Below are 57,671 nucleotides of genomic sequence, written 5' to 3' on the forward strand. Positions count from 1 at the left end.
CCAGCCCGATGCCTTCGGCCCAGTCGCGGCGCGCTCATCCGCCGGTGCCCGCTGCACTGCCGCACACCGGCGGCTGCCCCACCGGGCTGGCGGAGGCCGGGGGGCCGCTGTCGCCGCACACCGGCGCCCGGCCCCGTCGTGCTCTGCGCACGGCGCGCCTCCATCCGGCACGGTGACCTCGGCCCAGCCCGATGCCTTCGGCCCAGTCGCGGCGCGCTCATCCGCCGGTGCCCGCTGCACTGCCGCACACCGGCGGCTGCCCGACCCGGCTGGGCGGAGGCGGGGCGCTGTCGCCGCACGCCGATGCCCGGGCCCGTCAGCGGTCGCCGTCGCCCCGGGGATGACCCGTCAACGGTCGCCCCAGGGGTCCTCGGCGTCGCGCGGCGAGAGACCGCCGTCGATGTCGCCGCGTGGCCCGACGCGGTGGCAGGCGTCGGCCAGAGCACGTCACCTGCACCAATGGCGATATGCCGCGCGGCCTCACACGTCCGCGTACTTCGTCTCCGCTGCCGGGTCCAAAGCCAGGCGGTAGCCCCGCTTGACCACCGTCTGGATCAGTTTCGGGGCGCCGAGGGCCGTGCGGAGGCGGGCCATGGCCGTCTCGACGGCGTGTTCGTCACGGCCGGCTCCGGGCAGGGCACGCAGCAGGTCGGCGCGGGCGACGACCCAGCCGGGGCGGCGGGAGAGGGCGCGCAGGAGGGCCATACCGGCGGGCGGTACGGGCTTGAGGTCGTCGTCGACCAGGACGGCATGGCCGCGGATCTCCACCCGGTGCCCGGCGATCGGCAGCGAGCGCGCCCGCGCGGGCAGCTCCTGGCAGAGGAGCTGGACGAGCGGGCCGAGCCGGAAGCGTTCGGGCTGGACCGTGTCGATGCCGTGGCCCTGCAGCGGCAGCGCGGTGACCGGGCCGACACAGGCCGGCAGGACGTCGTGGCCGAGTGCTGCCAGCACCTCGGGGAGCAGTCCGCGTTTCTCCGCCCGGGAGAGGAGGGAGGCCGCGGCAGGAGCACTGGTGAAGGTCAGCGCGTCGACGCCACGGGACACGACCGCGTCCAGGAGACGGTCGACCGGCCCGATGTCCTCCGGCGGCATCCACCGGTAGACGGGCACCCCGACGACCTCGGCACCACCCGCCCGCAGCGATTCCACGAACCCGGGCAGCGGCTCCCCGTGCAGCTGGATCGCGATCCGCAGACCGTCGACGCCCTCCTCCAGCAGCCGGTCGAGCACCTCGGCCATGGACTCCGAAGACGGCGACCATTCCTCCGTCAGCCCGGCGGCCCGGACCGCGCCCTTGACCTTGGGCCCGCGCGCCATGATCCGTACGCCGCCCAGCCGCGCCAGCAGATCCTCGCCCAGACCCCAGCCGTCCGCGGCCTCGACCCAGCCCCGGAAACCGATCGCGGTCGTCGCCACGACGATGTCCGGCACCTGGTGGATGATCTCCTTCGTCGCGGCCAGCAGCTCGCTGTCGTCGGCGAGCGGCACGATCCGCAGGGCGGGGGCATGCAGGACGGTGGCACCGCGCCGCTGGAGCAGCGCGCCCAGCTCCTCGGCCCGGCGCGCGGCCGTGACGCCCACGGTGAATCCCGCCAGTGGGCCGTGTTCCGGTCGCTGTTGTTCCTCGTGCATGCTCTCGTCCCGCATTCGAGTCGTCGTACTCCATGGGTTCGGCGTACGTGTATGCCGAACGAGCCTGTCAACGGCTCGTGACAGGCTCGGTTCGGCATGATGTCGGCGGTGTTACGTCACACCTTGGCGTAGCTGAGCTGCGGCTTCGCCTCCGAGGTCGCCGTGGTGACGGGTACCCGCGGAGCCGTACGTCGAAGGTATACGGCCCAGGTGATGCCGAAGCAGACCACGTAGAAGGCGAGGAAGGCGACGAACGCGCCGGTGCCGGAGCCGTAGGAGAGGAAGGACTGGCGGAAGGCGAGGTTGATGCCGACACCGCCGAGCGCGCCCACCGCGCCGATGAGTCCCATGGAGGCGCCGGAGAGCCTGCGCCCGTAGGCCGCGGCCTCCTCGCCCTGCAGTCCCTTGGCCAGGGCCTTGTTCTGGAAGATGCCCGGGATCATCTTGAACGTCGAGCCGTTGCCGAGCCCGCTGAGCACGAACAGCACCACGAACGCCGTCGTGAACAGCGCCAGCGACTTCTCCATCGAGGCACCGATCAGGATCGCCGTCGCGACACCCATGGCCACGTAGTTCCACAGGCTGATCTTCGCGCCGCCGTACTTGTCGGCCAGCCAGCCGCCCAGGGGCCGGATCAGCGAGCCGAGGAGCGGGCCGATGAAGGTGACGTACGCCGCCTCCAGCGGGGTGCGTCCGAACTGGTTCTGCAGGACCTGGCCGAAGGCGAAGCTGTAGCCGATGAACGAGCCGAAGGTGCCGATGTAGAGGAAGGACATGATCCAGGTGTGGACGTCCTTCGCGGCGCTCTTGGCGGCACCGGTGTCGTTCTTGACGTTCTCGATGTTGTCCATGAAGAGCGCGGCCATGACGGCGGCGACGACGATGAGCGGGATGTAGATCCCCAGCAGCACGCGCGGCCCGCCGCCGGCGCCGATGATCGCGAGCGCGGCCAGCTGGATCACCGGGACGCCGATGTTGCCGCCGCCCGCGTTCAGGCCGAGGGCCCAGCCCTTCTTCCGCAGCGGGAAGAAGGCGTTGATGTTGGTCATGGAGGAGGCGAAGTTGCCGCCGCCCACGCCGGCGAGGAGGCCGACGAGCAGGAAGGTGGAGAAGCTGGTGCCCGGCTCCATCACGGTGAACGCGGCGACAGTCGGGATCAGCAGCATCGCGGCCGAGACGATCGTCCAGTTCCGGCCGCCGAAGATCGCGACGGCGAAGGTGTAGGGGACGCGGACGACCGCGCCGACCAGCGTGACCATCGAGGTCAGCATGAACTTGTCGGCGGGGGTCAGGCCGTACTCCGGGCCCATGAAGAGCACCATCACGGACCACAGGGTCCAGATCGAGAAGCCGATGTGCTCGGACAGCACGGAGAAGAAGAGGTTGCGGCGGGCGACCTTTTCCCCGGTTTCCTTCCAGAAGGTCTCGTTTTCCGGATCCCAGTGCCGGATCCAGCGTCCGCCCCTGCTCGGGGGTGCGGGTGCCGTGCCAGGGCCTGTCATGACGCCTCCACTTGCTCCGGGACTCGGTCTTACTACGAGTGGCTGATCCGAAGGTAGGGAGGGCGCGTTTCGTGACTGTGCCGTCGAGTGACCTCGAGGGAACTTTGCTCTCACCCCGGGCCCGGGCGGGATGAGAGGTTCGGTGGCTTTGTGTCAGCCCTGCGGGTGCTGCCAGTGGGGATTCTGCCCGGGGTGGGGCGGCTGCTGCGGGGCGTAGGGGCCGGGCTGCTGCTGCGGCGGATACGGCGTGGCAGGGGGCTGCGCCCCGTACGGACCGGGCGCGGGCTGAGGCGGGTAGGGGCCCGGAGCGGGCTGCGCGTACGGGCCCGGGGCGGGCTGTGCATACGGGCCCGGGGCGGGCTGTGCATACGGGCCCGGGGCCGGCGCCGGTGCCTGCCCAGGCTGCTGATGTCCGTAACCCGCGGGCGCCCCGACGGCCGGACCGGGCATCCCGGGCGCCTGGCCCGGCGCACCGCCGTACGGCCCCCCGCCGAAGGGGTTGCCGTGCCCGGGCAGCTGGGCCCCGGGCGGGAGGTAGCGCGTGCGGCCGTTCTCGTCCGTCACCGGCATGAAGCCGGCCGCCTGCAACCGGGCGGCGAACTTCGCGTTGCGCTTGCGGGTGACCAGGAGCCCGATGCCGAAGATCACCATGAAGAGCAGCCAGACCACGCCCGCCGCGACGAAGTCGAAGGCCTCCCCGCCCAGGCGTACGCCGAGGATCACGCAGCCGACGGTGAGGCCGAGGGCCGCGTAGCCCATGCGCTTCTCGGCGCTCTTGCCGGTGAGGTCGAAGTTGATACGGGCCTTGAGGAGCTCGAAGGCGTCAGGCACGAGCGGCGGGAGGGAGACACCGTCGGCGGCGTTCGGATACTGCGCCCAGTTCTGCGCGGCCCGGCCCCGGGCGTGCGGGCTGGGGTCGGGCAGGATCAGCATCGTGAGCGCGCCGTTGCGGCCGCTGCTCTGCCGCACGTCCGCGTACTCGTAGCCGAACTGCTGGGCGACGAAGGCCAGCCGGGCCAGTTTCTTCACGGACGCCATCGGGCTGGTGAGCTCGACCGGCTCTCCGCTCGCCATCAGCCGCAGCATCTTCTGTGTCTGCCGCTTGCTCATCCCACCGCTCCCCCGGCCCGTCACTGATCCCAGTCGTTCACATGCGCAACCCGGGCAGTTTTCCACACCGGGGGAACGCCGGGGGAACGGGGATCAGCCGCCGTGTACCGCTCGCCTCCTGCTCCCCCGAACCCTCACCCGGGGCTCACTCGTGGGCCACAACCGGGGCCGCTGCTTCGCCGCCAGGTCCTCCACCCAGCCGAACGCCAGGACGCACCCGCCGATCAGCACCCAGACCAGGACCAGCACCGGCCAGACGCTCTCCAGCAGCCCGGGGATGTTCTGCTCCAGCACGGTGACGCCCCACAGCCGGTCCCACAGGGTCGCGGCGATCAGGATGCAGATGTTGTGCCACAGATAGATCGTCACGGCACGGGAGTTGAGCAGGGTGATCGCCCCGGCCCAGCGGCGCAGCCTGGGCGGCCACTCGGACCAGGACGGGCTGATGTGCAGCAGCAGGAACACCGTGCCGAAGGACCACAGGGCCTGGGCCAGGGGCATGCTGTCCAGGTCGTTGCCGGTGCCGAAATCGTGGTGCAGGGCGTACCAGAGGCCGGCCAGGGCGATGACGGGTGCCACCGACGGGACGATGTAGCGCGGCAGCCGCTTGAGGATGCCCTCCTGGTGGGCCATGCCGAGGATCCAGCAGGCGCCGAAGGTGGAGAAGTCGGTGAGCGCCGAGGGGAACCGCTCGCCGGGCAGCGTGAGGTAGCTGTGCTCCAGGGCGACCGCCAGGGCGATCGGCGCCAGGAGCGTGACCACCGGCAGGGCGCGCAGGGCCTTCAGGAGCAGCGGGGAGAGCAGGACAAACCAGAGGTAGGCGCGGATGTACCAGAGCGGGCCGGCGAGTTCGGCGGCCCAGTCCTCGCCGATGAAGCCGTGGATGCCGGGCAGTCCCTCGGCGTACGGCGGGTCGCTGAGCGGGACGATCCAGAAGGTGAGGTGGAGCCACCACCAGCCCGGATGGCCGTCGTCGCCCGGCCCCCAGCCCTGGAGGACCATGCCGCTGACGCCGACGACGCCCAGCAGCCACAGCGGCGGCAGCAGCCGTCGCAGCCGGCCGCGGATCACCTGGACGGGCGGGCGCTTGAGCGAGCGGGCCATGAGGTTGCCGGCGAGGGCGAACATCACGCCCATCGACGGGAACACCAGCGGCAGCCAGGCCCAGCCCGTCAGGTGGTACAGCACGACACGGAACAGGGCGAGGGCGCGCAGCAGGTCGAAGTACCGGTCGCGGACGGGGCCGGTGCGGGTGGTCCGCTCCTTCTCAGGGGCATCGGCCACGACTTCGGGGTGCGTGGTCATCAGGCCTGCCTCCCGCCCACCGGCTGCTGGGGCGCGCCGCTGCCCGGCCCGGGCAGGCCGACCGCGCCCGTGCGCCGCAGCTTCTGCCAGCGCAGCCGGCCGCCGGTGAGGGCGGTGATCCAGGACTGGAGCAGCACGACGTACATGAGCTGGCGATAGAGGAGCTGCTGGAGCGGGAGGGAGATCAGATGGGTCATGCGTTCCTTGTCGAGGTGGAACGCGTAGGCCGCGCACACGCCCTGTACCGCGAGGACGCCCAGCCAGGCGCCGATGGTCTTCTCCGTCGGGCCGAACACCAGGCCGTACAGCAGGAACACGTCGATGAGCGGCGCCAGCAGCGGCGCCACGACCATGAACATCGACACCAGCGGCATGCCCACCCGGCCGAAGCGGCCCGAGGGCCCCCGTTCGAAGACGGACCGGCGGTGCTTCCAGATCGCCTGCATCGTGCCGTACGACCAGCGGTAGCGCTGGGACCACAGCTGCTGGACGGACTCCGGGGCCTCGGTCCAGGCCACGGCCTTCTCGGCGTACACCACGTGCCAGCCGTCCCGGTGCATGGCCATGGTGATGTCGGTGTCCTCGGCGAGCGTGTCGTCGCTCATGCCGCCGACGCGTTCCAGCGCGCTGCGCCGGAAGGCCCCCACCGCGCCGGGGATGGTCGGCATGCAGCGCAGCACGTCGTACATGCGCCGGTCGAGGTTGAAGCCCATCACGTACTCGATGTGCTGCCACGCGCCGATCAGCGAGTCCCGGTTGCCGACCTTGGCGTTGCCCGCGACGGCGCCGACACGCGGGTCGCCGAAGGGCTGCACCAGTTCACGGACGGTGGTCGGTTCGAAGACCGTGTCGCCGTCCATCATCACGATGAGGTCGTACTTGGCGTTGGCGATGCCCCGGTTGAGCGCGGCGGGCTTGCCCGCGTTGAGCTGGCGCACGACGCGTACGCCGGGCAGGCCGAGGTTCTCGACGATGCGCGCGGTGCCGTCGCTGGAGCCGTCGTCGATGACCAGCACCTCGATGGGATGGTCGCTGGCGACCAGGGAACGGACCGTCTGCTCGATGCACTTGGCCTCGTTGTAGGCGGGCACCAGGACGGACACCGGTTCCGTGACGGTCTCGCCCCAGCGGAAGCCGCGGCGGCGGACACGGCGGGCGTGCGCGACGGAGAGGATCAGCATCAGCCCGAGGCGGGCGAAGACCAGCACGCCGACGACTGCGAGCCCGGCGACGAGAACGCCGGTCGTCTTCTCGGAGGCCTGGACGAGGAAGACCCACGCGTTGCCCTTCAGCGCGTCGAGCCCGGCGACCGGAGTGTGCGCGCTGGGGGCGTCGAGGGCGGCGGTCAGGGTGTCGAAGCGGTAGCCCTCGCCCTTGAGCCCGGAGATGAACCGGTCGAGCGCGGCCACGGTCTGGGAACGGTCGCCGCCGGAGTCGTGCATCAGCACGATGGCGCCCTCGCCGTTCTTCGGTGTGGCGTTGCGGATGATCTGGTCGACACCGGGCCTGCGCCAGTCCTGGCTGTCGGTGTCGTTGACGATGGTGATGTAGCCCTTGCTGCCGATGTACTCGGTCACCGGCCAGGACTTGTTGTCCATGAGATGGGAGTACGACGAGTAGGGCGGGCGGAAGAGCGAGGTGCGGATGCCCGCCGCACCGGCCAGCGCGAGCTGGCTCTGCGACAGCTCCCAGTCGACCCGGCTCTTGCTCTGCAGCGCGAGGTCCGGGTGGTTGAAGGTGTGCAGCCCGATCTCGTGGCCCTCGTCGACCATGCGCTGGACGAGGTCCGGGTAGCGGGAGGCCATGGTGCCGGTGATGAAGAAGACGGCGTGGGCGTCGTGCTTCTTGAGCATGTCGAGGACCTTGGGCGTCCACACGGGGTCCGGCCCGTCGTCGAACGTCAGCACCAGCTCACGGTCCGGGAGGTCCAGAGCGGTCGCCTTCTCCTCCCGGGTGTCTATGACGGGCCCGCCCTCGAGGATCTCCTTCGGGACCTGGTCGCTCGACGTGGGCGGCCCGACGCGGTGGTCGGCGAGGATCTCGCTGTGCACGTAGCCGCGCAGCATGAGCATCGCCATCAGGGCGACGAGGAGAAGCAGGGGCAGCAGCAGGCGCATGGGCAGGCGGCGGCGCCTGGAGCCGCCACGGGCTCGGGACGCGCGCCCGGAACGGCGGGTACGGGATGCCATGGGTGGTGGTACTCCGGGTGGTGCGGGGAGTGGGTGGTACGGCAGCGCCCTGAGGGGGCGCGGGGAACTGCGCGACCGGCCACGACGGTGCCGCAGATGAACGGCGGCCCGTCGCGGCACCTTCAGCGGAGCGCCTAGGCGGCAGGCTGGTCGGTGGCGGGCGGCTCGGCCGCGGGCTGGTCTGCGACGGGTGACTGTGCGACCGGCTGGGTCGGAGCCGGGCCGTCGGCGACCGTGCCGGTGCCGGTCGTCTCGGTCGGCAGGGGCGTGGGTTCGCCGGGCGGCGACGGCTCGGACACCGGCGTGCTCGGCGGGTCCGCCGGCTTGCTCGGGGTGGGGTCGGTGACGCCGGTGCCCGGGGCCGGTGCGGTCCGGGACGCGGTCGGCGAGGGCTCGGCGGTCGTACCGGAGCGGCCGGGGGCCGCGGGAGCCACGGGTGCTGCGGGGTCGCCGGCGCTCGCGCCGGGCGAGGGCACCGTGTCTTCTTCGGTCGCCGGCGTACCGCCCGGGGCGGTGGCTCCGGTGCCGTCGGTCGGCGCCGATTGCTCGGGCAGCGGCGGGGTATCGACCTGCCCGGCCGGCGGGGCGTCCTTCTGGCCCGGTACGGGCAGCCAGGGCGCCTGGGAGTTGCCCGACATCAGCGTGGCGACGATGACGACGGCGTAGGCCCCGCAGGCCAGTGCGATCGCCATGCCGATCCGGCGGTAACGGCGGCTGCGGCGGCCGGACTCGTCGACGAAAACGGGAGAGTCGGCGGCGGCCGCGGAGCCCGCTCCGGGGACTTCCTTGACCTGCCGGAGGACCCCGTCGCCGAGCTGGACGGCGTCGAGCTGGACGGTGACCTCGTGCGGGTCGTGGCTGTGCCCGGCCGGGTCCTCGGTGTCCCCTGCGGAGTCGTGGCCGTGGCCGGACGGGACGGCTTCCCCGGTCTCTTCCCAGGGGTCGCGGACGGCGGGCCGGGACCCGGGGTCCGGGACGAACGAGTCGGTCTCGCCCTCGCTCTGCCGGGGGATGCCGCGCAGTATCTCCGTCCCGGCGGGCAGCCGGTGGCCGGTGCCCTGGAGGTCGCTTCCCGCGAAGAGCTGAGTGGCTCTGCGGTCCCGGACTCTGCCGTCTGCGGGGAGTTCACCGGTCACCGCCGCGGCCTCGGGCCACTCGGGTTGGGCGTCTTCTCGCCACTTTTTCACGCGCGCACTTCCCCCCACGGGATGGTTCAGGTGCGCTGACGACCTGAGCACCCGTCGTCGGACCGGGCCCCCTCGCCCGTCCGAGCGCCCCCCATTACCACACCGTGCTCAGGCGTTGAATGTAGCGCACGCGGAGGTCCTGTGTGGACGGCGTACCGAATCGTGTCAGCCGCGAGACGCCATGCGGACATCGTCCCCGGCCGGAACCCAGGACCCGGCGGGCCTGTTCAGCCACCCCTCCTCGGCCGCGAGCCGGGCAGCGGCCCGTCGCAGCGCTTCGAACGCGGGGTGGGTCAGGCCCCTGCGCCACACCAGCGACACGGGAGACAACGGGACGGGATCGACCAAGGGCCGCGACACCATCGACGGCAGGGCGGGAAACCCCACAACGGCCAGGACCGGGTTGCGCGTTCTGGCCATGATCCGCTGGAACTCCTCCTCGCCCACGGCCAGCGGCGCGGGTGGCGCGATTTCGATGCCCCGCCCCTCGAACAGCTGCCGCGCGAGGCCGGTCCACTCCGGCGTGCGCGGGTTGCCGGCCCCCGCGTAGACGGTCTCACCGGCCAGCTCGGCGAGCGGCACCGCCGCCAGTGCGGCCAGCCGGTGGTCCTCGGGCAGCACGACCGCCATCGGCTCGTACCGCACGGGCTGGTGGTCGAGCCCGGCCCGCAGCGCCGGGTCCAGCCCGCCGAACCGTCCGAACGACGCGTCCAGCCGCCCGGCGAGCAGCTCCCCGGCGGCTCCGGTCAGGCCGCTCTCGTAGCGGGCCATCAGCTCTTGCCCGGGGGCGAGTTCGCGCGCCCGGTGCAGTACGCGGCGCGGTGTGACCAGGCCCGGGGAGTTGAGGTCCACCAGCAGGGGCCGGGCCTGGTCGAAGGCGGCGAGCAGCTCCTCCTGCGCCCGCAGCACGCGCCGGGCGTACGGCAGCAGCCGTTCTCCCTCGGGCGTGAGCGTCACCTGGCGGGTGGTGCGCACGAACAGCTCGACGCCCAGCTCCCGCTCCAGCCGCCGCACATCCCGGCTGAGCGCCTGCTGCGCCACGTGCAGCCGCACCGCGGCACGGGTGAAGTGCAGTTCCTCGGCGACGGTGACGAAGGCACGCAGCAGCCGGGGGTCGAGGTGGGCGGGCATGCGGGTGAACCTACAACGGGGAGCGACGCGATGACGCCGCTCCCCGACCTCCCAGGAACTTCAGGAACCGGTGCCCCGCCCGGGTGGCTCGCCCTGCCCCGTGCCCTCGCCGGGGTCGGTGCCTGGTGCGTCGCGCGGGCCGGTCTGGCCCAGGCGGTGCCGGGGCACCGAGCGCAGGGGCGGGCGGGTCAGGGTGATCTGGCGGACGACCTGCTGGAAGCAGGCCAGGGCCGCCACACCCGGCAGGGCGGCCGCCGCGGTGCCGAGCACGGTCTTCGGCGCCTGGGCGACACAGAGCAGTACGGCGACGCAGGAGAAGACCAGGACCACGCACCAGGAGTGCACGGCCCGGCGCTGGTGGAGCGCGGCCCGCAGTACGGACAGGGAGGCCACCAGCCAGGGCCCGTACACCAGCAGGGGCCACCAGCTGCCGAAACTCTTCCCCTCGGGGGACACGCCGACCAGGCGCAGGGGGTCGTAGGCGACCATGCCGCCCAGGAGGCTCACCGCGGAGGCGATGACGGCCGCCAGGGCGGCGACGAAGAGGCTGGTGGTGCGGAGCAGGCCGAGCTTCTTGCGGGTGCGGACCTTGCGGTGGCGCCGGTGGAAGTCCCGCACGGGCGGCAGTTCCTCGGTGATGTCCTGGAGCCGCCTCATGTGGACGCCCGGCGCCGGAGCGGGTGCCGGCTCCGGGTCCATCGGGTCCGGGTCCGCCTCCGCCACCTCGTCACGGGGAGGGGGAACCCTCGCCGCCTGCTGCCCCAGGGCCTCCTCGAGGATGAACGCCAGTTCCTCGGCCGGATCCCAGGTCGGGTCCGGTGGTGTCAGGGGGGTGAAGAATTCCCGGGCCGGAGCCCGGTGCCGGCCACTGCCTTCGATTTTATTGTCATACATGGCGTGACCCGACTATTCCGCAAGCGCGAATGCGGGCCATTCCGTCGCACTGATCCACCGTCGCGCAAGATCCTTTTCCAGCACGCTCATGGTGTCGATGAAATCGCGCAGAACCGGCTCGGTCACCTGCAGCGTGACCGGGCAACCGCCGTTGGTGAGCGTGCCGTTGACGGTGGCCGACGAGTGCGCCGGAGCGGGAATGTAGGTGTACGGGCCGAGCGTTACCGCCCAACCATTTTTCCTGGTCGCCTCGGTCATGTACCGACTAACCGTCGGCCCTCTGCGGCGGATGCGCGGCAAACGAGTGAAGGATTTCCCGGTTGAACATCTTTTCCATCCGCCAATAGAAGCATCAGTACTCTCCATATCTCTGTATGAAGAAACACCGGGCGGTCCTACAACCCAGGTGTGTGAGTCCGTGCGGAACAGGTGTTGGACCGCTTGATCACCGCCGGGCGACGGTGGGGGCATGCCGCACCTCACCCCGTACCGCCGCCTCTTCCGTCTGCCGGGCGCCCGCGCGTTCACCGCCGGGAACCTGATCGCCCGGCTGCCGATGGGCATGTTCAGCGTCAGCGCGGTCATCATGATCGCCGGGACGCGGGGCTCGTACGCCCTGGCCGGCGCGGTCACGGCGACGGGGCTCGCGGCGACCGCGGTGGTCGCGCCGTGGACCGCGCGGCTCGTCGACCGGCACGGGCAGGCCCGGGTGGCCCTGCCCGCGACGGTGATCGCCGTCCTCGGCTCCCTCGGGCTGCTGCTGTGCGTGCGCCACGACGCCCCCAACTGGACCCTGTTCGCCTCCTACGCGGCCACCGCCACGACCCCCAACACCGGCGGCATGGCACGGGCCCGCTGGGCGCATCTGCTGGCCGGCGACCCGAAGGGCCTGCACACCGCCCACTCCTTCGAGCAGGCCGCGGACGAACTGTGCTTCATGCTGGGCCCGGTGCTCGCCGCCTTCCTGTGCGGGGCGTTCTTCCCGGAGGCGGGCACGCTCATCGGCGCGGTGCTGCTGCTGACGGGCATGCTCGTGTTCACGACCCGGCGCGCCACGGAGCCGCCGGTCCGCGAACACATACCCGCGAAGGCGCCACTGCGCGCCCCCGGCATGCCCCCGCTGCTCGCGGTCTGTCTGGCGATGGGCGGGATCTTCGGCTCGACGGAGGTCGTCACGCTCGCGTTCGCGGACAGCCGGGGGCAGCAGTCGGCGGCCGGTGCCGTACTCGCGCTCCAGGCGGCCGGTTCCTGCGCGGCGGGCCTGCTGTACGGCGCCGCGAAGCCCACCGGGCCTGCCGGGGCGCGGCTGCCGTGGTGCGTGGCCGCCATGGCCGCGCTGCTGACCCTGCCGCTGCTCGCGGCCGTCCTCACCGGCTCCCTCCTGGTCCTCGCGGGCGCGCTGCTGGTCGCCGGGATGGCGACGGCCCCGACGATGGTCACCACCATGACGCTGGTCCAGCAGCGCACCCCCGAGGGCCGGTTGAACGAGGGCATGACCCTCGCGGTGACCGGCCTGCTGGGCGGCATCGCCGCCGGCGGCGCCCTCGGCGGCTGGACGGTGGAGCATGTGTCGGCCACGGCCGGATACGGCATTCCGGTGACGGCGGCAGCCCTCGCCCTGGCGTTGTCCTCGATCGCGGCGTCGAATCGCTTCACCAATTGTCTCACTGCCCATTGACGCCCTCGCGCACCCCGCATACGTTCAACTGTCGAAGCGCTTCGACACCATGCGCCGGGAAGTTAGGGACCCCCACATGAAGTTCACCGACGGCTACTGGCTGCTGCGCGAGGGCGTCACCGCGGCCCATCCCGCCGAGGTCCTCGACGTCACCGAGTCGGACGACGCACTGGAGTTCCACGCGCCGACCCGGCCCATCCGCTCCCGCGGCGACCTGATGACGGGCCCCGTCCTGACGCTGCGCGCCCACACCCCCATGCCCGACGTCATCGGCCTCACGCTGACGCACTTCACGGGCGGACAGCCCCGCGGCCCGGAGTTCGAGCTCACCGGCTCCCGGCCGGGCGCGCGGATCTCGCACGACGACGAGCACACGACCCTGACCTCGGGCGAGCTGTCGGTGCGGGTGGCCCGCGGCGGCCCCTGGCACGTCGAGTTCGCCGCCCGCGGCCGCACGCTCACCGGCAGCGGCCACAAGAGCATGGGCATCATGCGGGACGCGACCGGCGCCCACCATCTGCGCGAACAGCTGGTGCTCCAGGTGGGCACCGCCGTCTACGGCCTCGGTGAGCGCTTCGGCCCGCTGGTGAAGAACGGGCAGGTCGTCGACATCTGGCAGGCCGACGGCGGCACATGCAGCGAACAGGCCTACAAGAACGTGCCCTTCTACCTCACGGACGCGGGCTACGGCGTCTTCGTCGACCACCCGGGCCAGGTGTCCTTCGAGGTCGCCTCGGAAGTCGTGTCCCGGGTGCAGTTCAGCGCGGAGACACAGGAGCTGACGTACTACGTCATCTACGGCCCGACCCCGAAGGACATCCTGCGCAAGTACACGGCCCTGACCGGCCGCCCGGCCCTGCCGCCCGCCTGGTCGTTCGGTCTGTGGCTTTCGACGTCCTTCACCACCTCGTACGACGAGGAGACGGTGACGTCCTTCATCGAGGGCATGCGGGAGCGCGAGCTGCCCCTCTCCGTCTTCCACTTCGACTGCTTCTGGATGCGCGAGTTCCACTGGTGCGACTTCCAGTGGGATCCGCGGGTCTTCCCGGACCCGGAGGGCATGCTGGCCCGGCTCAAGAGCCGGGACCTGCGTGTCAGTGTCTGGATCAACCCGTACATCGCCCAGCGCTCCCCGCTGTTCGCCGAGGGCAGGGAACTCGGGCATCTGCTGAGGCGCCCGGACGGCAGCGTCTGGCAGTGGGACATGTGGCAGCCCGGCATGGCCCTGGTCGACTTCACCAGCGCGGCCGCCCGCGACTGGTACGCCGCCAAGCTGGAGGCGCTGCTCGCGCAGGGCGTCGACTGCTTCAAGACCGACTTCGGCGAACGCGTGCCGCTCGATGTGACCTGGTCCGACGGCTCCGACCCGGAGCGCATGCACAACTACTACACGTACCTGTACAACCGCACGGTCTTCGAGGTGCTGCGCAAGCACCGAGGCGAGGACGAGGCCGTCCTCTTCGCCCGCTCGGCGACCACGGGCAGCCAGCAGTTCCCGGTGCACTGGGGCGGCGACTGCGAGGCGACATACGAGTCGATGGCCGAGTCCCTGCGCGGCGGCCTGTCCCTCGGCCTGTCGGGCTTCGGCTTCTGGAGCCATGACATCGGCGGCTTCGAGGGCACGCCGTCACCGGCCCTGTTCAAGCGGTGGCTGGCCTTCGGCCTGCTCTCCTCGCACAGCCGGCTGCACGGCAGCTCGTCGTACCGCGTGCCCTGGCTGTTCGACGAGGAGTCGGTGGACGTCGCGCGCCACTTCACCCGGCTGAAGCTGCGGCTCATGCCCTATCTGTACGAGGCGGCCAGGACCGCCCACACCGAGGGCGTGCCGGTGATGCGGGCGATGGTGCTGGAGTTCCCGGACGACCCGGGGTGCGCGCACCTGGAACGGCAGTACATGCTCGGCCCGGACCTGCTGGTCGCGCCGGTGTTCAGCGACGAGGGGGATGTCACCTACTACGTCCCCGAGGGCACCTGGACCCACTTCCTGAGCGGGGAGACGGTGACCGGCCCGCGCTGGGTGCGCGAACGCCACGGGTTTCTGAGCGTGCCGCTGCTGGTCCGGCCCGGGGCCGTGATCCCGGTGGGCGCGGTGGACGACCGCCCGGACTACGACCATGCCGCCGGTGTGACCCTGCGGGCGTACGGCCTCCGGGACGGCGACCGGGTGACGGTGCCGGTCGGGGAGGTGACCTTCACGGTCGTACGCGAAGGGGACGCCCTGCGGGCGTCGTGCAGCGACCCGGCGACGGCATGGACTCTCGCGGACGCCGGCGGCCACGACGTCCGGCCATGACACAGGCCCCGCCGCTCGAAAGCGGCGGGGCCTGTGCCCACATGGGATGAGTGGAGATGGCGGGAATCGAACCCGCGTCCAACGGTGCGGAAGGAGGGCTTCTCCGTGTGCAGTCGGCTGTGCTTTTCTCGGCCCCGGAGATCACGCCGACAAGTCTCCGACGGGCCCAGTCACTGTTTGGTTTCCCTCTTCACCCCGTGACCGGGATCAAGGTTTAGTCCCCTAGATGATGCCAGGATCCGGGTCGGGAACACCCCCGGGCTGACACTCCCTTAAGTAGGGGAGCCGCTGCTCGCTACCTGAAAATCAGGCAGCGAGGGCGAGCTCGCCCTGGGAGACAGATCGCTTGGAATTGGCGATTATTTTTTTCGGCCTGTGGTTTACGAGATCATGGCCGCTTCCTCGACACGCTTCCCCTGCTTCGACAGCCGCTGTCGAAACCGATCATCCCCATGTTGATTTTTCAAACCGTGCGCCCTGCGTGGGGTGCAGGTGCCATCGTACGTGACCAACGCGGGTCGGTGCCAGCGTATTCCCCCACCCGCCGGAGACCCCCGGTGACGTGCGGGGACCTACGCCCCCTGCCTCCGGCGCACCGCGGAGACCGCCCGCTCCGTCTCGCGCCGGTCCTGCTTCTCGCGGAGGGTCTGGCGCTTGTCGTACTCCTTCTTGCCCTTCGCCAGCGCGATCTCGACCTTGGCGCGGCCGTCCTTGAAGTACAGGGCGAGGGGCACGATGGTGTGCCCCGTCTCCTGGGACTTGGACTCCAGCTTGTCGATCTCGAGGCGGTGCAGCAGCAGCTTCCGCTTGCGCCGGGCGCTGTGGTTGGTCCAGGTGCCCTGGCTGTACTCCGGCACATGCACGTTGTGCAGCCACGCCTCGTGCCCGTCGATCTGCACGAAGCCGTCGGCCAGCGACGCTCGTCCCTGGCGCAGCGACTTCACCTCGGTACCGGAGAGGACCAGACCGGCCTCGTAGGTGTCGATGATGAGGTAGTCGTGCCGCGCCTTCTTGTTCTGCGCGATCATCTTGCGCCCTTTTTCCTTAGCCATAGTGCCGTCCATTTTCGCACTACGGAGGGGGCCGCGGGAAAGTCGATTACGACGGGCCGGCGAGGCCGCGCAGCAGAGTCTCGGCCCGCTGGAGGGCCCCGTCGTCGGTTTCCAGGTCGGGCGTGATGCCCCGGCCGTCGACTCCCCGGCCCGAGGGGGTGCGGTAGTGCCCGACGGTCAGCTCCGCCACGGAGCCGTCGGGCAGCCTGCTCGGCATCTGGACCGAGCCCTTGCCGAAGGTGCGGGAGCCCACGACGAGGGCCCGTCCGCGGTCCTGAACAGCACCGGTGAGAAGCTCGGCCGCGCTCATCGTCCCGCCGTCGACGAGCGCGACCAGGGGTCTCGTCGTGTCGCCGCCGGGCTCGGCGTGCAGGGCGCGCTGCTCGCCGTCGACGTCGTACGTGGCGACCAGGCCGCCGTCGAGGAAGGCGGAGGCGGCGGTGACGGCCTCGGTGACCAGGCCGCCGGAGTTGGCGCGCAGGTCGAGGACGATGCCGGCGCCGCGCGGGGCCTGCCGGACGGCCTCGCGGATCTGTTCGCCGGAGCCCTTGGTGAAGGTGTCGACCCGAATGACGGTGACCGAACCGGCGACCTCCCGGACGCTGACCGAGTCCGTGGACAGCCGGGCCCGGCGCAGGGTCTCGCTCCACGCGCGCGTGCCGCGCTCCAGGCCGAGCCGGACGGTGGTGCCGGCGGTGGCTTCGGTGGCGTCCCCGCGCAGTAAGGAGACGACCTCGGTGACGGGCCGCCCGTCGGTCCGCTCGCCGTCGACGCTGCGCAGCACGTCCCCGGGGCGGATCCCGGAGGCGGCCGCGGGCGAGCCGGAGCGCACCTTCGTCACCTCGATACGGCCGTCCCGTTCGCTGCGGGCCCACAGGCCGACGCCGGTGTACTGGCCGTCGAGGGACTCCTCGAACTCCTCGTACTCGCCCTGGGAGTAGACGGCGCCCCAGCGGTCCCCGCTGCGGCTGACCGCGCGCTTCGCGGCCTCCATCGGGGACTTTCCGTCGGCCATGGCCTCCTCGGCGGCCCTGGCGACATCGGCGTGGTGCCCGGCCGGGGTGGCCGAACGGGCCTCGTCGGGAGCGGACTTGCGGTCGGCCTGCGGGAGGGACCCGGTGGCCGCTCCGGCGACGAGCACGCTCGTGAAGAGCAAGGTCAGGGCGGCCCCGCGGCGGATGCGGCGGGGCTGACAGAACGGGTCACGACCTGACATGCCGGTGAGTCTAGGACAAGGGGAAGGGCCGTACGGCGGGTTGACCGCACGGCCCCTCTTGGCATGTGTCACACCTTCAAGTACTTGCGCAGCGCGAAGAACGCGGCCAACGCCGGCATCAGGAGGCTCGTGGCGAGGATGAGCGGCAACTTGGTCAGGACCGCGTCCCAGCCGATGAAGTTGATCAGATTCAGCTTCTCGGACAGCGCCAGACCGTGGTCGATGATGAAGTATCTGGCGACCACCAGGAAGCCGCAGGCGACCGTGCCGCCGATGAGTCCGGCGACCGCGGCCTCCATGATGAACGGCGCCTGGATGTAGAAGCCCGAGGCGCCGACCAGGCGCATGATGCCGGTCTCGCGCCGCCGGCTGAACGCCGAGACGCGCACGGTGTTGACGATCAGCATCAGCGCGACGACGAGCATCAGCGCCATCACCGCCCGCGCCGCCCAGTTCATGCCGTTGAGCAGTCCGAACAGATTGTCCAGAATGCCCTTTTGGTCCTGAACGGACTGCACGCCGTCCCGCCCGTCGAAGGCGGTCGCGATGACCTGGTACTTCTGCGGGTCCTTCAGCTTGATGCGGTACGACTCCTGCATCTGGTCAGGCGTGAGGGAGCTGGCCAGCGGGGAGTCGCCGAACTGCTCCTTGTAGTGCTTGTACGCCTGGTCCTGGGACTCGTACGTGACCTTCTCGACCACACCTATCTTGCCGAGGTCGGTCTGGATCTGCTTCTTCTGGTCGTCGGTCACCGCGCCCTTGGCGCAGTTGGGGTCGGACTCGGCGTCGCTCTTGTTGCAGAGGAAGACCGAGACGTTGACCTTGTCGTACCAGTAGCCCTTCATGGTGTTGACCTGGTCGCTCATCAGGAGCGACCCGCCGAACAGGGCGAGCGACAGGGCGACGGAGACGATGACGGCGAAGGTCATCGTCAGGTTGCGGCGGAGACCGACGCCGATCTCCGACAGGACGAACTGGGCGCGCATGGCGACTGGTTATGCCTTTCCGTGATCTCGGGTGCGGTCTCAGTGCTGGTAGCCGTAGACACCGCGGGCCTGGTCGCGGACGAGGCGGCCCTTCTCCAGTTCGATGACGCGCTTGCGCATCTGGTCGACGATGTTCTGGTCGTGCGTGGCCATCACCACGGTCGTGCCCGTCCGGTTGATGCGGTCGAGCAGCTTCATGATGCCGACGGAGGTCTGCGGGTCGAGGTTGCCGGTGGGCTCGTCGGCGATGAGCAGCTTGGGCCGGTTGACGAAGGCCCGCGCGATGGCGACGCGCTGCTGCTCACCACCGGACAGCTCGCCGGGCATCCGGTCGTCCTTGCCGCCGAGGCCGACGAGGTCGAGCACCTGCGGGACGGACTTGCGGATCTCGCCGCGCGACTTGCCGATGACCTCCTGCGCGAAGGCGACGTTCTCGCCGACCGTCTTGTTCGGCAGCAGGCGGAAGTCCTGGAAGACCGTCCCCAGCTGGCGCCGCATCTGCGGCACCTTCCAGTTGGAGAGGCGTGCGAGGTCCTTGCCCAGGACGTGCACCTGCCCGTGACTGCACCGCTCCTCGCGGAGGATCAGCCGCAGGAAGGTGGACTTTCCGGAGCCGGAGGACCCCACGAGGAAGACGAACTCGCCCTTCTCGACCTCCAGGGAGACATCCCTGAGGGCGGGGCGGGTCTGCTTGGGGTAGACCTTGGAGACGTTGTCGAATCGGATCACGGATGCACCACGGGTCGCCGGGGGTAGATGAGCGTGACCATACGCGAACCGGGGAGCCGACCGCAGTCACCGACAGTGGTTGCGCAAGGGATGTGCCGTTTTGTACGTCCCTGTGAGAGCGAGCCGCGCGCCCCCCGGAGGAACCTGGCACAGTGGAGAGGGAACGTTCGCACCCGCACGAGCGTTACAGACAAGGAACCGGCGCAAGGAGGGCGAGCGCATGACGTACGACCGGTTGGTGTGCGCGAACTGCGCGGCCCCAGTGAGCGAGGGCAGGTGCCCCGTGTGCCGCGCGAACCGCGAGCGGCTGCAGCAGGAGAACTTCCTCGCGAATCTGAACCCGATGACGCTGATCGCACTGCTGACGGTGCTGATCGCCGCGGTGGCGCTGCTGGCGCACCAGACCGCGTAGCACCCGCGGACCACGGACACCCCACAGACACGGCCGAGGGCCCGGAGCGTTTCGCTCCGGGCCCTTGGCTTCGCGCTGTGCCTACGGTCCGTACGGACGTGGCTACCGTCAGGCGGCAGCCCCGCCGCGGCCGCCCACGAGGCGCGGCAGGAGGCGGAAGCCGACACCGCCGGCGATCATCGTGGCGGCGCCGATCACCAGGAAGGTGGTCTGCGCGGCACCCGTCTCGGCGAGCTCCGCGCCGTTGCCCTGGGCCTGGGCCTGGCCCTGCGGGGCCGCCGGGGTGGAGTCCGAGCCGGTGTCCGTGATGGAGGAGGAGCCCTCCTCCTGCGGGGAGGTGCCGCCGTCGGGGTCGGTGTTGTTGCCGCCGCCGTTGTTGCCACCGTTGCCGTTGCCGCCACCGTTGCCGTTCCCGTTGCCCGGGTCGGTCGGCGCGTCGGTCGGGTCCTCGGTCGGCTCGGTGGGCTCGTCCGTGGGCTCCGTCGGCTCGTCCGTGGGCTCCTCGGTCGACGGCGGGTCGGTCGGGAGGTCCGTGGGCGGGTCGGTGGGGAGCTCGGTCGGCGGGTCGGTCGGCGTCGGGGACGGCGACTCGTCGGCGCACAGGATGCCGAGCAGGCAGTCCTCGGTCTCCGCGGCGGATGCGGCACCGGCGGCGGTCAGCGAGGCACCGGCCGCGATCACGGCGCCGGCCGCTATCCGTGCGACACGGATCCGCGTCTTCTTCGTCATGTGGTTGCTACCCCCAGTAGCTCGTCAGTGAGGCAGGGCTCGGGGCTGCGATCGACAGGGCGGCTGCGGTGAAGAAGCCCCCCGGTTCACATGCGCCCCAGAGACACGCATGCCGCGCTTTACCCTTCCCATTTTTCAAGAACACGTCAAGGGCGTTTGCGGGCGCCATGTCCAACTCTGGGAGCTATGCGGAGAGTCGAACTCTGTGAGTGTGATGTAAAACCCAGACATCCGGGCACAGAAAAGGCAACCGCCGCGCTCAGGGCGGCAGTTGCCTTGTCGACAAACTTACTTCTCCTGCTGCTTGCGCCAGCGAATTCCGGCCTCGAGGAATCCGTCGACCTCACCGTTGAAAACGGCCTCGGGGTTACCGACCTCGAACTCGGTGCGCAGGTCCTTGACCATCTGGTACGGGTGCAGCACGTACGAACGCATCTGGTTGCCCCAGGAGTTGCCACCGTCGCCCTTGAGGGCGTCCATCTTGGCCTGTTCCTCCTGGCGGCGCCGCTCCAGCAGCTTGGCCTGGAGCACGTTCATGGCCGTCGCCTTGTTCTGGATCTGCGACCGCTCGTTCTGGCAGGAGACGACGATGCCGGTGGGGATGTGGGTGAGGCGCACCGCGGAGTCGGTGGTGTTGACGCCCTGGCCGCCGGGGCCGGACGAGCGGTACACGTCGACCCGCAGTTCGGACTCGTCGATCTCGATGTGGTCGGTCTGTTCGACCACGGGCAGGACCTCGACGCCCGCGAAGGAGGTCTGGCGGCGCCCCTGGTTGTCGAAGGGCGAGATGCGCACGAGCCGGTGCGTGCCCTGCTCGACGGAGAGCGTGCCGTACGCGTAGGGCGCCTGGACGGCGAAGGTGGTCGACTTGATGCCGGCCTCCTCCGCGTACGACGTCTCGTAGATCTCGGTCTTGTAGCCGCGCTGCTCGGCCCAGCGCAGGTACATGCGCTGGAGCTTCTCGGCGAAGTCGGCGGCGTCGACGCCGCCGGCCTCGGCGCGGATGTTCACCAGGGCCTCACGGGAGTCGTACTCGCCGGAGAGGAGGGTGCGGACCTCCATCTCGTCCAGCGCCTTCTTCACCGAGGCGAGCTCGGACTCGGCCTCGGCGCGGGTGTCCGGGTCGTCCTCCTCCTCGGCCATCTCGAAGAGAACGCCCAGGTCGTCGAGGCGACCGCGCAGGGCCTCGGCCTTGCGCACCTCGGCCTGGAGGTGGGACAGCTTACTGGTGATCTTCTGCGCCTCATCGGGGTTGTCCCACAGGGACGGCGCGGCCGCCTGCTCCTCGAGCACGGCGATGTCTGCCCTCATCTTGTCGAGGTCCAGAACGGCCTCGATCGACTCCATGGTCGAGGAGAGGGACTTGAGCTCTTCGGATACATCGACGACTGCCACGCCTCCAGCGTAACGGCTCCGCCCGGCGGCCATCGCCGGGCGGGCGGAGACGACGTCCGAAGGGGGCCGGGCCCTCCGGCGCCGCCGGAGGTCAAGAGGGAAGGCGCATGCCGAGTGCCCGGTGTACGGCGGCACGGCGTCATCGGCCACCCGGCATCGGCGGCCAGGGCCGGACGCGACCGCCGATGCCATCGGCTCGCGCTGTTCCCCGGGCACGGTCCGGGAGCGGCGGAGCCGAGCCCGGTGTCCGGAGGTGCCGGGACATCGGTGACCCGGACGCGACCACCGCCATCGGCCCGTGCCGTTGCCCGGACCGGGTCAGGGCGACTGCGGGGCCGAGTTCCTCGTGTCCTGGGGAGGGGTGCTCGCGTCGTCGTCCGACGTGGACAGCCACACGCCGACGCCGATCGCGGCCACGAGGGCGACCGCGCCCGCTCCGAGCGCCAGACGGCGGCGCCGGGCGGCGGCGCGGTTGCGGGCCGAGCCGGGCCGCGGTGTGCCCGTCGTGCGCGGGGCGCGGGCGGTGCCGTGGGCGCCGCCGGCCAGTTCGTCGGGGGCGGGGACGCGCATCGAGGTGTGGGTGTCCCGGTTGGAGTCGGCCGGCTTCGCGCCCGGCACCAAGGGGACGGCGCCGCGTCTGCGGATCCGCTCCGCGGCCGGCGCCGGTCCGGCCGGCTGCTCCTCCCGGTCGGCCTCCTCGGACTCCGTGTCCGGCTCGTCCACCTCCAGCGGCGGCATGCCCGCCAGCATCGGCAGCAGCTCCCGCAGCCGCGCCCCGAGCTCCGAGGCCCGCAGCCGCGAGGCCGGCGCCTTGGCCAGGCACTGCACGAGCAGTTGCCACAGCTCGTCGGGGATGCCGGGCAGCGGGACGACCGTCTCCGTGACGTGCCGGCGCAGCACCGCGCCCGGATGGCCGCCGCCGAACGGGGTGAACCCCGCGAGCAGCTCGTACAGCACCGTGGCGAGCGCGTAGATGTCGACGGACGCGCGCGGGGGCAGGCCCTCGACGATCTCGGGGGCGAGGTAGTCCGGCGTGCCGATGATCTTCGTGGCCTTGGTCCGGCGCGGGGTGTCGATGAGCTTGGCCACGCCGAAGTCGGTGAGCAGCGCGCGGTGGGAGCCGCCGGGGCCGAGCGGGCCCTGCATGTCCAGGAGCACGTTCTCCGGCTTCACGTCCCGGTGCACGACGCCCGCGGCGTGCGCGGCCGCCAGGCCGTCGGCGATGTCGGCCGCGATCGCCACGGCCGCCTCGGGCGGCAGCCGGCGTTCCCGCTCCAGCCGGGTCCTGAGGTCCGTACCGCGGACGAGGTCCATGACCAGCGCCAGGTCGTTGCCGTCCACCACCAGGTCGCGCACGGACACGACGTGCGGGTGCTCCAGGCCGAGCAGCGCCGTCCGCTCCTGCACGAAGCGTCCGACGAGTTCCTGGTCGGACGCGAGGTCCTCGCGCAGCAGCTTGATGGCGACCGGGCCCTCGGGGCCCTCGCCCAGCCACACCGTGCCGGCGCTGCCCCGCCCCAGGATCTGGTGGGCGGTGTACCGGCTGCCGATCTTCCGTGCCAAGGCTGCTCCTACCGACGCGTGTTGTCGCTAAAACTACGCGCAGGAGGAGCCAACCTTCACCGCCCGGGCGGAAATCACCCGCCAGGTGTCGACAAATCACCAACCCCGCATGGCGGTTCGGGTCAGTTCGTGCCCGAAGAGCCGCCGAGCTTCTCGATCCAGCCGGTCACCGTGCTGAACCAGTCGGTGAGCTGGTCCCAGTAGCCCTTGCCGGTGCCGATCCACTCCTGGAGCGGGCTCAGTTCCCAGATCAGCCAGCCGGCGACGAACAGGATGACGATCGTGAAGAGGCAGCCCTTCAGACAGCCGAGCCCGGGGATCCGCATCGGGTTGGCGCTGCGCTGCCGCGGCTGCCGGGGCTCGCGCTGCGGCTGCTGGGGCTGCTGCGGCTGAGGAGGCGGCGGGGGCGGGGCGTAGCGCTGCGGCTGCTGGGGCTGATGCTGCGGGGCGTACTGCTGGGGCTGCTGCTGCGGATGGCCGTAGCCGGGTCCGGGCTGGGGCTGCCTGCCTCGCTGCGGGGGCTGCTGCGGCCGGGCGACCTGGCGCTGGGGGCGGCGGCGCAGTGGGTCCTGGCCCGGGTCGAGGTAGTTCTGGACCTGCGTCTGCTCGTTGCGGTCGCGGGCGGCCCGCAGCTGGTTCTGCCAGGGGTGCGGGTCCTCGGGCCCGCCGCCCTGGCCCTGCTGGCCGGGGTGGCCGGGCGCTCCCGGCGGGACCGGCGGCATGACGGCGGTCGGGTCGGCCGCGCCCCGGTGGGGCAGGACCGAGGTGGGGTCGGAGGCGCCGGCCGGGCCGCCGGTGTGCGGCATGACGCTGGTCGCCGCGTTCGGGTCGTACGAACCCGCGCCCTGCGGGAGGACCTGGGTGGGGTCGGCCCCGCCGGACATGTCCGGGACGGGCGCGGGCGCCGGGTCGGGCGCCAGGAGCATGCCGACGCCCTCGGCGGCGGCGATCTGCGCGGAGTTCGCGTGCACGCCGATGCCCTCGGCGACGACGCGCAGGCCGCGGGCGAGGTTCTCGGCGCTGGGCCGCTCGTCCGGGTTCTTGCGCAGACAGCGCTCGATGACCGTCCACAGCGGGTCCGGGACGGTGGAGGGACGGCGCGGCTCGGCGCTCAGGTGCTGGTGCAGCACCTCGAGGGCGGAGCCGCCGGCGAACGGCGGACGGCCGGTGACCAGCTCGTACAGCAGGATGCCGGCGCCGTAGATGTCGACGGCGGAGGTCTGCGGACGGCCCTCGGCTCCCTCGGGCGCGACATACGCCGGGGTGCCGACGAACTCCTGGGTGCGGGTCAGCCCCGGGGAGTCGGCGAGGCGGGCGATGCCGAAGTCGGTCAGCAGCGGGTGCATCCGGCCGTCGTACTGCTGGAGCAGGACGTTCGCCGGCTTGAGGTCGCGGTGGACGACGCCGTCGGCGTGGCTGGCGGCGAGCGCGTCGGCAATCTGGGCGGTGAGCAGGGCCGCGGCGACGGGGCTGAAGGGGCCGTTGTCGCGCAGGTAGTGGTGCAGGTCGGGGCCCTCGACGAGGTCCATGACCAGGGCCAGCAGATCACCCTCGACCACCAGGTCACGGACCCGGACGATGTTCGGGTGGGTCAGCCGGAGCAGGACGGAGCGCTCCCGGAGGAACCGCATCACGACGTCCGCGTCGTTGGCCAGCTCCTCCTTGAGGACCTTGATGGCGACGGTCTCGCCGGGCTGCCCCGGCACGGCCGCCTCGGCGCCCGCGGTCTCGCGCTGGCGGGCTCGCCAGACGGTGCCCGTGGCGCCGCGTCCGAGCGGCTCCTCGAGCAGGTACTTGCTGCCTACCGGCCGCACGTCATGCGCTCCCTGCTGCTTGCCTTGCCTGCTGGCCTGTGTCCGACCCACTGTAGTGCCGCGATGCCGGGGACCGGCGTGTCGGCTTTCTGTGGGTCTTACGTAGCCGTTCTCACATCCGTTCGAAGCAAAGACGCTCACCTCGGTCTTGTGGTTGCCGGGAATGAACGTGACCGATCTCAAGACGTCGCCTGTGGGTCATCTCTCAGGCACTTTTGCGGGCAGAGCCGACCAATCAAGATCACCTTTTCCCGAGCGAGGGGCGCGGTGTCAGTGGCAGGTGCGAGGATGCCTGCAGGTATTGGCCGACGTGCTGGGGCGGGGTGGGGGACTCCGCGCCCGGGCAGAAGGGACCGCTGACGGCGATGCAGATCCGGCTGACCGTCGTAGATCCGCTGGGCCCGTCGGCGCCGGCGCAGGGCCGCGCCCCACGCAGCGACGTGCTGGTCACGGCGCCCGCCGGTACGGCGCTCGCGGCGGTGTCCTCGGCGCTCGCCCAGGTGGTCTCCGGCGGGGACGGCTCGGGCACGGTGGTGCTGTACGCCGGGGAGCAGCGGCTCGACGCCCAGCGCTGCACGCTCGGCGAGCCCCCGCTGACCGACGGCGCGGTGCTGTCCGTGGGCGCACCGGGCGAGCCGGAGCCGCACCCCGAGCTGGACGACGCCCCGGCCCAGCTCCAGGTCGTCGCCGGCCCCGACGCCGGCGGCGTCCATCTGCTGCACGGCGGCGAGATCCGCATCGGCCGCTCCGCCGACGCCGACGTGCCCCTGGACGACCCGGACGTCTCCCGGCTGCACTGCGCGGTGACCGTGGGCGCCGACGGCCGTGTCGCGGTCGCCGACCTGGACTCCACGAACGGCACGTCGCTGGACGGCAGGCCGGTGGGCGGCCGAGCCGTCCGGTTCGCGCCCGGGGCGCTGCTGCGGATCGGCGAGTCGGCGCTGCGTCTTGCTCCCGCCGGAGGACCGGGCGCCCGGGTCGGCACGACGCCGGACGGGGAGGGCCACGTGCGCGTGCCGGGCCCCGCCGGAGACGGCCCGACGACCCACCCGCGCGCGGCGCACCCCACCCCGGCCGGCCCTTCCGGCCCCACGCGGCACGCCTACGGCTCGGCGGCCTGGGGCACGCCGGCCACCGCCGGGCAGGGCTCCGCCGACTCGGCCATGGTGCCGGGGCAGGGCGGGGCACCCCGGGTCGAGAGCAGAGGTGCGGCGGCGGCCGAGCGTGGAGCGCACTCGGGGCCCGGACAGGGCAGGTCCGGTCCCGTGCCGGGTGCGCGGGGGCTGCGGGTCTCGGGGGCCCGGGGAGACGCTGCCGGTGTCTCTACTGAGGACTCCACGCGTGCTGCGTCCGGGGAAGAGACGCGAGCGGCCTCACCGGACGGGGTGGTTCGTGCCCCCCGGCAGCGCGGTGCCGGTGAGGGCTCGTCGCCCATGGCCGCCCCGGACGGCCCGGCCCGGACGTCCCGGCCGCGCGATGCCTCGCAGGCGGGGCCCGGCTTCGGGGACACCCATGCGGGTCGCTTTGGCGCGGGGGCGTTGGGCGGGGCGTTCGGCGGTGGCGGGGGTGACGGCATCGGTGGGGCGCATGGCACTGGTGGGGCCCACGGCGCTGGTGGGGCGCATGGCACCGGTGGGGCTTACGGCACCGGTAGGGCTGACGGCATCGGTGGGACCTACGGCGCCGCTGAGGCCCACAGCGCCGGTGGGGCCCACAGCGCCGGTGAGTCATACGGCACCGGTGGGTCTTACGGCCCCGGCGGGGCCCACGGCGCCGGTTCTCGGGCCGGAGCCGTCGGCGGGCCCGCTGCCGCCGATGCCGGGCCCGCTTCAGCTGCCGCCGGGCCGGGACAGGACGCTCATTCCGGTGGCGGCCAGGGGCAGGGCACCCCGGCCGGCTCCCCGGACGAGCCCTCCGGGCGCGGCCGCAAGGGCACTCCCCTCCGGGGTACCGACATACCGCAAGGGACCCGCAGGCGTGGCGGGCTCGGGGCGTGGGCCCGGCGGCTGGCCGGTGGGCGCGGCGAGCAGGGGCCGGACCCGCGCGAGACGTACGGGGACGAGCCTGCCGGCGGGACGGCGGAGCGGGCGGCCGTCGTGTCGGCGGTGCCGGAGACCTGGCCGGATCCGGCCACCCTGCTGCTGACGGCACTGGGTCCGGGGCCCCGGCTCTGGGAGCGCGGTCCGGGCCACCCGGAGGCGCTCGCGGTGCGCCTCGGCACGGCCGACCGTGCGGTGCCGGACGGCTCGGGCCTGCTGCCCGCGGTGCCGGTGACCGCCGGGCTGCGCGAGGTCGGCGCCCTGGGGCTCGCCGGGCCTCGGGCGCGGCTCGGCGGACTGGCCCGGGCCCTGCTGGCCCAGCTCACCGCGTTGCACTCCCCCGACATGCTGGAGATCGTCCTGATCGCCGCGGACCGCTCCCGCCCGTTGGAGGAGCGCACCGCCGAGTGGTCCTGGCTGGGCTGGCTGCCACATGTCCGTCCCGGGCACGGCCAGGACTGCCGGCTGCTCCTCGCCCACGACCGGGAACAGGCGGCGGCCCGCACCGACGAGCTCCTCCGCCGTCTGGAGGACCAGCTGGCGGAGGCGGGAGCCGGGAGCGCCGAGCCCCTCACCGGCCACCCGGCCCCGGACGACGCCCCCGGTACCGACGCTGCCGCCCCCTTCCCCGGCCCGTTCACCGTGCTCGTCGTGGACGGCGACCCCGGCGGGGCCGATCTGCGCGAGGCCGTGGCGCGGCTGGCGGCGGAGGGCCCGCGGGCCGGAATACACGTGGTATGTCTGGCCGAGACGGCCGCCGCCTCCCCGGCCTCGCCGGTGACGGAGACATACGAGGCGGCCTGCGCGGTGTCTCCGACGTTCCGGCAGTGCGGCGCGGTCGCGCTGCTCAGCGGGGATGTGGCGACGGCGCTGCGGCTGATGCGCGTGGCCAGGGCCGGGGCGGGCTCCGCGCCGGCCGGTCACGGCACCGTCGCCACCGTCGACGCGGTCTCTCCCGCCTGGGCGGAGCGGTTCGCGCGGGCGCTGGCGCCCCTGCGGACGGACGCCGCGACGAGCGAGCGGCAGCCGCGGGTCTCCGCTCCGCTGCCCCAGGCGGCCCGGCTGCTGGACGAGCTGGGCCTGGCCCGGGCCACCCCGGCGTCGCTGATGGCGCGCTGGGCGGACGCGGCCGACGACGCGGACGCGCTGGGCGGCCGGGTGCGCGCGGTGCTGGGCGCCGGGCCGCGCGGCCCGGTCGGCGTGGATCTCGCGGCCCAGGGACCGCATCTGCTGATCGAGGGCCCGCCGGGCAGTGGCCGCACCGAGCTGCTGCGGGCGATCGTCGCGTCCCTGGCCGCCGCCGAGCGGCCGGACCGGCTGGGCATCGTGCTGGTCGACGGCCGGGGCGGCTCCGGCACGGGCGCCGGGCACGGGGAGGGGCTGCGGGTGTGTACGGACGTACCGCATGTGACCACGCATCTCTCGGCCCACGACCCGGTCCGGATGCGGGAATTCGCGCAGTCCCTGAGCGCCGAGCTGAAGCGGCGCGCCGAGCTGCTGGGCCGGTCCGATTTCGCCGAGTGGCACAGCGGCCGTGAGCTGTCGGGCCGTATGGTCGCCCAGCGCACGGCCACGGCCCGCGGCGGAGTCCCGGGCGAGCCGGCCGCCGGGGCCGGTGCCGGGGATCTCGACTCCCCGTCCAGTTCGACCATGCGGCTGCGGCCCGGAGCGGCCCGGCGGCGGACGGAGGCGGCGCCGCCGCTGCCCCGGCTCGTCGTGGTCGTCGACGATCTGGACGCCCTGGTCTCCCCGTCGCTCGGCTCGACCGGGCGGCCCGCCGCCGGCTCGGTGATGCGCGCGCTGGAGGCCGTGGCCCGGGAGGGCGAGCGACTGGGCGTCCACCTGGTGACGGCCTCCGGCCCGTGCCCCCGTACGGCGGAGACGGAGCCGGCCCGCCGGGCCACCCTGCGCGTCGCGCTCGACGCCCCGGCCCCCGGCCCGGACGAGCCCGCGCCCGGCCGGGGCAGCCTGACGTGCTCCGACGGGCGGGTCACACCGCTCCAGGGCGGGCGGGTCACCGGCCGGATCCCCCGGACGGCGACCCTGCGCCCCACGGTCGTACCGCTGGAATGGCACCGCATGGGTGACCCTCCGGCCCGGCGTCCGGTGCGGGAACTCGGAAACGGCCCGACCGACCTGGCACTGTTGGCCAGCGCGCTGGAAAGGGCGGCGAGGGAGGTCTCGGCGGCAGAGGTGCCGTCACTTCTGTAGCACTCGCCAGCACGCGTGCGTGGTGCTGGCCGGATGCCGACCCCATCCGATGATCAGAGGTTCAGCCGCTGGTCACGAGGGGGTCACGATCCCCCGCTTGACAGCCGACGCCATCTTGCCGCCCCGCACACCCGGGCGTAGACCAGATCGCACGGGAGCGCGCTCGACGTTCGACGAGGAACGAAGAACGGGGCAGTCATGCGCATGACGAGCAGCACCATCCGGACACGCTGGTCGCCCGAGAAGGCGACCCCTCAGAGCCGCAGAGCCACCAGGGCAGCGGCCGCCGTCGCCGCGGGAGCGCTCGCGCTCTCGCTCACCGCCTGCGGAAGCAGCGACAACGACAGCGGTGGAAGCACGGGCGACATCCAGCAGACCGCCGACAACGTCACCCTTCCGAAGCTGGACGGGACGAGCCTCGAGGTCGCCGCCGTGTGGAGCGGCACCGAACAGGCCAACTTCAAGAAGGTCCTGGAGGAATTCGAGAAGCGCACGGGCGCCACGGTCACGTTCGTGCCCGCGCAGGACCCGATCATCAACTTCATCGGCTCGAAGGTGGCCGGCGGGCAGCCGCCGGACATCGCGATGCTGCCGCAGCCGGGCGCCATCAAACAGGCCGTCGACAAGGGCTGGGCCAAGCCTCTCGGCTCCGAAGCCCTCAAGGAGCTCGGCGAGAACTACTCGCAGGGCTGGCAGGACATCGGCAAGGTAGGAGGCAAGGAGTACGGCGTCTACTACAAGGCCGCCAACAAGTCCCTGATCTGGTACAACAACCAGGTCTTCGAGAACGCGGGGGCCAGTGAGCCCGAGACCTGGCCGGATCTGCTCAACACCGCGCAGACGGTCTTCGACTCCGGCGTCACCCCGTTCTCCATCGGCGCCGCCGAGGGCTGGACGCTGACCGACTGGTTCGAGAACGTCTACCTCTCCCAGGCGGGCCCGGAGAAGTACGACCAGCTGGCCAAGCACGAGATCAAGTGGACGGACCCGTCCGTGAAGGACGCGCTGACCACCCTCGCGCAGGTCTGGGGCAAGCCCGACTGGATCGCTGGCGGGGCGAACGGGGCGTTGCAGACCGACTTCCCGGCCTCCGTCAACCAGGTCTTCACCGGCGGGGACCAGCCCAAGGCGGCCATGGTCTCCGCGGGTGACTTCGCGCAGGTCAACATCCCGTCGAGCATGAAGATCGGGACGGACGCGAAGGTGTTCCCGTTCCCCGCGGTAGGTGACAACGGCCCGGTGGTCTCGGGCGGTGACGCGGCCGTGATCCTGGAGGACTCGAAGGGCTCCCAGGCCCTGGCCACCTGGCTCGCCTCCCCCGACGCGGCGGAGATCCAGGCCAAGCTGGGCGGCTACCTCTCGCCGAACAAGAACGTGCCGAACTCCGCGTATCCGAACGCGGTGCAGCAGAAGATCGCCAAGGCGCTCATCGACGCCGGTGACGACTTCCGCTTCGACATGTCCGACCAGGCCCCACAGGCCTTCGGCGGCACGCCCGGCAAGGGTGAGTGGAAGATCCTCCAGGACTTCCTGAAGAACCCGAAGGACATCGCGGGTACGCAGGCGAAGCTGGAGGCCGAAGCGGCCGCGGCCTACGGGAACTGATGCCATGACGTCTGCCACGGCGGCAGGGGGCAGCGGGCCCCCTGCCGCCCCCAAGACGCGCAAGAGTGTGACCGGCACCCGCAGGACCGTCGCGGCGCTGTTCCTGCTGCCCGCGCTCGTCCTGCTCGGCGCGCTCGTGGTGTACCCGATCGGGTACTCGGTCGTACGCAGCTTCTACGACCAGTCCGGTGAAGGCTTCGCCGGAATAGACAACTACAAGTCCCTCTTCACCGACGAGGGCATCCGCACCGCGCTGAAGAACAACATCATCTGGGTGGTGTTCGCGCCGACGGTCGCGACGGCGCTCGGCCTGATCTTCGCGGTGCTGACCGAACGGGTGCGTTGGGGTACGGCGTTCAAGCTGGTCGTCTTCATGCCGATGGCGATCTCGATGCTGGCGGCGGGCATCATCTTCCGCCTGGTGTACGACCAGGATCCGGACAAGGGCGTGGCGAACGCGGTGTGGGTGGGCGTGCACGACACGTTCGCCCCGTCGTCGGCGTTCCCGAAGGCCCATCCGGGCCGGGAATCGCCGCTGGAACCGGCCGGCGGCGGCGCGTTCATCACCAAGTCGCCCGTGCGCGCGGGCGAGACCGTCTCGCTGCCCCTGGTGGGTGTGGCGCCCGATCTGATGCCGGACGACGCGAAGACCGCGGTGGCGCCGAAGCCCGAGCCGGACAAGGTCACCGGTACGACCTGGCAGGACTTCACGCGCGGCAAGGGCGTCGGCAAGCTCAACGGGATCGACCCGGCCGAACTGGGCTACGCCGGCATGAAGGTCGAGGCGGTGAAGGACGGCAGGGTGGTGGCGTCGGCGACGGCGGCCGACGACGGCACCTTCACCCTGCCCGCCTCGGCCGACGGGGCCCAAATCCGGCTCCCCGCAAGCAACTTCGCGGAGCCCTACAACGGTTTGGACTGGCTCGGCCCGTCCCTGGTCACCCCGTCCATCATCGGCTCGTACATCTGGATGTGGGCGGGATTCGCGATGGTGCTGATCGCGGCCGGGCTGGCGAGCGTGCCCCGGGAGTTGCTGGAGGCCGCCCGGGTCGACGGCGCGTCCGAGTGGCAGGTGTTCAGACGGGTCACGGTGCCGCTGCTGGCGCCGGTCCTCGCGGTCGTCATGGTCACCCTGATGATCAACGTGCTGAAGGTCTTCGACCTGGTCTTCATCATCGCCCCCGGCTCCTCCCAGGACGACGCGAACGTCCTGGCCCTGGAGCTGTACCGCAAGGGCTTCTCCGAGGACCAGCCGGGCATCGCCAGCGCCATCTCGGTGTTCCTGCTGCTGCTGGTGATCCCGGTGATGTGGTTCAACGTACGCAGGCTCAGGCGGGAGGTGCGGCGATGAAGGCGAAACAGTCGCTGGGGTCCCGGCTCGCCGAGGGCGTCAGCGGTGGGCTGCTGCGGGTGTTCCTCATCGTGGTCGGCCTGTTCTGGCTGGTGCCGACGATCGGTCTGCTGCTGTCCAGCCTCCGCTCGCCGGAGAACATCGCGGCGAGCGGCTGGTGGAAGGTGTTCACGGAGCCGTCGCAGATCACCTTCGACAGCTACGCGAAGTTGCTGGAGAACGACGACATCACCAGTTCCCTGCTGAACACGGTGTGGATCACCGTCCCGGCGACCCTGCTGGTCGTGATCATCGGCTCGCTGGCGGGCTACGCCTTCGCCTGGATGGAGTTCCCGGGCCGGGACTGGTGGTTCCTCGGGGTGGTCGGCCTGTTGGTCGTACCGGTGCAGGTCGCGCTGATCCCGATCGCCGAACTCTTCGGCAACATCGGCATCTTCGGCACGGTGCTCGGCGTGGTGCTCTTCCACGTCGGCTTCGGCCTGCCGTTCGCGGTGTTCCTGCTGCGGAACTTCTTCGCCGAGATCCCGAGAGAACTGCTGGAGGCCGCGCGCCTGGACGGAGCGGGTGAACTGCGCCTGTTCTTCCGTGTCGTGATGCCGCTGGGCGGCCCGGCGATCGCCGCCCTCGGCATCTTCCAGTTCCTCTGGGTGTGGAACGACCTGCTGGTCGCGCTGATCTTCTCGGACTCCGGGAGCCAGCCGATCACGGTCGCGCTCCAGACCCAGGTACGGCAGTTCGGCAACAACATCGACGTGCTGGCACCCGGCGCGTTCATCTCGATGGTGATCCCGCTGGCCGTCTTCTTCGCGTTCCAGCGGCAGTTCGTGTCCGGCGTGATGGCCGGAGCGGTCAAGTAGCCGTAACAATAAGGGAGTTGAGGGGGCGGGCCGGTGGCGGGCCGCCCCTTCGGCATTCCCCCGGATGACGTAGCCGCCGTAACCAAGTGGCCCTCCCGGCCGTTCCCGGGCCGAACGCCCGCGCCGACCGATGGATGGCCTCTTGCCCAGGTTCAGTGTCATTGTCCCCGCGTACCAGGTTCAGGCGTACCTGCACGAATGTCTGGAGTCGGTGCTCTCCCAGTCCTGTCCCGATCTGGAACTGATCGTCGTCGACGACTGCTCGCCGGACGCGTGCGGCGCGATCATCGACGAGTTCGCCGCCCGCGACGCGCGTGTGCTGCCCGTCCATCTGCCCGAGAACGTCGGCCTGGGTCCCGCCCGCAACGCCGGCGTGGCCCACGCGAGCGGCGACTATCTGCTGTTCCTCGACAGCGACGACACCCTCACGCCCCACGCGCTGCGCTCCATCGCCGACCGGCTGAAGGAGACCGGCGAGCCGGACGTCCTGGTCTTCGACTACGCGCGCACCTACTGGACGGGCGAGGCGGTCCGCAACCAGGCGGCCCTGCAGCTCTCCGAGGCGGGCCCGGCCCCGTTCCGCCTGGAGGACCGGCCGGGCCTGCTGAAGCTGCTGATGGTCGCCTGGAACAAGGCCTACCGGCGGGAGTTCGTCGAGGAGAAGGGGTTCGCCTTCCCGCCCGGCTACTACGAGGACACGCCGTGGACGTACCCGGTGCTGATGACGGCCGAGTCGATCGCGACCCTCGACCGCGTCTGTGTGCACTACCGGCAGCGGCGGCTGGGCAGCATCCTGCGCACCACCAGCGAGCGTCACTTCGACGTCTTCGACCAGTACGACCGGATGTTCGCGTACCTCGATGAGCGCCCGGAGCTGGACCGGTGGCGGCCGGCGCTGTTCCGCCGCATGGTCCACCACCTGGCGATCGTGTACTCCCGGCGGGACCGGCTGCCGCGCGGCTCGCGGGCGGACTTCCTGCGCCGGGCCCGCGCCCACTACCGCCGCTATCGCGTCCCGGGCCCGCCCGTCCCGCTGCGCGCCCGGGTGCACCACACCCTGATCCGCTTCGGCCTGCACCGCACCTACCGCACGCTCCAGCTGACGGCGGCCCTGCACCGCGCCACCGCCCGGACCACCACAAAGCTGCTGCACGGCCTGCGGACCGCCGTACTCAAGGTCCACTACGGCGTCCAGCGCTGCCTCCCCGTGCGCTCCGACCGTGCCGTCTTCGCCGCCTACGACGGCCGCGGCCACGGCTGCAACCCGGGCGCGCTGGAGTCCGCGGTCCGCGACCTCGCGCCGCATGTGCGCACGGCCTGGATCGCCCGTCCCGAGCACCACCACGCGAGCCCGCCGGGCCCGCGCTGCCTCGTCCCCGGCTCCGCCGCCTACTGGACGGCGCTCGCCCGCTCCCGGTACCTGGTCAGCAACACGGACTTCGACCACCGCCTGGTGAAGCGCCGGGGCCAGGTCCTGATCCAGACCGGGCAGGGCACCCCGCTGGGGCACATCGGCCTGGACCTCCAGGAACGCCCGGCGGCGGCGCGCGGCAGGGACTTCGCCCGGCTGCTCAAGGGCGTCGACCAGTGGGACTACGTGCTGTCCGCCAACCGCCACACCACCCTGACCCAGGAGCGCGTCCACCCCGGCCGCTACACCACGCTGGAGTACGGCTACCCGCGCAACGACGTGTTCCGGACGGCGACCACGGCGGACGTGGCCCGGCTGCGCGCCTCGCTGGGCATCCCGGAGGGCACGGTGGCGATCCTGTACGCGCCGACCCACCGCGACTACCGCCGCTCCCAGCACCGCACCCTCGACCTCCAGCGGATCGTGCGCCGCCTCGGCCCGCGCTTCATCGTCCTGGCCCGCGCCCACCACGCCTACGGCGCCCCGCTGGCCACCACCCGCGGCCGGGTCGTCGACGTCAGCGACCACCCGAGCGTGGAGTCGCTCTGCCTGGCCTCGGACGCCCTGGTCACGGACTACTCGTCGCTGATGTTCGACTACGCCAACCTGGACCGGCCGATCGTGATCCACGCCGACGACTGGGAGGCGTACGAGGCGGCGCGCGGCACCTACTTCGATCTGCGGGCCTCCCCGCCGGGCGCCCTCGCGCGGGGCGAGGACGAGCTGATCGACATCTTCGCCACCGGCCACTGGCGGGGCTCCCGCTCGACCCAGCTGCGCGCGGCGTTCCGCGAGCGGTTCTGCGCCTATGACGACGGACGGGCCGCCGAGCGGGTCGTCCGCCGTGTCGTTCTCGGGGAGTCGGAGCTGCCGCCGGTCGTCCCGCTCGGCGAGCGCCGCCCGGCGCCGTCGGCGGCGGCCTCGCTGGCGCGTGAGCCGCTCGCCACGGTGCCGCGCCCGGCCGGTCCCTTGTCCTGAGAAGCCTCCAAGCCCTCGACAGAAAGACAGAAAGAGCAGAATGCCCCGCTTCAGCATCGTCGTCCCGTCCCATGGGGTCGCCGGCCGGCTGTCACTGGCGCTGGACTCGATCCTCGCCCAGTCGTTCGGCGACTTCGAGCTGATCCCGGTGTGCGACGCACCCGACGCACCGGCGGCCGACGTCGTCGCCGGGTACGCCGAGCGGGACTCCCGGGTGACGCCGGTGCACTCCCCGCCCTCGGCCGGTCTGGCCGGGGCGCGCAACACCGGGCTGCGGGCGGCCGTCGGCGGCCATGTGCTGTTCCTCGACGGCGACGACGTCCTGGTCCCAGAGGCACTGGCGGCACTGGACGCCCGGCTGAGCGCGGTGGGCGACGTCGACGCGCTGTACTTCGAGCACGAGCGCACCCCCTGGTGGGAGGGCGAGCCGGCCAACCCGGCAGCGCCCCTGCTGGCCAGGACCCCGGACGGGCCCTTCTCCCCCGACCGGGCCCCCGAGCTGACGGGCGTGACACTCCCGGCGTGGAGCGCGGTCTACCGCCGGGCCTTCCTCACCGAGCGGGACATCGCCTTCCCCGGGGACCACTTCACCGACGTCGGGTTCGGCGCCCTGGTCGCCCTGCGGGCGGAGCGGATGGCGGCCCTGCGCACGGTCGTCGTCCGGCATCTGCTGCGCCGGCAGGGCAACCGGCTGAACCTTCCGGGCGGGCACCACACCGAACTGCTCGACCAGACCGAGCTGGTGCTGACGCGGGCGGCGGAGCAGGGGCTGTCGGCGGACCGGCTGAAGCCGCTGTTCACCCAGCTCTTCGCCGCCGTACTGAAGACGGCCGCCCACCCCCGGCGGCTGCCGGCCGGGCGGCGCGCCTTCTTCCGCCGGGCGTGCGCCCTCTACCGACGGCACCGCCCCGCCGGTTACCGGGCGCCCGGCGGCAGCCTCGGTGTCCAGCACCGGCTGCTGGCGGCCGGTTCGTACCCGGCGTTCCGCACCCTGCGCGCCGCCAACCAGGGGGCGCTGCGGGCCGCCGCGCTGCTCCCGCGCCCCCGAGGGCTGCGCACCCGGCTGCGCTACGCGGTGAGCCTGCGCCTCCCCCTCGACAAGAACCTCGCCGTGTACTGCGCGTACTGGGGCCGGGGCTACGTCTGCAACCCGGCCGCGATCCACGCCAAGGCCCGCGAACTCGCCCCGCACCTGCGCTCGGTGTTCCTGGTGGAGCCCGATGCGGTGGACACAGTGCCGAAGGACGTGGAGTACGCGGTCATCGGCAGCCGGAAGTACTGGGAGGCGCTGGCCCGCGCCCGGTACCTGGTCAACAACGCCAACTTCGCGGACGCCGTGGTCAAGCGCCCCGGCAGCACGCACCTCCAGACCCAGCACGGGACCCCGCTGAAGACGATGGGCGCCGACCAGGCGACGTATCCCGTGGTGGCCGCGGCGACGGGGAGCTTCGCCAGACTGCTGGCCCGGGTGGACCGCTGGGACTACAACCTCACCTCCAACCGCCACTCCACCGAGATGTGGGAGAAGGCGTTCCCCGGGGCGCACGAGACCCTCGAGTACGGCTATCCGCGCAACGACGTCTACTGCACGGCGTCCGCCGAGGACGTCGCCCGCGTCCGCAAGGAACTCGGCGTCCCCGAGGGCAAGAAGGCGATCCTCTACGCCCCCACGCACCGCGACTACGCCACCGGCTTCGCGTCCGGCCTGGACCTGGCCGAGTTCTGCGAGGCGATCGGCGACGAGTACGTGGTGCTGCTGCGCGCCCACTACTTCTACGACCAGGGGCCCGGCCGGGGCGGCGGCCGGATCATCGACGTCACGGGGCACCGCTCGTCCGAGGACGTGTGCCTGGCCGCCGACGCGCTGGTCACCGACTACTCGTCGATCATGTTCGACTACGCCAACCTGGACCGGCCGATCGTCGTGTACGCCGACGACTGGGACGTCTACCGGGAGACCCGGGGCGTCTACTTCGACCTGATGGAGCTCCCGCCCGGCCGGGTCACCCGTACGCCCGAGGAGCTGGCGGCGGCCTTCACCGACGGCGGCTACGCGGACGAGTCCGCGACGGCCCTGCGCGCCGCGTTCCGGGAGCGCTTCTGCCAGTTCGACGACGGGCGGGCCGCCGAGCGCGTCGTACGCCGGGTGCTGCTGGGGGAGCCGCCCGAGGCGATCCCGCCCGTGATCCCGCTCGCGGAGCGCGTCCCGGCCCCCGCCGCCACCCTCGTAAGGAGCTGACCGAAGAAGTGCCCCGCTTCAGCATCATCGTCCCCGTCTACAAGGTGCAGGGCTTCCTGCGCGAGTGTCTCGACTCGGTGCTCTCCCAGTCCTACGGCGACTTCGAGGTGATCGCCGTGGACGACCGCTCCCCCGACGGCAGCGGCGCGATCCTCGACGAGTACGCCGCGCGCGACGCCCGGGTGCGGGTGCTGCACCTGTCCCAGAACGTCGGCCTGGGCCGGGCCCGCAACGCCGGACGGGAGCAGGCGGCCGGCGACTACGTCCTGTTCCTCGACAGCGACGACCGCTACACGCCGGGTCTGCTGGCCGCCGTGGCGGCGCGTCTGGAGGCGACCGGCGACCCGGACATCCTGGTCTTCGACCATGTGCGCACCCACTGGTGGGGCCGGGGCGGGCGCAGCGAGGCGGCGGACCTGCTGGCCGAGGCGGGCACGGAGACGTTCGGCATCCGGGAGAACCCGCGGTACCTGAACCTGTTCCTCGTCGCCTGGAACAAGGCGTACCGGCGCGCCTTCCTCAAGGAGCACGGCCTGGAGTACGCGCCGGGGCTGTACGAGGACGCGCCGGTCACCTACCGGGCGATGGTGCTGGCGGACCGCATCGCCTGTCTGGGCCGGATCGGGGTGGAGTACCGGCAGCGCAGACAGGGCGCGATCACCAGGACGCCGGGGCGGCGGCACTTCGAGATCTTCCCGCAGTACGAAGGCCTGTTCGCGTTCCTGGAGCGGCGCCCCGACCTCGACTGGGCACGGCCGCCGCTGCTGGAGCGGGCGCTGGACCACATGCTGTTCGTGCTGGCCCGCGAGGACCGGGTGCGGCCCGCGGACCGGGGCGACTTCTACCGCGAGATCCGCTCCTTCCACCGCCGTCACCTCCCCGAGGGCGGCTTCCCCCAGCCGGACGGCTGGCGCGGGGTCGAGATGCGGCTGCTGGCCTCGGCGCCCTACGCGTCGTACGCGGCGGTGCGCGGTCTGCGGGACCTGCGCGCGAGTGCCCTGGGCAGAAAGCGGCGGGTGGCGCGGAAGGCATCGGGGACGCTTCTGCGCACCTGGTACGCGGCCCAGTCGAAGCGCCCGCTCGATCCGCACCTCGCCGTCTACTCGGCGACCCACCACCGGGGCGTGTCCGGCGACCCGGCCGCGATCCACGCCAAGGCGCGCGAGATCGCCCCGCACATCCGGGGCGTGTGGGTGGTCCGGGAGGACGCGGTGGAGGCGCTGCCGCCCGGCATCGACCATGTGACACCGGGCTCGCGGCGCTACCACGAGGTCATGGCGCGGGCCACGTACTGGGTGAACAACGTCAACTGGCCCGGCACCCTCGCCAAGCGGCCCGGCAGCGTCCACATCCACACCCACCAGGGCACCCCGCTCAAGTACATGGGCGCCGACCTGCTGACCAAGCCGGGCGCCCGGCACGGCTTCGATGTGCCGCAGATGCTGCGCCGGGCCGACCGCTGGGACTACAGCCTGGTCGCGGGGCTGCACGCGGAGCGGGCCTGGGAGCGGGCGTACCCGTGCCACTTCACCTCGCTGCGGACCGGCAGTCCGCGCAACGACGTCCTGGTCGGCGCGGACCCGCAGCGGGGCCCGCAGGTGCGCGAGCGGCTCGGCATCCCTGCCGGTCACACGGTCGTGCTGTACGCGCCGACCCGGCGCGACTACCGCAAGGGCGGCCATGTCGACCGGTTCGACCTGGCCCGCTTCGCCGAGGATCTCGGCCCGGGTCACACCCTCGTCGTCCGGCTGCACCCCTCGCTGGCCGGGGGCGTGGCGCGCGGCCTGGGGCTGGCCGAGCTGCACCGGCGGGGCGTGCTGGTGGACGCGACCGACGAGCCGCACGTCGAGGACGTGCTGCTCGCCTCCGACGTGCTGGTCACCGACTACTCGGCCCTGATGTTCGACTACGCCCTCCTCGACCGGCCGATCGTGGTCCACGCCGACGACTGGGGCGCGTTCGCGGCCAGCCGGGGGGCGTACTTCGACATCACGGCCGACGCGCCGGGGCATGTGTCGCGCTCGTACCGGGAGCTGGCCTGGCTGTTCGCGTCCGGCACCTGGCAGGACGGGGAGTCGGCGCGGCTGCGGGCGGGCTTCCGGGAGCGGTACTGCGAGTTCGAGGACGGGCGGGCCGCCGAGCGGGTCGTACGCCTGCTGATGCTGGGCGAAGGGGGCGGTGCGCAGCTGCCCGCTGCCCGCCGGACCGCTGGTGCCGGTGCGAGGTCCGAGGCGCTGGTCGAGCGATGAGAACACCCGCCACCCCCGAGGCCCTCCCCTCGCTGCCCGGCCAGCGGGCCGCCTCGGCCCGGCCGCCGGCCGCCGCCGAGCGGCCGCGGCCGGTGCACTGGTGGCACGCGGCGCTGGTCGCCGTGCCCACCGCGGCCCTGTTCGTGCTGGGCTACCGGCGGCGCTGGATCTGCGACGACGGGCTGATCTATCTGCGGCCGGTCCGGCAGATCCTGGCGGGCAACGGGCCCGTGTTCAACGTGGGAGAGCGGGCGGAGAGTTCGACCGGCACCCTGTGGCAGTGGCTGCTCGCGCTCGCCGCCTGGGTCACCGGCGAGGACCCCGCGTTCCTCGCGGTCGGGCTCGGACTGCTGCTGAGCGCCGCCGGGTTCGGGCTCGCCCTGTACGCCACGTGCCGGCTGCACCGGGGCGCGAGGCTGCTGCTCCCGGCGGGGGTGTGCGTGCTGCTGGCCGTGCCGCCGTTCTGGTCGTACATGACCTCGGGCCTGGAGAGCGGCCTTGGCGCCTTCTGGACCGGCCTGTCCTGGTGGCTGCTGACACGTACCCGGCGCGGGCAGCCGACCCGGCCGGTGTACACGGCCGCCTTCGTGTTCGGGCTTGGTCCGCTGGTCCGGCCCGACCTCGCGGTGGTCACGGCGTGCTTCCTGGCGGCGCAGTGGTGGGTGCTGCGCCCCTCCCGGCGGGGCACCGCCGCGATGCTGGCCTCGGCGGGAGCGCTGCCGCTGGCGTACGAGGTCTTCCGGGCGGGGTACTACGGGATCCTGGTGCCGCTGCCCGCCATCGCCAAGGAGGCGGGCGCCAGCGACTGGGGCCGGGGCGCGGGCTATGTGCAGGAGACGCTCGGGCCGTACTGGCTGTGGCCGGTCGTCCCCGTGCTCGGCGCGCTGACCGTCCTGCTGGTGCGGCGCACCCGCCGGGAACGGCGCTACCGCGCCCCGGAGCGGACCTCGCTCGCGGTGTTGCTGGCGCCGCCGACCGCGGGCCTGCTGCTGTCCGCGTACGTCATCCGGGTCGGCGGTGACTACATGCACGCGCGCATGATCCTGCCCGCCCTTCTGCTGCTGCTCCTGCCGGTGCTGGTCGTTCCGGCGAACCGATTCACCGGTGTCGCGAGCGCGCTGCTGCTGGTGTGGCTGTGCGCCGCGGTCAGCCCGCTGCGGACGCCGTTCGACGTGCGCGGCACGCCCGGGTCGTTCAATGTGCGCAGCTCCGACGTGGAGGCCCTCGGCGACCACAACCCGGTGCGCACCGGCACCTGGGTGGCCAACTGGCCCGCCCTGCCGGAGGGGCGCGGCATGCTGGCGGAGGCGGTGCGCGCGCCCGGGCCGACGCTGCTGTACTTCGACTCCCGGCGGCGGCTGCACGCCACGCCGATGCGGCCGGACTCCCGGTACCACGTGGTGATCGTCGGCCGTCATCTCGGCGTCACGGGGGCCGCGGCACCGCTCGACGCCTATGTCAACGACGCCTGGGGGCTGGCCAGTCCCGTCGGCGCGCATCTCGCGCTGGAGCGGTGGAGCTGGCCCGGGCACGAGAAGTTCCTGCGCAACCACTGGGTCTTCGCGGAGTGGGCCGTGCGGCACCCCCCGCAGCGCGATCTGCTGCGGGCCGGGGCCTCGCTGGAGACGGTCGTGGCGGCCCGGGCCGCGCTGGACTGCGGTGAACTGGCCGAGCTGAAGGAGTCGGTGCGCGCGCCGCTCACCGCCGAGCGGTTCTGGCGGAACCTCACGGGGTCCGTCGAGCGGACGGGGTTCCGGTTCGCCCGCTGGCCCGCGACGGCGGAGCAGGCCCTGTGCGACTGACCCGATGAGGTGACCCGGGGTCAGGGCATGCGTGGGGCGGGAACATCTGGCGCATGCCCGCCCCCACTTCTAGGAGCGCCTCGGTCCTCGTCCGGCGGACCGTGCGCGGTGCGACGGCGCTGCGCGGCGGGCCGATGGGCCGGCTCACCCCGTACCGGCTCTTCGGCACCCTGTTCTGGCTGGTGATGACGCTGGCGTACTGGCGGGTGCCGCTGTGCTGCGACGCCGGAGTGCACGCGGCGGTCGTGGAGCGGCTCAGGGCCGATCTGCTCCACCCGGCCCACCCCATGGCGGACCTGCCGGGCGAGGGCAGTCCGTACTACAGCCCCTACGCCGTCGCGCAAGGCGCCTTGGCACGGCTGACGGGGCTGTCCGGCTGGGGAGTCCTGAAGCTCGCGGGGCCGGTGCATCTGCTGGTACTGCTGACGGGGCTCGGCCGTTTCGTCCGGACCCTCACCCCGCGTCCCTGGGCGCCGGTGGCGGCTCTGCTGTTCATGACGCTGCTGTGGGGCACGGCGCGGATCCCGTGGAGCGGCCTCGGTCTGCTGCCGATGACGACGAACCTGGGCCATCCGTCCGCGCTCGCGATCGGGCTGACGCTCTGGGCGTGGGCCTGGACGGCGACCCGTGCGCGTGAGGACGCCCCCGCCGTGCGGTTCGTCGGTCCGAGCGGGCTCGGCGGCCTGCCGGGGTACGCGGGGCTCGGCGCCCTGTACGGGCTGCTCCTGCTCACCCACTTCGTCACGGCCGCCTCGGCGCTCATCGGCGCGGTGGCGATCGTGGCGTCCCGGCAGCGCGGCTGGCGCCGGCCGGTCGTGGCGCGCTGGGCGCTCGCCGGGGTGGTCTGCGGGGCGGTCGCGGTGGCATGGCCGTACTACGGCGTGCTGGATCTGGTGGGCGGGGCCGGCGGGGACACGAGGGACCGGCGGCTGTACGAGGAGATGTTCGCCGGCTCCTGGCTGGCGCTGCTCGGGCTGCCCGCGCTGTGGGTGCGGGCGCGCGGGACCTCGCGTGATCCGCTGGTGCTGATGTTCCTGCTGGAGTGCCCGCTGGTCGCGTACGGCTGGGTGAGCGGGCACTACGCGTACGCCGGTGCCCTGTGGGCCGTACTGCTGCCGCCGCAGTGCGCACTGGCGGTGGAGCTGGCGGCGCCCCGGCCCTGGCGGCGGGCCCGGAAGGTGCTGGGCGGGGCGGCGACGGCCGGGGTGTGCGCCGGGTTCGTCACCGTGCACGCCGGGGCGGTCGTGCCGCGCTCGGTCGACCCGGTGGGGTTCGCGCAGCCCGTGCGCCCGCCGGCGTACGACTGGGCGGCACGGCACATCGGGCCGGGCGAGGTGGTGATCACCGACGGGTACCCGGCCGGCGACTCCATCGCCGGGTACGGGCCGAACCTCGTCGCGCCCGTCCGGTCCGACCCGGCCCTGGACGAGCGGGTGCGGGAGCGCCGGGCGGCCGATGTCCGGGCCTATCTGTCCCCTGGTTCGACCCGCGCCCAGCGTGCCGCCGTCGTCCGCCGCTACCACGTGCGCTGGCTGCTGCTGACGCGCTGGCACCCGGCGCCCGAGGAGGCCGTGGTGGTGGCGTGGAGCGGGGAGACGGGGGAGGTGCTGGCGCGGGTCGGGGGTGACGCGCGGGTGGTTACTCGATGACGAGGTCGACCTCGATGTTGCCGCGGGTGGCGTTGGAGTAGGGGCAGACCTGGTGGGCCTGTTCGACCAGCTTGCGGCCGGTCGCCTCGTCCACGCTGTCGGGCAGCTCGACGCGCAGCGTGACGGCGAGACCGAAGCCCTCGCCCTGCTTGCCGATGGAGACCTCGGCGGTCACGGCGGCGTCGCTGACGTCGACCTTGGCCCCGCGGCCGACGAGGCCGAGGGCGCTGCCGAAGCAGGCGGCGTAACCGGCGGCGAAGAGCTGCTCCGGGTTGGTGCCCTGGCCGTTGCCGCCCAGCGCCTGCGGCATGCCCAGCGCGAGGTCCAGCGTGCCGTCGGAGCTGACGGTGCGGCCCTCGCGGCCGTGGGTGGCGGTGGCGACAGCGGTGTAGAGCGCGTCCATGGAAATCTCCCTCTCGCATCACGTTCCGGCGGCCCGCTTCCGGGCCGCCTGACACCCATGATTAGAGCACACAATTAAGTTGTGTGCAATTGAATGGTGGGATCGAGCTACCCTGGAAGCATGAACACGCCGGACGACGACTGGCTCCGACTGGACCAGCAGATCTGCTTCTCCCTGCACGCGGCCTCCCGCGCCTTCAACGGCGTCTACCGCGTGATCCTCAAGGACCTCGGGCTCACCTACCCGCAGTACCTGGTGATGCTGGTGCTCTGGGAACAGGGCGAGCTGCCCGTGAAGAAGCTCGGGGAGCACCTGCGTCTCGACTCCGGCACCCTGTCGCCGCTGCTCAAGCGGCTGGAGGCGGCCGGTCTCGTGCGCCGGGAGCGCAGCGCGCGCGACGAACGGTCGGTGGAGGTGCGGCTGACCGAGGAGGGTGCCGCGATGCGGACGCGGGCGCTCCAGGTGCCGCGCCGGATCGCGGGCGCGACCGGCTTCGACGCGACCGAGGTGCGCGCCCTGCGGGCCCGCCTCGACGAGCTCACCTCCGCGCTGGACGCGGCGGCACTCTCGGAGGTGCCGGGCGGGACACCGGGGCGGGCGTAGCACTGTAGGGCGTAGGGCGTTTTATCGCTTTCACGTCATTCACCCGATTTACGATCCGTAGTAATGAATGCCGCTGTGGATGCCGACAGGCCTCGCCCCCAGGTCGCCGTCGTGGTCATCGGCTACGACGACGCCGCCCATGTGACGGACGCCGTGCGCTCGGCGCTCGCGCAGGGCCCGGCCGTGCGCGAGGTCGTGGCCGTCGACGACTGCTCGGCGGACGGCAGCGCCGGCCTCCTCGACCGGCTCGCCGCGTCGGAACCCCGCCTCAGGGTGATCCGCCGCCGGGTCAACAGCGGCGGCTGCGGCACCCCGCGCAACACCGGGCTCGACGCGGTGACGTCGCCGTACGTGATGTTCCTGGACAGCGACGACGTCCTGCCGCCCGGTGCGGTCGACGCGCTGCTCGGGGCCGTGACGGGCGCGCACGCGGAGGTCGCGGGCGGGCTGTGCGTACGCCGGGAGCTGCCGTCGGGGCGTGAAGTGCCCTGGCAGGCGCGCCTCTACGCGTTGCACGCCGCCGTGCCGCGCCCCGCGCAGCGCCCGCAACTCGTCCACGACACGCTCTGCGTCAACAAGCTCTACCGCACCGCCTTCCTGCGCGAGCACCGCATCCGCTTCCCCGAGGGCCGTTTCCCGTACGAGGACGTCGTCTTCTCCGCGCGCGTGCTGGCCGCCGCCCCGCGCATCGCCTTGATCCCGGACCTGGTCTACGTCTGGCATGTGCGCCGGTCCGCCGAGCGGCTGTCGATCTCCCTGGACCGGGCCGGCGTGGACAACTGGCGGGCCCGGACGGAGGCGTGCCGGCAGGCGTACGAGATCCTGCTGGGCGCCGGGCAGAAGGAACTCGCGCGGGCCGCACGCGCCAAGTTCCTCGACCACGAGGTGCGGATGTACGTGCGCGAGCTGGGCCTGCGGGACGCCGCCTACCGGCGCGCGTGGTGGGAGCTGACGCGGGCGCATCTCGCCGAGTACGACGCCGACGACTGGGCGCGCAACCCGGCCGCTCCGGGCCGGCTGGCCGGGCGGGTCGTCCTGGCCGCCCCGGAGCCGCGCGACCTGCCCCGGCTGCGGGAACTGGCAGCCCGTCCGGCCCGCCTCTGTCCGCCGTACGCCCGTGCCGCCGACGGCACGCCCGTCTGGTCGGAGGACCTTCCGCAGATCTCCCTGGAGCACCTGCTGACCCGGCCGGTGCGCGCGCTGCCCCTCGCCGTGGACGCGGAGCTGCGGCCACGCGCGCGTGGCGCCCGGCTGCGGCTGCGCCTGCACGAGCTGTACGGCCGGGTGGAGCGGGCGGGCCCGGAGGCGGTGGAGGTGGAGTGGCGACACCGGGACGACGGGGACGCCGGCGTCCCCGTCGTGGCGACGGAGTTCGCGGTGGCCGCCGGCGGCTGGTCGGCCGAGGCGGAGCTCGACCTCCCCGCGCTGGCCGCGCTCGGTACGGGCACCTGGGACCTGCGCCTTCGCCTCCGCTTCCGGGACGGCGCGAGCCGCGAGGTCACGGCGCACGCGCTCGCGGGCGCCGGCCTGCTGCGCCGCAGTGCCGTCCCGAGCGCCCGGTACGGCGTGGTGCTCGTGCAGCCGTACGCCACCCACTCCGGCGCGCTGGCGCTGCGGGTGGCGCCCGGCGCGCGCGGTGTGCTGTCCGTCGTACGCGCGCGACTGCGCCGCCTGCTTCAGTCAACTGCCCGGCGCTAAAGCGCCGGGCTTGCGCAACGGGCACCACTGGCGGTGATGCTGCGTTCGCGTCCGGCCCCGCCCCGCTGGCGCGGTGGTGGGGCGGGGGCCGTTGACGGGGCCCCGCGTCGCCACAACTGCCACGCACGAGCGCGGATGTTGCGGGAGCCATTGCGGTCTGCGTGATCAACGAATCCGCAGTTCCGGCACGCGAAGCAGGCCTGGGAGACCCGGTTCGCCTTGTCGATGTGCCCGCATTCGGCGCAGGTGCGGGAGGTGTACGCCGGGTCGACGTACACCACCGGCACTCCCGCTCGGCGGGCCTTGTACGCGATGAACTGCCCCAGCTGGGCAAAGGCCCAGCTGGAGTGGGTGGCCCGTTGGGGCTTGCGGAGCCGTACCCGTTCGCGGATGCCCGTCAGCTCTTCCAGGGCGATCCCGCGACCGGTGCGTTCTGCCTCGGCCACCACGTGTTTGGCGATCTTGTGGTTGATGTCCTTCGCCCGTCGCGCTTCCTTGCGCCTGCGTTTGTTCAGGCGGCGCTTGGCGGAGGGTGTGTTCTTCTTCTGGAGTTTGGCGCGCAGGGTCCGTTCCCGGGTGCGGGCGCGGTTGATCTCGCGTCCGGCCATGATCTCGCCGTCGGAGGTGGTGGCGATGTTGACGATGCCCAGGTCGACGCCGAGGAAGTCGTGCGGATCGGTGTTCGGCTCGGGCTCGGGGACCTCGCAGGTCGCCAGGAGGAACCACGTGCCGTCCCGGCACAGCAAGTCCGACTCGCCCTTGCGGTACAGGGCCAGCGTGGCCAGCTGTTCCGCAGAGGCAGTGAAGGCCACGTCCTTGATGCGCCCGGCCACGGTCCAGACCGAGACCCGCCGCTCGGCGATCTGCCAGGACAACATCCGGTCGTCATACGGCTGCGCCCCTTCCGGCCGGAAGACGATCGGCTTCTCGGTGGCCTTTTGGTACCGCTTCGAGCCGGGCCTGCCCAGATTCCCCGCCGCCCGGTTCGCCTTCAGCGTGGCGTACGCGTCGCACGTCTTCTTGATCACGTGCTGGGCGGCCTGCGCCCCCAGCCCCCACCGCGTCTTGATCTCGCCGTACGTGTGCTCACGCAGCGCGAAGTTCCGCTTTACGTCCTTCTCGAACGCCACACCGCTGGCCCAGGTGGCTGCCTCGTTGCAGGCGCGCAGAGTCGCCTCAAGTGCCGCCGCCTGCTGGGGCGTCGGCAGCAGTCTCACCTGCATGGTCAGCTTCACGATCACCCAACGTACACACACGTACGACAACCCACCGCACGTTCCCGCTTGATCACCCGACCGGGTGAACCCGTCACCGCACACCCTCCCGCTCCGCGGGAGACGACACCCGGTAGCGATACCGCGGCGCTGCGCGCGCCTGCTTCACTGGATGGACGACGGGCCAACTGACGAGGGGACGGTCGCACATGACCTGGTTGATCACCGGCGGTGCCGGCTACATCGGCGCGCACGTCGTACGGGCGATGACCGCTGCGGGGGAAGGGGCGGTGGTCTACGACGACCTGTCCACCGGTATCGCCGGGCGCGTGCCCGAGGGGGTGCCGCTGGTGGTGGGCTCGACGCTGGACGCCGAGCGGCTCGCGCGCACCCTCGCGGACCACGCGGTCACCGGCGTCGTCCATCTCGCGGCGAAGAAGCAGGTGGGAGAGTCGGTCGAGCAGCCGCTGCGCTACTACCGGGAGAACGTCGAGGGCCTGCGGATCCTGCTGGACGCGGTCACGGCGGCGAAGGTGCCGTCCTTCGTGTTCTCCTCCTCGGCGGCGGTGTACGGCATGCCGGACGTGGACCTGGTCACGGAGGAGACGCCCTGCGTGCCGATGTCGCCCTACGGCGAGACGAAGCTGGCCGGTGAGTGGCTGGTCCGCGCGACGGGCCGGGCGAGCGGTCTTTCGACGGCGTCCCTGCGGTACTTCAACGTGGCGGGTGCGGCGAGCCCGGAGCTCGCGGACACGGGGGTCTTCAACCTCGTACCCATGGTCTTCGAGAAGCTCACAGCGGACGCGCCGCCGCGGATCTTCGGCGACGACTACGAGACCCCGGACGGCACCTGCGTACGCGACTACATCCACGTCGTCGACCTGGCCGAGGCCCATGTCGCGGCGGCCCGGGCACTGCGCTCCTCCCCCGGCCGCGCCCTCACGCTCAACATCGGCCGGGGCGAGGGCGTCTCCGTCCGCGAGATGATCGACCGCATCAACGCGGTCACCGGCCACGACCTGCCGCCCACGGTGGCCCCGCGCCGCCCGGGCGATCCGGCCCGCGTCGTCGCCTCGGCCGACCGCGCCGCCACGGAGCTGGGCTGGAAGGCCAGGCACGACGTCCAGGACATGATCGCGTCGGCGTGGGAGGGGTGGGTACGGCTGCACCCGGAGGCGGTGCGGGGCTGAACCCCCGTCACCTGCCGGCGAGCCCCCTCACAACGCCCGCAACGCCCCCGCCGTGGCCCGGGCCAGTGACCCCAGATAGCCCTGCGGCAGCTTCGGGCTGCGGATCACCACCGAGCGCCAGTAGAGCGGGCCCGAGATCAGGTCGAGGGCCAGTTCGTGGTCGAGGCCCTCGCGGAGCTCGCCGCGGCGTTCCGCCGCCGTGACGATGCCGGTCGCGACGCCGTCCTGCCCCTCGCGCAGGGCCTTCTGGAGGGCCTCGGCGATATCGGCGTTGCGGGCCGCCTCGGCCTGGAGGTCGGGGATGATCTGCGAGGCGACGGGGTGGCGCAGGGCGCGGGACGTCACCTCGTACAGCAGCCGCAGGTCGCCCTCCAGGGAGCCGGTGTCCGGCGCGGGCAGACCCTGCACGGCGAGCGCCGAGACGATGTCGAGCACGAGGTGCAGCTTCGAGCGCCAGCGGCGGTACACCGCCGTCTTCCCGACGCCCGCCCGGCGGGCGATCCCCTCGATGGACATCCGCGCGTAGCCGACGGCCGCGAGCTCCTCGAACACGGCCGCCCGGATCGCGTTCGTCACGTCCTCCCGCAGCACGGCCGCCCCCGCGGGGGCCCGGCGGCGCGGACGTGGCTGCGGACGCGGCTGCGGCGGCTCCTCGGCGTTCGCGTTCGTCGTCATGCCGACAGCATAGGGGCGTCACGACGAAACGGTTGCGTTCCGACGTAGAGAAGGCCTACGCTCACGTTGCGACGATACGGTCCCGTTCCGACGTAAGAATTCGTGAAGAGTCTGGTAAAGAACCCACTTTCCCGCTCCTCACGGCCCCAGGTCCCACACCCCTCCCCCCTCTTGCCCCCCCCCCGAACGAAAGCAGCGGATGTGAGCCAGGTCCTCGACACACCGCCCCAGCCACCGACCCCGGCCCCGGCCCCCGCCGCCGACGACCTCGCGGCCCTCGCCGCCCGTCACGGCCTCGCGGTCAGCGGTGCCCGGCCCTCGCTGCCCGCGTACGTGCGTCAGCTGTGGGCCCGCCGCCACTTCATCACCGCGTTCGCCACCGCCAAGCTCACCGCCCAGTACAGCCAGGCGAAGCTGGGCCAGGTCTGGCAGGTGATGACCCCGCTGCTGAACGCGGCGGTCTACTACTTCATCTTCGGCGTCCTGCTCGGCACCAAGCACGGTGTGCCGGACTACATCCCGTTCCTGGTCACGGGCGTGTTCATCTGGACGTTCACACAGAGCTCGATCATGGCGGGCACCCGCGCCATCTCCGGCAACCTGGGCCTCGTCCGCGCCCTGCACTTCCCGCGCGCCGCCCTGCCCCTGTCGTTCTGCCTCCAGCAGCTCCAGCAGCTGCTGTTCTCGATGGGCGCCCTGGTCGTCATCCTGCTCTGCTTCGGGGTGCCGGTCGGCGTGTCCTGGCTGCTGGCGCTGCCCGCGCTGTTCCTGCAGTTCACGTTCAACGCCGGCGTCTCCATGGTCATGGCCCGGATGGGTGCCAAGACCCCGGACATCGCCCAGCTGATGCCGTTCGTGCTGCGCACCTGGATGTATGTCTCGGGCGTCATGTGGAGCATCGACAAGCTGGCCGACAAGGACAGCCTGCCCCGTGTGGTGACGGTCCTGCTGGAGACCAACCCGGCCGCGATCTACATCGACCTGATGCGCTTCGCCCTGATCGACAGCTTCCACGCGAGCCAGCTCCCGGCCCATGTGTGGGCGCTCGCCGCCGGCTGGGCCCTGGTCGCCGGCGTGGGCGGCTTCATCTACTTCTGGAAGGCAGAGGAGACGTACGGCCGTGGCTGAGCACCTGAGTGAGAAGATCCCCACCGTCGTCGCCGACGGCGTCGACATCGTCTACCGCGTCAACGGCACCGGCGCCGGACGAGGCTCCGCGACCGCCGCCCTCAACCGCATCGTGCGCCGCAAGAAGACGGAGAAGGCGGCCGGTGTGCGCCGGGTGCACGCCGTGCGGAACGTGTCCTTCGTCGCGTACAAGGGCGAGGCGATCGGCCTGATCGGCACCAACGGCTCCGGCAAGTCGACCCTGCTGAAGGCCGTGGCCGGACTCCTCCCCGTCGAGAACGGCCGCATCTACACCCACGGCCAGCCCTCCCTGCTCGGCGTCAACGCGGCCCTGATGAACGACCTGACCGGCGAGCGCAATGTGCACCTCGGCGGCCTGGCCATGGGCATGTCCCGCGAGCAGATCAGGGAGCGCTACGAGGAGATCGTCGACTTCTCCGGCATCAACGAGAAGGGCGACTTCATCACGCTGCCGATGCGGACGTACTCCTCCGGCATGGCCGCGCGGCTGCGGTTCTCCATCGCCGCCGCCAAGGACCACGACGTGCTGCTGATCGACGAGGCGCTGGCCACCGGCGACCGCTCCTTCCAGAAGCGCTCCGAACAGCGCATCCGCGAGCTGCGCAAGCACGCGGGCACGGTGTTCCTGGTCAGCCACAACAACAAGTCGATCCGCGACACCTGCGACCGGGTGCTGTGGCTGGAGCGCGGCGAACTGCTCATGGACGGGCCGACGGAGGACGTCCTCAAGGAGTACGAGGCGTTCACCGGGGACAAGTCCGCGAAGCCCAAGCCGAAGGTTCCCGTTCGCTCGTGAGGCGCACTCCGGTCATTCGCTCGTGAGGCGTACTCCGGTCGTTCGCTCGTGAGGCGTACTCCGGTCGGCCGTTTTGTCCTATTGATGAAACCATGACCGAACACGACGCTTCAGTGAGAAGGAGCCCTCGCGATGGCCGAGCTCAGCCTCATCGTCCACGGGGCGAACGTTCAGGACCATCTGACGGAACTCCTCGACTCGCTCGCCGCGCATCCCCTCCCCGACGCCGAGGTGATCGTGGCCGCGGTCGGCGACTGGGCCCGGGAGACGGCCGAGCGGCACACCCCGGACGTCCAGGTGCTGCCGGTGCCTGACGGCATGGGCGACGCGGCGGCCCGCGCGGCGGGCGCGGCCCGGGCCTCGGGCCGCTGGCTGCACTTCGTACACGCCAAGGACGGCCTGCCCGCCGGCGCTCCGCGCACGGTCGCCGAGCGGGTGGCCGAACTGCCCGCCGAGGTGGACGTCCTGCTGCTCGACCACGTCCGCAGCACCTGGCACACCTCCGGCATGCCCTCCCCGAACGGCTCCCTGCTGGCCCGGGCGGGCCGCGCCGACGTGGCCCTCGACGTCTGCGCGCCCCTGTTGCGCCTCACCCCGCTGCTCGGCACCCGCGTCCTGCGCGCGGACTTCTGGCGGGCGCACGAGCAGCAGCTCACCACCGACGACGAGCCGCACGCCGCCCTGGCCGCCCTGCTGCTCGCCGACCGCGTCGCATGCCTGCCACACGTCGCCTACGAGGACCGCGCCCTGCGCCCCGCGAGCCTGCCGCCGGTCACCCCCGAACAGCGCTACGGCCTCGTCGAGCGCTACGAGTCCCTCCTCGACCTCACCCGGGACCGCCCCGCCGCCCACGCCGTGCTCTACGACGTCATGGTCCGCGACTTCCTGCGCGTCTTCGCGCGCGGCGGCATGGAGGAGGAGGTCGCGCGGGAGTTCTTCCGCCGGGCGTCCCTGGCCGCCCTGCGCCGCCGCCCCGAGGGCTACAGCCGCCCCGCCGGCCTCGAAGGCGTCCGCCGCTCCCTGCTCGAAGAGGGCGCCTACGCCAGGTACCGGGCCTTCCAGGCCGTCAACCGCACCCGCCGCACCGCCAAGTCGGCCGTACGGAGCCGCAAGCGCCAGGTCGGCGCCAAACTCCGCGACCACCAGTACCGCCGGGCCCTCGCCCGCCCGGTGAACCCCCACCTCGCGGTGTTCGCGGCGTACTGGAACCGCGGCGTCGCCTGCAACCCCGCCGCGATCGCCGCCGAGCTCTCCGAACTCGCCCCGCAGATCCACCCGGTGTGGGTGGTCACCGAGGAGAACGAGGCCCTCCTCCCGCCCGGCACCGATCATGTCGTGCCCGGCAGCCGCCGCTACTGGGAGGTGCTGGCGACGGCCAAGTACCTCGTCAACAACGTCAACTTCCCCAACGCGGTGGTCAAACGCCCGGACGCGATCCACGTCCAGACCCATCACGGCACGCCGCTGAAGCGCATGGGCCTGGACCAGATGGCGTACCCGGCCGCAGCGCAGGGCCTGGACTTCAAGGCGCTGCTGGAGCGCATCGACAAGTGGGACTACAGCATCTCCGCCAACAGCCACACCACCCGTATGTGGGAGCGCGCGTACCCCTCGCACTACGTCTCCCTCGACCACGGCTATCCGCGCAACGACGTCTACTACACGGCCACGGCCGAGGACATCCGCGCCGTCCGCGACCGCCTCGGCATCGACCCGGGCCGCCGGGCCGTCCTCTACGCGCCGACCCACCGCGACTACGAGGCCGGCTGGACACCGCGCCTGGACCTCGCCGCCCTCGCCGACCGCCTCGGCGATGACACCGTCCTGCTCGTGCGCGGCCACTACTTCTACGGCGGCGCGGCCTCCCCGCTCACCAACCTGCGCCGCACGGGCCGGATCATCGACGTCTCCTCCTACGACCCGGTCGAGGATCTGTGCCTGGCGGCGGACGCCCTGGTCACGGACTACTCCTCGATCATGTTCGACTACGCCAACCTCGACCGGCCGATCGTGATCCACGCCGACGACTGGGAGACGTACCGCACCACCCGCGGCGTCTACTTCGACCTGATGGACCACGCCCCGGGCCCGGTCGCCCGCACCCAGCAGGAGCTGACGGAGATCCTCACCACCGAGGCCTGGCGCGACGAGAGCGCGGCGAAGACCCGGGCCGTCTTCCGGCGCCGGTTCTGCGAGTACGACGACGGACGCGCGGCCGAGCGCGTCGTACGCCGGGTCTTCCTCGGCCAGGACGAACGCTCCCTGCCGCCGGTGCTGCCGATCGAGGAACGCGTCCCGGCCCCGACCCCGCAGGAGGCGACCGCATGAGCACCCCCGACGTCACCGTGACGGTCATCGTCTACAACGACGCCGAACGCCTCACACGCGCGGTCGACTCGGTCCGCCGGCAGACCCATGCGAACGTCGAGATCATCATCAGCGACGACCACTCCACGGACGGAACCGCGGAGGTCGCACGGCATCTCGCGGCTCAGGACCCCCGCGTCCGCCACCTCCGCCTTGAGCAGAACAGCGGCGGCTGCGGCGTCCCGCGCAACCGGGCCCTGGACATCGCCCGGGCGCCGTACCTGATGTTCCTCGACAGCGACGACGAACTCCCCGACGACGCCGTCGCGCTGCTGCTCGCCGCGCACCGCGAACGCGAGATCGACTTCGCGATGGGGGCGGTGCAGCGGGTCCGGGTGGACAACGGCCGCCGCTCGACGTGGATGCCGCACCTGGTCGCCGAGCGCCGCACCCTCGACGGCATCAAGGCCGACCCGCGCCTGCTCTTCGAGCACCTGTCGACGAGCAAGATGTACGCCCGCGCCTTCCTCGACCGGCACGGCCTGCGCTTCCCCGAGGGCATCCACTACGAGGACCAGTTGTTCTCGGCCCAGGCGTACTGCCTGGCCAAGAGCTTCACGATCGTCCCGGAGCCGGTGTACCGCTGGTATGTGGCGCCCTACGCGGCCTCCGAGGCGGCCTCGATATCGAACCAGCGGCACAAGCTCGCCAACGTCCGCGACCGGATCCACGTCCAGCACCTCATCGACACGTTCCTGACCGAGAACGGGCAGGAGTCGCTGCGCGAGGACAAAGACCACAAGTTCCTCAAGCACGACTTCCGGATGTACGCCGGGGACCTGCCCTACCGGGACGAGGAGTGGCTGTCCTCCTTCGCGGACCTGGTCACCCCGTACCTCGACACGCTCTCCCCCGGCGCGTTCGCCCGTCTCCCGCGCGCCGAACGCGTCCTCCTCCAGCTGATCCGCGACCGGCGCCTGGCGGACGCCCGGGTGGCGGCCCGAGGACTGGGCCACGGCGTGGGGCCGCGGCGGATCACGACGGACGGGGAGGGCCGCACGTACTGGGGCGACCGGATCCCCGCCTCCGAGTGGGCCCGCCGCGAACTGGACATCTCGGACCTGGATCTGGAGACCCGGCCCTTCCCGAGCGCCCAGTTCCGCCACGAGATCACGGAGATCACCCGGGGCCCGGGCGCCTCCGTCGACCTCGCGATCCGCACCTACGACCCGGCCCTGCGCCTCCCCGTCGGCCCCCGGCGCGCCACACTCCTCATCGCCCCCGGCGGCCACCGCGTACACGTCCACTTCCGCCTCTCCCCCGTCGGCCCCGGTGTCTTCGAGGGCCACGCCCACCTCGACCTCGCAGCGGCGCTCCTCCCCTTCTACGGCTTCTCCGGAGTCCGCCACCCCCTGCTCCGCCTGCAACACCAGGGCGTCTCCCACACCGGCCTCCTCCTGGCCCCCCTGACCTTCCCGTCCTTCACCCTTCAGGTCCCCCACCACCACCTGACCCTGGAACCCGAAGGCCACGCCCCGGGCCGCCTACAGGCCCGCTGGGAACCGACGGGCACAACAGCCAAACTGATCCGCCCAACAGTCCGCCGCCTGGCCCGCCCCAGGGTCAAACGAGCAGCACGCTTGCTGGCAAGCGCACTGAAGTAGACAGTCCGCCCACCCGTGCCGCCCTAGCTGCGGGCAATCGTGCCGCCAAGGGCGGCACGGGTGGGCGCAGCGGCACCCCGCAGCGCCGGGCTGCGCAACGCCCCGCCCCCAGCGCCAACGCCCAGCACCCAAGAACGAACCTCAGCACCAACCCCCCGCCCCTACCCCAACCGCTTCCGCACCGGCTCCCCCTCCAACGGCGGCGACGCGACACCCCCATGCCGCAAACACTCCGGCCGCCGACACCCCGGCGGCGGCCTCCGCACCGTCGCCCCCGCGATCAACGCCCCCACCACCAGCGCCCCCGCACACCACCCCATCGCCCGCCCGAACGCCGCGTCGAAGGCGGCAGGCTCCCGGTACGCCTCCTCCCCCATCCCCGCCAGCAGCGGCAGCGCCGCCACCGCCACAAGACCCGCCGCCCGGGCCGCCGCGTTGTTGATCCCGCTGGCCAGCCCCGCCCGCGCCACATCCACGGACCCCAGCACCGTCGCCGTCAGCGGCGCCACCAGCATGACCAGGCCCAGCCCGAGCACCAGCAGCGCCGGCAGCACATCGGCCCAGTAGGACGCGCCCGGCCCCACCCGCAGCATCAGCAGCATCCCGGCGGCACACAGCAGCGGCCCCACCGTGAGCGGCAGCCGCGGCCCGATCCGGTCGGCCAGCTCACCGGACCGCGCCGACAGCAACAGCATCAGCACGGTCGTCGGCAGCAGCGCCGTACCGGCCCCGAGGGCGGAGTAGCCCACGACGACCTGGAGCTGGAGAGCCGCGAGGAAGAAGAACCCGCCGAGGGCCGCGTACACACACAGCGTGACGATGTTGATCACCGTGAACTGGCGGGAGGAGAAGATGTCCGGCGGCATCATCGGCTCGGGCCGGCGCCGCTCGACGACCACGAACGCGACGGCCACGGCCACCCCGGCCACCGCCGACACCACCACCGGCAGGCCGCCCTGCCCTGCCTCGATCAGCGCGTACGTCAGCAGCGCGAGCGCCAGCGCCCCCAGCACGGCCCCGAGCACGTCGAACCGCCCGTGTGCCTCACCGTCCCCCGACTCGGGCACATGCCGCAGCGCCACCGGCACGCACACCAGCGCCAGCGGCACGTTCAGCAGGAACACCCACCGCCAGCCCGGACCGTCCACCAGCCAGCCGCCGACGAACGGCCCGACCGCCGCGCCGACACCGCCGAAGCCGGACCACAGACCGACGGCCCGGCCCCGGTCGTCGGGGTGGAAGGACGCCTGGATCAGCGCCAGCGACCCGGGCGTGAGCAGCGCGCCACCCACTCCCTGCAACGCCCGCGCGGCGATCAGCGTCCCCGCGTCCGGCGCGATCCCGCACAGCAGGGAAGCGGCCGCGAACCACACCACGCCGACGACGAACACCTTCCGGCGCCCGAAACGGTCCCCCAGCGCCCCGCCCAGCAGGATCAGACCGGCCAGCGTGACCATGTACGCGTTGACCGTCCACTGCAGGGCGGACAGGTTCGCGTCGAGGTCACGGCCGATGCGCGGCAGCGCGACATTGACGACGGTCGAGTCCAGCATGGCCATGCTGGAACCGAGGACGGTGGTGAGCAGGATCCATCGGCCCTGTGGGGAGGCCAGCCGGACATCGGGCATGCAGGGAGCATACGGAAGAGCCCGGCACCACAGGAGGTGCCGGGCTCAAGCCGTGAAAACGTGACTTACTTGATCTTCGTGCCGGTGGAGCGCAGGTTGCCGCAGGCCTCGACGACGCGCTTGGCCATGGACGCCTCGGCCAGCTTGCCCCAGGTGCGCGGGTCGTAGGTCTTCTTGTTGCCGACCTCGCCGTCGACCTTCAGGACACCGTCGTAGTTGCGGAACATGTGGTCCGCGACCGGGCGGGTGAAGGCGTACTGGGTGTCCGTGTCGAGGTTCATCTTCACGACGCCGTTGTCCAGCGCGGTGGCGATCTCCTCGGCGGTGGAGCCGGAGCCGCCGTGGAAGACGAAGTCGAACGGGGACTGCTTGCCGAACTTGGCGGCGACGCCCTCGTTCAGCTCCTTCAGCAGCTCGGGACGGAGGACGACGTTGCCCGGCTTGTACACGCCGTGCACGTTGCCGAAGGACGCGGCCAGCAGGTAGCGGCCCTTCTCGCCCAGGCCCAGGGCCTCGGCCGTGCGGATCGCGTCGTCGACCGTGGTGTACAGGGAGTCGTTGATCTCGTGCGAGACACCGTCCTCCTCGCCACCGGTCGGGGTGATCTCCACCTCGAGGATGATCTTGGCGGCGCGGGCGAGCTCCAGCAGCTCCTGGGCGATGGAGAGGTTGTCGGCCAGGGTCTCGGCCGAGCCGTCCCACATGTGGGACTGGAACAGCGGGTTCAGACCGGCCTCGACGCGCTTCTTGGAGAGCGCCAGCAGCGGACGTACGTACCCGTCGAGCTTGTCCTTCGGGCAGTGGTCCGTGTGCAGGGCGATGTTCACCGGGTACTTCTCGGCGACGATGTGCGCGAACTCGGCCAGGGCGACCGCGCCGGTGACCATGTCCTTGTTGTACTGGCCGCCCAGGAACTCGGCACCACCCGTGGAGATCTGGACGATGCCGTCGCTCTCCGCCTCAGCGAAACCGCGCAGGGCCGCGTGCAGGGTCTGGGTGGAGGTCACGTTGATGGCCGGGTAGGCGAACTTTCCTGCCTTCGCCCGGTCCAGCATCTCGTTGTAGACCTCGGGAGTTGCGATGGGCATGCGTCCGCTCCTTGTATCTGCGGGTTGGGGTACTGCGTTCTTTACGGC

Annotated in this window: 41 protein-coding genes and 1 other RNA gene; 19 read left to right on the top strand and 23 right to left on the bottom strand. The window is 72.1% G+C overall.

Translation table 11 applies throughout. The features are described 5' to 3' along the window. Nucleotides 1–480: 480 nt before the first annotated feature. From ACWIF2_RS13945 to ACWIF2_RS13985, 9 genes are all read right to left on the bottom strand, one after another. A complete protein-coding gene (locus ACWIF2_RS13945; protein WP_454360510.1) occupies nucleotides 481–1,632 on the bottom strand; it encodes a uroporphyrinogen-III synthase in 1,152 nt (383 codons plus the stop codon). 116 nt (nucleotides 1,633–1,748) lie between these two features. Next, complete coding sequence (locus ACWIF2_RS13950) at nucleotides 1,749–3,134, bottom strand: nitrate/nitrite transporter (RefSeq protein WP_454360468.1); 1,386 nt, start codon at nucleotides 3,132–3,134, stop codon at nucleotides 1,749–1,751. A gap of 153 nt (nucleotides 3,135–3,287) precedes the next feature. Then, a complete protein-coding gene (locus ACWIF2_RS13955; protein ID WP_454360469.1) occupies nucleotides 3,288–4,244 on the bottom strand; it encodes a hypothetical protein in 957 nt (318 codons plus the stop codon). A gap of 93 nt (nucleotides 4,245–4,337) precedes the next feature. Continuing rightward, nucleotides 4,338–5,549 (bottom strand): acyltransferase family protein, encoded by a 1,212-nt coding sequence (locus tag ACWIF2_RS13960; RefSeq protein ID WP_454360470.1) that lies wholly within the window; start codon nucleotides 5,547–5,549, stop codon nucleotides 4,338–4,340. Continuing rightward, nucleotides 5,549–7,738: a bifunctional polysaccharide deacetylase/glycosyltransferase family 2 protein gene (locus ACWIF2_RS13965; RefSeq protein ID WP_454360471.1), complete on the bottom strand. Its 2,190-nt coding sequence runs from the start codon at nucleotides 7,736–7,738 to the stop codon at nucleotides 5,549–5,551. The genes ACWIF2_RS13960 and ACWIF2_RS13965 overlap by 1 nt, the downstream gene beginning before the upstream one ends. Nucleotides 7,739–7,872: 134 nt before the next feature. Next, nucleotides 7,873–8,925 carry a hypothetical protein gene (locus ACWIF2_RS13970; RefSeq protein ID WP_454360472.1) on the bottom strand — a complete coding sequence of 351 codons (1,053 nt, stop codon included), beginning with the start codon at nucleotides 8,923–8,925 and terminating at the stop codon, nucleotides 7,873–7,875. A 165-nt stretch (nucleotides 8,926–9,090) separates the two neighbouring features. After that, nucleotides 9,091–10,056, bottom strand: coding sequence for a LysR family transcriptional regulator (locus ACWIF2_RS13975; RefSeq protein WP_454360473.1), 966 nt, complete (start codon nucleotides 10,054–10,056; stop codon nucleotides 9,091–9,093). 60 nt (nucleotides 10,057–10,116) lie between these two features. Next, complete coding sequence (locus tag ACWIF2_RS13980) at nucleotides 10,117–10,950, bottom strand: hypothetical protein (RefSeq protein WP_454360474.1); 834 nt, start codon at nucleotides 10,948–10,950, stop codon at nucleotides 10,117–10,119. A gap of 12 nt (nucleotides 10,951–10,962) precedes the next feature. Next, a complete protein-coding gene (locus ACWIF2_RS13985) occupies nucleotides 10,963–11,208 on the bottom strand; it encodes a hypothetical protein (protein ID WP_382499985.1) in 246 nt (81 codons plus the stop codon). Nucleotides 11,209–11,419: 211 nt separating this feature from the next. Between ACWIF2_RS13985 and ACWIF2_RS13990 the strand changes: the two genes are divergently transcribed. After that, nucleotides 11,420–12,628 carry an MFS transporter gene (locus ACWIF2_RS13990; RefSeq protein ID WP_454360475.1) on the top strand — a complete coding sequence of 403 codons (1,209 nt, stop codon included), beginning with the start codon at nucleotides 11,420–11,422 and terminating at the stop codon, nucleotides 12,626–12,628. A gap of 76 nt (nucleotides 12,629–12,704) precedes the next feature. After that, nucleotides 12,705–14,921, top strand: a complete 2,217-nt coding sequence (yicI, locus tag ACWIF2_RS13995; RefSeq protein WP_454360476.1) for an alpha-xylosidase — start codon at nucleotides 12,705–12,707, stop codon at nucleotides 14,919–14,921. A 48-nt stretch (nucleotides 14,922–14,969) separates the two neighbouring features. On the opposite strand, the gene ssrA is transcribed toward yicI, so the two are convergent. From ssrA to ftsE, 5 genes are all read right to left on the bottom strand, one after another. After that, nucleotides 14,970–15,373: a transfer-messenger RNA gene (gene ssrA / locus ACWIF2_RS14000) on the bottom strand. A 120-nt stretch (nucleotides 15,374–15,493) separates the two neighbouring features. Further along, nucleotides 15,494–15,973, bottom strand: coding sequence for an SsrA-binding protein SmpB (gene smpB, locus ACWIF2_RS14005; RefSeq protein WP_454360477.1), 480 nt, complete (start codon nucleotides 15,971–15,973; stop codon nucleotides 15,494–15,496). Nucleotides 15,974–16,019: 46 nt separating this feature from the next. Next, nucleotides 16,020–17,189, bottom strand: coding sequence for a S41 family peptidase (locus ACWIF2_RS14010; protein ID WP_454360478.1), 1,170 nt, complete (start codon nucleotides 17,187–17,189; stop codon nucleotides 16,020–16,022). 68 nt (nucleotides 17,190–17,257) lie between these two features. Beyond that, nucleotides 17,258–18,175 carry a permease-like cell division protein FtsX gene (gene ftsX, locus ACWIF2_RS14015; RefSeq protein ID WP_454360479.1) on the bottom strand — a complete coding sequence of 306 codons (918 nt, stop codon included), beginning with the start codon at nucleotides 18,173–18,175 and terminating at the stop codon, nucleotides 17,258–17,260. Nucleotides 18,176–18,214: 39 nt separating this feature from the next. Next, nucleotides 18,215–18,904, bottom strand: coding sequence for a cell division ATP-binding protein FtsE (gene ftsE / locus ACWIF2_RS14020; RefSeq protein WP_184593314.1), 690 nt, complete (start codon nucleotides 18,902–18,904; stop codon nucleotides 18,215–18,217). Between the two features lie 220 nt (nucleotides 18,905–19,124). Between ftsE and ACWIF2_RS14025 the strand changes: the two genes are divergently transcribed. Further along, nucleotides 19,125–19,316 carry a hypothetical protein gene (locus ACWIF2_RS14025; protein WP_261683029.1) on the top strand — a complete coding sequence of 64 codons (192 nt, stop codon included), beginning with the start codon at nucleotides 19,125–19,127 and terminating at the stop codon, nucleotides 19,314–19,316. A 108-nt stretch (nucleotides 19,317–19,424) separates the two neighbouring features. Here the strand turns inward: ACWIF2_RS14025 and ACWIF2_RS14030 are convergent, their stop codons facing one another. From ACWIF2_RS14030 to ACWIF2_RS14045, 4 genes are all read right to left on the bottom strand, one after another. Continuing rightward, nucleotides 19,425–20,045: a hypothetical protein gene (locus ACWIF2_RS14030; RefSeq protein ID WP_454360480.1), complete on the bottom strand. Its 621-nt coding sequence runs from the start codon at nucleotides 20,043–20,045 to the stop codon at nucleotides 19,425–19,427. A gap of 288 nt (nucleotides 20,046–20,333) precedes the next feature. After that, nucleotides 20,334–21,440: a peptide chain release factor 2 gene (gene prfB, locus ACWIF2_RS14035; RefSeq protein WP_454360481.1), complete on the bottom strand. Its 1,107-nt coding sequence runs from the start codon at nucleotides 21,438–21,440 to the stop codon at nucleotides 20,334–20,336. A 318-nt stretch (nucleotides 21,441–21,758) separates the two neighbouring features. Next, nucleotides 21,759–23,003: a serine/threonine-protein kinase gene (locus ACWIF2_RS14040; protein WP_454360482.1), complete on the bottom strand. Its 1,245-nt coding sequence runs from the start codon at nucleotides 23,001–23,003 to the stop codon at nucleotides 21,759–21,761. Between the two features lie 122 nt (nucleotides 23,004–23,125). Then, on the bottom strand, nucleotides 23,126–24,817 hold the full coding sequence (locus ACWIF2_RS14045; RefSeq protein ID WP_454360483.1) for a protein kinase domain-containing protein: 1,692 nt from the start codon (nucleotides 24,815–24,817) through the stop codon (nucleotides 23,126–23,128). Between the two features lie 365 nt (nucleotides 24,818–25,182). On the opposite strand from ACWIF2_RS14045, the gene ACWIF2_RS14050 reads away from it, so the two are divergent. The 9 genes from ACWIF2_RS14050 (at nucleotide 25,183) to ACWIF2_RS14090 (ending at nucleotide 43,208) form a co-directional block, all read left to right on the top strand. Next, nucleotides 25,183–29,067: an FtsK/SpoIIIE domain-containing protein gene (locus tag ACWIF2_RS14050; protein WP_454360484.1), complete on the top strand. Its 3,885-nt coding sequence runs from the start codon at nucleotides 25,183–25,185 to the stop codon at nucleotides 29,065–29,067. Between the two features lie 198 nt (nucleotides 29,068–29,265). Continuing rightward, nucleotides 29,266–30,672, top strand: coding sequence for an ABC transporter substrate-binding protein (locus ACWIF2_RS14055; RefSeq protein WP_454360485.1), 1,407 nt, complete (start codon nucleotides 29,266–29,268; stop codon nucleotides 30,670–30,672). 4 nt (nucleotides 30,673–30,676) lie between these two features. Further along, a complete protein-coding gene (locus tag ACWIF2_RS14060; RefSeq protein WP_454360486.1) occupies nucleotides 30,677–32,023 on the top strand; it encodes a carbohydrate ABC transporter permease in 1,347 nt (448 codons plus the stop codon). Further along, entirely contained in the window at nucleotides 32,020–32,880 is an 861-nt protein-coding gene (locus tag ACWIF2_RS14065) for a carbohydrate ABC transporter permease (RefSeq protein ID WP_382500014.1), read from the top strand. Before ACWIF2_RS14060 ends, ACWIF2_RS14065 begins: the two co-directional genes overlap by 4 nt. Before the next feature lie 142 nt (nucleotides 32,881–33,022). Further along, nucleotides 33,023–35,269 carry a bifunctional glycosyltransferase/CDP-glycerol:glycerophosphate glycerophosphotransferase gene (locus ACWIF2_RS14070; RefSeq protein WP_454360487.1) on the top strand — a complete coding sequence of 749 codons (2,247 nt, stop codon included), beginning with the start codon at nucleotides 33,023–33,025 and terminating at the stop codon, nucleotides 35,267–35,269. A gap of 40 nt (nucleotides 35,270–35,309) precedes the next feature. Continuing rightward, nucleotides 35,310–37,508 carry a bifunctional glycosyltransferase/CDP-glycerol:glycerophosphate glycerophosphotransferase gene (locus ACWIF2_RS14075; RefSeq protein ID WP_454360488.1) on the top strand — a complete coding sequence of 733 codons (2,199 nt, stop codon included), beginning with the start codon at nucleotides 35,310–35,312 and terminating at the stop codon, nucleotides 37,506–37,508. 8 nt (nucleotides 37,509–37,516) lie between these two features. Then, on the top strand, nucleotides 37,517–39,757 hold the full coding sequence (locus ACWIF2_RS14080; RefSeq protein ID WP_454360489.1) for a bifunctional glycosyltransferase/CDP-glycerol:glycerophosphate glycerophosphotransferase: 2,241 nt from the start codon (nucleotides 37,517–37,519) through the stop codon (nucleotides 39,755–39,757). Further along, nucleotides 39,754–41,559: a hypothetical protein gene (locus ACWIF2_RS14085; protein ID WP_454360490.1), complete on the top strand. Its 1,806-nt coding sequence runs from the start codon at nucleotides 39,754–39,756 to the stop codon at nucleotides 41,557–41,559. Before ACWIF2_RS14080 ends, ACWIF2_RS14085 begins: the two co-directional genes overlap by 4 nt. 53 nt (nucleotides 41,560–41,612) lie before the next feature. After that, nucleotides 41,613–43,208, top strand: coding sequence for a hypothetical protein (locus tag ACWIF2_RS14090; RefSeq protein ID WP_454360491.1), 1,596 nt, complete (start codon nucleotides 41,613–41,615; stop codon nucleotides 43,206–43,208). Here the strand turns inward: ACWIF2_RS14090 and ACWIF2_RS14095 are convergent. Then, nucleotides 43,198–43,611 carry an organic hydroperoxide resistance protein gene (locus tag ACWIF2_RS14095; RefSeq protein WP_376393510.1) on the bottom strand — a complete coding sequence of 138 codons (414 nt, stop codon included), beginning with the start codon at nucleotides 43,609–43,611 and terminating at the stop codon, nucleotides 43,198–43,200. The genes ACWIF2_RS14090 and ACWIF2_RS14095 overlap by 11 nt on opposite strands. 120 nt (nucleotides 43,612–43,731) lie before the next feature. On the opposite strand from ACWIF2_RS14095, the gene ACWIF2_RS14100 reads away from it, so the two are divergent. Continuing rightward, nucleotides 43,732–44,214 carry a MarR family winged helix-turn-helix transcriptional regulator gene (locus ACWIF2_RS14100; RefSeq protein ID WP_454360492.1) on the top strand — a complete coding sequence of 161 codons (483 nt, stop codon included), beginning with the start codon at nucleotides 43,732–43,734 and terminating at the stop codon, nucleotides 44,212–44,214. Between the two features lie 63 nt (nucleotides 44,215–44,277). Beyond that, complete coding sequence (locus ACWIF2_RS14105; RefSeq protein WP_454360493.1) at nucleotides 44,278–45,912, top strand: glycosyltransferase; 1,635 nt, start codon at nucleotides 44,278–44,280, stop codon at nucleotides 45,910–45,912. On the opposite strand, the gene ACWIF2_RS14110 is transcribed toward ACWIF2_RS14105, so the two are convergent. Next, nucleotides 45,909–47,147 carry an RNA-guided endonuclease InsQ/TnpB family protein gene (locus ACWIF2_RS14110; RefSeq protein WP_454360494.1) on the bottom strand — a complete coding sequence of 413 codons (1,239 nt, stop codon included), beginning with the start codon at nucleotides 47,145–47,147 and terminating at the stop codon, nucleotides 45,909–45,911. The two genes, ACWIF2_RS14105 and ACWIF2_RS14110, sit on opposite strands and share 4 nt — an antisense overlap. Nucleotides 47,148–47,335: 188 nt before the next feature. Between ACWIF2_RS14110 and galE the strand changes: the two genes are divergently transcribed. Continuing rightward, nucleotides 47,336–48,316 (top strand): UDP-glucose 4-epimerase GalE, encoded by a 981-nt coding sequence (gene galE / locus ACWIF2_RS14115; protein WP_454360495.1) that lies wholly within the window; start codon nucleotides 47,336–47,338, stop codon nucleotides 48,314–48,316. A gap of 27 nt (nucleotides 48,317–48,343) precedes the next feature. Here the strand turns inward: galE and ACWIF2_RS14120 are convergent, their stop codons facing one another. Further along, a complete protein-coding gene (locus ACWIF2_RS14120; RefSeq protein ID WP_454360496.1) occupies nucleotides 48,344–48,991 on the bottom strand; it encodes a TetR/AcrR family transcriptional regulator in 648 nt (215 codons plus the stop codon). A 201-nt stretch (nucleotides 48,992–49,192) separates the two neighbouring features. Here ACWIF2_RS14120 and ACWIF2_RS14125 point away from each other — a divergent pair, with 201 nt between their 5' ends. The 4 genes from ACWIF2_RS14125 to ACWIF2_RS14140 all read left to right on the top strand — a co-directional run bounded on the left by ACWIF2_RS14125 (nucleotide 49,193) and on the right by ACWIF2_RS14140 (nucleotide 54,907). Then, nucleotides 49,193–50,119 (top strand): ABC transporter permease, encoded by a 927-nt coding sequence (locus ACWIF2_RS14125; RefSeq protein ID WP_382500032.1) that lies wholly within the window; start codon nucleotides 49,193–49,195, stop codon nucleotides 50,117–50,119. After that, nucleotides 50,112–50,936, top strand: a complete 825-nt coding sequence (locus tag ACWIF2_RS14130) for an ABC transporter ATP-binding protein (protein WP_454360497.1) — start codon at nucleotides 50,112–50,114, stop codon at nucleotides 50,934–50,936. The genes ACWIF2_RS14125 and ACWIF2_RS14130 overlap by 8 nt, the downstream gene beginning before the upstream one ends. A gap of 132 nt (nucleotides 50,937–51,068) precedes the next feature. Next, nucleotides 51,069–53,264 (top strand): CDP-glycerol glycerophosphotransferase family protein, encoded by a 2,196-nt coding sequence (locus tag ACWIF2_RS14135; protein WP_454360498.1) that lies wholly within the window; start codon nucleotides 51,069–51,071, stop codon nucleotides 53,262–53,264. After that, nucleotides 53,261–54,907 carry a glycosyltransferase family 2 protein gene (locus ACWIF2_RS14140; RefSeq protein WP_454360499.1) on the top strand — a complete coding sequence of 549 codons (1,647 nt, stop codon included), beginning with the start codon at nucleotides 53,261–53,263 and terminating at the stop codon, nucleotides 54,905–54,907. The genes ACWIF2_RS14135 and ACWIF2_RS14140 overlap by 4 nt, the downstream gene beginning before the upstream one ends. A gap of 161 nt (nucleotides 54,908–55,068) precedes the next feature. Here ACWIF2_RS14140 and ACWIF2_RS14145 read toward each other — a convergent pair whose 3' ends face one another. Then, on the bottom strand, nucleotides 55,069–56,535 hold the full coding sequence (locus ACWIF2_RS14145; RefSeq protein WP_454360500.1) for an MFS transporter: 1,467 nt from the start codon (nucleotides 56,533–56,535) through the stop codon (nucleotides 55,069–55,071). Between the two features lie 65 nt (nucleotides 56,536–56,600). After that, complete coding sequence (gene fbaA, locus ACWIF2_RS14150; RefSeq protein ID WP_454360501.1) at nucleotides 56,601–57,623, bottom strand: class II fructose-bisphosphate aldolase; 1,023 nt, start codon at nucleotides 57,621–57,623, stop codon at nucleotides 56,601–56,603. Nucleotides 57,624–57,671: the final 48 nt, after the last annotated feature.

The sequence above is a fragment of the Streptomyces sp. NPDC055506 genome, from assembly GCF_053643595.1.

Bases quoted from the DNA above. Each gene is read 5' to 3' on its own strand.
- ACWIF2_RS13945 (WP_454360510.1), bottom strand. From the start codon at position 1,632: ATGCACGAGGAACAACAGCGACCGGAACACGGCCCACTGGCGGGATTC.
- ACWIF2_RS13950 (WP_454360468.1), bottom strand. From the start codon at position 3,134: ATGACAGGCCCTGGCACGGCACCCGCACCCCCGAGCAGGGGCGGACGC.
- ACWIF2_RS13955 (WP_454360469.1), bottom strand. From the start codon at position 4,244: ATGAGCAAGCGGCAGACACAGAAGATGCTGCGGCTGATGGCGAGCGGA.
- ACWIF2_RS13960 (WP_454360470.1), bottom strand. From the start codon at position 5,549: ATGACCACGCACCCCGAAGTCGTGGCCGATGCCCCTGAGAAGGAGCGG.
- ACWIF2_RS13965 (WP_454360471.1), bottom strand. From the start codon at position 7,738: ATGGCATCCCGTACCCGCCGTTCCGGGCGCGCGTCCCGAGCCCGTGGC.
- ACWIF2_RS13975 (WP_454360473.1), bottom strand. From the start codon at position 10,056: ATGCCCGCCCACCTCGACCCCCGGCTGCTGCGTGCCTTCGTCACCGTC.
- ACWIF2_RS13980 (WP_454360474.1), bottom strand. From the start codon at position 10,950: ATGTATGACAATAAAATCGAAGGCAGTGGCCGGCACCGGGCTCCGGCC.
- ACWIF2_RS13985 (WP_382499985.1), bottom strand. From the start codon at position 11,208: ATGACCGAGGCGACCAGGAAAAATGGTTGGGCGGTAACGCTCGGCCCG.
- ACWIF2_RS13990 (WP_454360475.1), top strand. From the start codon at position 11,420: ATGCCGCACCTCACCCCGTACCGCCGCCTCTTCCGTCTGCCGGGCGCC.
- yicI (WP_454360476.1), top strand. From the start codon at position 12,705: ATGAAGTTCACCGACGGCTACTGGCTGCTGCGCGAGGGCGTCACCGCG.
- smpB (WP_454360477.1), bottom strand. From the start codon at position 15,973: ATGGCTAAGGAAAAAGGGCGCAAGATGATCGCGCAGAACAAGAAGGCG.
- ACWIF2_RS14010 (WP_454360478.1), bottom strand. From the start codon at position 17,189: ATGTCAGGTCGTGACCCGTTCTGTCAGCCCCGCCGCATCCGCCGCGGG.
- ftsX (WP_454360479.1), bottom strand. From the start codon at position 18,175: ATGCGCGCCCAGTTCGTCCTGTCGGAGATCGGCGTCGGTCTCCGCCGC.
- ACWIF2_RS14025 (WP_261683029.1), top strand. From the start codon at position 19,125: ATGACGTACGACCGGTTGGTGTGCGCGAACTGCGCGGCCCCAGTGAGC.
- ACWIF2_RS14030 (WP_454360480.1), bottom strand. From the start codon at position 20,045: ATGACGAAGAAGACGCGGATCCGTGTCGCACGGATAGCGGCCGGCGCC.
- ACWIF2_RS14050 (WP_454360484.1), top strand. From the start codon at position 25,183: ATGCAGATCCGGCTGACCGTCGTAGATCCGCTGGGCCCGTCGGCGCCG.
- ACWIF2_RS14055 (WP_454360485.1), top strand. From the start codon at position 29,266: ATGCGCATGACGAGCAGCACCATCCGGACACGCTGGTCGCCCGAGAAG.
- ACWIF2_RS14060 (WP_454360486.1), top strand. From the start codon at position 30,677: ATGACGTCTGCCACGGCGGCAGGGGGCAGCGGGCCCCCTGCCGCCCCC.
- ACWIF2_RS14065 (WP_382500014.1), top strand. From the start codon at position 32,020: ATGAAGGCGAAACAGTCGCTGGGGTCCCGGCTCGCCGAGGGCGTCAGC.
- ACWIF2_RS14075 (WP_454360488.1), top strand. From the start codon at position 35,310: ATGCCCCGCTTCAGCATCGTCGTCCCGTCCCATGGGGTCGCCGGCCGG.
- ACWIF2_RS14085 (WP_454360490.1), top strand. From the start codon at position 39,754: ATGAGAACACCCGCCACCCCCGAGGCCCTCCCCTCGCTGCCCGGCCAG.
- ACWIF2_RS14090 (WP_454360491.1), top strand. From the start codon at position 41,613: ATGCCCGCCCCCACTTCTAGGAGCGCCTCGGTCCTCGTCCGGCGGACC.
- ACWIF2_RS14095 (WP_376393510.1), bottom strand. From the start codon at position 43,611: ATGGACGCGCTCTACACCGCTGTCGCCACCGCCACCCACGGCCGCGAG.
- ACWIF2_RS14100 (WP_454360492.1), top strand. From the start codon at position 43,732: ATGAACACGCCGGACGACGACTGGCTCCGACTGGACCAGCAGATCTGC.
- ACWIF2_RS14105 (WP_454360493.1), top strand. From the start codon at position 44,278: ATGAATGCCGCTGTGGATGCCGACAGGCCTCGCCCCCAGGTCGCCGTC.
- galE (WP_454360495.1), top strand. From the start codon at position 47,336: ATGACCTGGTTGATCACCGGCGGTGCCGGCTACATCGGCGCGCACGTC.
- ACWIF2_RS14120 (WP_454360496.1), bottom strand. From the start codon at position 48,991: ATGACGACGAACGCGAACGCCGAGGAGCCGCCGCAGCCGCGTCCGCAG.
- ACWIF2_RS14135 (WP_454360498.1), top strand. From the start codon at position 51,069: ATGGCCGAGCTCAGCCTCATCGTCCACGGGGCGAACGTTCAGGACCAT.
- ACWIF2_RS14140 (WP_454360499.1), top strand. From the start codon at position 53,261: ATGAGCACCCCCGACGTCACCGTGACGGTCATCGTCTACAACGACGCC.
- ACWIF2_RS14145 (WP_454360500.1), bottom strand. From the start codon at position 56,535: ATGCCCGATGTCCGGCTGGCCTCCCCACAGGGCCGATGGATCCTGCTC.
- fbaA (WP_454360501.1), bottom strand. From the start codon at position 57,623: ATGCCCATCGCAACTCCCGAGGTCTACAACGAGATGCTGGACCGGGCG.